At 53.5% G+C, this 56,278-nt stretch carries 59 protein-coding genes (2 of these 59 cut by a window edge); 34 read left to right on the top strand and 25 right to left on the bottom strand.

The features are described from left to right. Positions 1-225, top strand: partial view of an acyl-CoA desaturase gene (locus Q399_RS0105890; protein WP_031566595.1) — the end only. Its footprint begins 921 nt before the window's first position; the window shows 225 of its 1,146 coding nt (coding positions 922-1,146); the start codon falls outside the window, past its left edge; it ends in the stop codon at positions 223-225. 113 nt (positions 226-338) lie between these two features. Beyond that, positions 339-1,766, top strand: coding sequence for a Si-specific NAD(P)(+) transhydrogenase (gene sthA / locus Q399_RS0105885; protein ID WP_031566593.1), 1,428 nt, complete (start codon positions 339-341; stop codon positions 1,764-1,766). 65 nt (positions 1,767-1,831) lie between these two features. Here the strand turns inward: sthA and Q399_RS0105880 are convergent, their stop codons facing one another. From Q399_RS0105880 to nudC, 3 genes are all read right to left on the bottom strand, one after another. Then, on the bottom strand, positions 1,832-2,881 hold the full coding sequence (locus Q399_RS0105880) for an alkene reductase (protein ID WP_031566591.1): 1,050 nt from the start codon (positions 2,879-2,881) through the stop codon (positions 1,832-1,834). Positions 2,882-2,966: 85 nt separating this feature from the next. Continuing rightward, complete coding sequence (gene hemE / locus Q399_RS0105875) at positions 2,967-4,040, bottom strand: uroporphyrinogen decarboxylase (protein WP_031566588.1); 1,074 nt, start codon at positions 4,038-4,040, stop codon at positions 2,967-2,969. A gap of 243 nt (positions 4,041-4,283) precedes the next feature. Continuing rightward, positions 4,284-5,081: an NAD(+) diphosphatase gene (gene nudC / locus Q399_RS0105870; RefSeq protein WP_031566586.1), complete on the bottom strand. Its 798-nt coding sequence runs from the start codon at positions 5,079-5,081 to the stop codon at positions 4,284-4,286. 147 nt (positions 5,082-5,228) lie between these two features. On the opposite strand from nudC, the gene Q399_RS0105865 reads away from it, so the two are divergent. After that, a complete protein-coding gene (locus Q399_RS0105865; protein ID WP_031566583.1) occupies positions 5,229-5,717 on the top strand; it encodes an Rsd/AlgQ family anti-sigma factor in 489 nt (162 codons plus the stop codon). 63 nt (positions 5,718-5,780) lie between these two features. Here Q399_RS0105865 and Q399_RS0105860 read toward each other — a convergent pair whose 3' ends face one another. Beyond that, entirely contained in the window at positions 5,781-7,064 is a 1,284-nt protein-coding gene (locus tag Q399_RS0105860; protein ID WP_051685780.1) for a cation:proton antiporter, read from the bottom strand. A gap of 316 nt (positions 7,065-7,380) precedes the next feature. Between Q399_RS0105860 and Q399_RS0105855 the strand changes: the two genes are divergently transcribed. The 3 genes from Q399_RS0105855 (at position 7,381) to Q399_RS0105845 (ending at position 10,533) form a co-directional block, all read left to right on the top strand. Beyond that, complete coding sequence (locus Q399_RS0105855; protein WP_031566578.1) at positions 7,381-7,653, top strand: hypothetical protein; 273 nt, start codon at positions 7,381-7,383, stop codon at positions 7,651-7,653. Between the two features lie 16 nt (positions 7,654-7,669). Continuing rightward, the gene (locus tag Q399_RS0105850) at positions 7,670-9,622 is read left to right on the top strand and encodes a tetratricopeptide repeat protein (protein ID WP_245612843.1); all 1,953 of its coding nucleotides are present in this window, start codon (positions 7,670-7,672) and stop codon (positions 9,620-9,622) included. Between the two features lie 125 nt (positions 9,623-9,747). Next, entirely contained in the window at positions 9,748-10,533 is a 786-nt protein-coding gene (locus Q399_RS0105845) for a peptidylprolyl isomerase (protein WP_031566574.1), read from the top strand. On the opposite strand, the gene Q399_RS22515 is transcribed toward Q399_RS0105845, so the two are convergent. The 4 genes from Q399_RS22515 to Q399_RS0105830 all read right to left on the bottom strand — a co-directional run bounded on the left by Q399_RS22515 (position 10,465) and on the right by Q399_RS0105830 (position 12,872). Next, positions 10,465-10,677 carry a cysteine-rich CWC family protein gene (locus Q399_RS22515; RefSeq protein WP_422784843.1) on the bottom strand — a complete coding sequence of 71 codons (213 nt, stop codon included), beginning with the start codon at positions 10,675-10,677 and terminating at the stop codon, positions 10,465-10,467. The genes Q399_RS0105845 and Q399_RS22515 overlap by 69 nt on opposite strands. A 32-nt stretch (positions 10,678-10,709) precedes the next feature. Beyond that, a complete protein-coding gene (locus tag Q399_RS0105840; protein ID WP_037045790.1) occupies positions 10,710-11,342 on the bottom strand; it encodes a GntR family transcriptional regulator in 633 nt (210 codons plus the stop codon). Then, positions 11,342-12,529: a benzoate/H(+) symporter BenE family transporter gene (locus Q399_RS0105835; RefSeq protein ID WP_051685778.1), complete on the bottom strand. Its 1,188-nt coding sequence runs from the start codon at positions 12,527-12,529 to the stop codon at positions 11,342-11,344. Before Q399_RS0105835 ends, Q399_RS0105840 begins: the two co-directional genes overlap by 1 nt. A gap of 76 nt (positions 12,530-12,605) precedes the next feature. Then, positions 12,606-12,872, bottom strand: a complete 267-nt coding sequence (locus Q399_RS0105830) for a GNAT family N-acetyltransferase (RefSeq protein WP_037045571.1) — start codon at positions 12,870-12,872, stop codon at positions 12,606-12,608. A gap of 140 nt (positions 12,873-13,012) precedes the next feature. Between Q399_RS0105830 and Q399_RS0105825 the strand changes: the two genes are divergently transcribed. The 5 genes from Q399_RS0105825 (at position 13,013) to Q399_RS0105805 (ending at position 19,666) form a co-directional block, all read left to right on the top strand. After that, positions 13,013-15,784 carry a tetratricopeptide repeat protein gene (locus tag Q399_RS0105825; protein ID WP_084164118.1) on the top strand — a complete coding sequence of 924 codons (2,772 nt, stop codon included), beginning with the start codon at positions 13,013-13,015 and terminating at the stop codon, positions 15,782-15,784. Between the two features lie 247 nt (positions 15,785-16,031). Further along, the gene (locus Q399_RS0105820) at positions 16,032-17,096 is read left to right on the top strand and encodes a choice-of-anchor A family protein (RefSeq protein WP_031566561.1); all 1,065 of its coding nucleotides are present in this window, start codon (positions 16,032-16,034) and stop codon (positions 17,094-17,096) included. A 247-nt stretch (positions 17,097-17,343) separates the two neighbouring features. Next, positions 17,344-18,528: a formate-dependent phosphoribosylglycinamide formyltransferase gene (gene purT / locus Q399_RS0105815; RefSeq protein WP_031566559.1), complete on the top strand. Its 1,185-nt coding sequence runs from the start codon at positions 17,344-17,346 to the stop codon at positions 18,526-18,528. 135 nt (positions 18,529-18,663) lie between these two features. Further along, positions 18,664-19,362, top strand: a complete 699-nt coding sequence (locus Q399_RS0105810; RefSeq protein WP_031566557.1) for an AAA family ATPase — start codon at positions 18,664-18,666, stop codon at positions 19,360-19,362. Beyond that, positions 19,319-19,666: a ribbon-helix-helix protein, CopG family gene (locus Q399_RS0105805; protein ID WP_084164114.1), complete on the top strand. Its 348-nt coding sequence runs from the start codon at positions 19,319-19,321 to the stop codon at positions 19,664-19,666. The genes Q399_RS0105810 and Q399_RS0105805 overlap by 44 nt, the downstream gene beginning before the upstream one ends. A 52-nt stretch (positions 19,667-19,718) precedes the next feature. On the opposite strand, the gene Q399_RS0105800 is transcribed toward Q399_RS0105805, so the two are convergent. Beyond that, positions 19,719-20,078 carry a hypothetical protein gene (locus tag Q399_RS0105800; protein ID WP_031566553.1) on the bottom strand — a complete coding sequence of 120 codons (360 nt, stop codon included), beginning with the start codon at positions 20,076-20,078 and terminating at the stop codon, positions 19,719-19,721. Between the two features lie 327 nt (positions 20,079-20,405). Between Q399_RS0105800 and ccoG the strand changes: the two genes are divergently transcribed. From ccoG to Q399_RS0105760, 7 genes are all read left to right on the top strand, one after another. Then, on the top strand, positions 20,406-21,815 hold the full coding sequence (gene ccoG / locus Q399_RS0105795) for a cytochrome c oxidase accessory protein CcoG (protein WP_031566551.1): 1,410 nt from the start codon (positions 20,406-20,408) through the stop codon (positions 21,813-21,815). A gap of 107 nt (positions 21,816-21,922) precedes the next feature. After that, positions 21,923-22,909: a serine/threonine protein kinase gene (locus tag Q399_RS0105790; protein WP_031566549.1), complete on the top strand. Its 987-nt coding sequence runs from the start codon at positions 21,923-21,925 to the stop codon at positions 22,907-22,909. Between the two features lie 92 nt (positions 22,910-23,001). After that, on the top strand, positions 23,002-23,640 hold the full coding sequence (locus Q399_RS0105785) for a thiol:disulfide interchange protein DsbA/DsbL (protein ID WP_031566547.1): 639 nt from the start codon (positions 23,002-23,004) through the stop codon (positions 23,638-23,640). A 17-nt stretch (positions 23,641-23,657) separates the two neighbouring features. Next, entirely contained in the window at positions 23,658-24,305 is a 648-nt protein-coding gene (locus Q399_RS0105780) for a thiol:disulfide interchange protein DsbA/DsbL (RefSeq protein WP_031566545.1), read from the top strand. Positions 24,306-24,517: 212 nt separating this feature from the next. Beyond that, positions 24,518-24,763: a hypothetical protein gene (locus Q399_RS0105770; RefSeq protein WP_031566541.1), complete on the top strand. Its 246-nt coding sequence runs from the start codon at positions 24,518-24,520 to the stop codon at positions 24,761-24,763. Positions 24,764-24,768: 5 nt separating this feature from the next. After that, positions 24,769-25,281, top strand: a complete 513-nt coding sequence (locus tag Q399_RS0105765; RefSeq protein WP_031566539.1) for a hypothetical protein — start codon at positions 24,769-24,771, stop codon at positions 25,279-25,281. Then, a complete protein-coding gene (locus Q399_RS0105760; RefSeq protein WP_031566537.1) occupies positions 25,282-25,566 on the top strand; it encodes a hypothetical protein in 285 nt (94 codons plus the stop codon). 98 nt (positions 25,567-25,664) lie between these two features. On the opposite strand, the gene Q399_RS0105755 is transcribed toward Q399_RS0105760, so the two are convergent. The 4 genes from Q399_RS0105755 to Q399_RS0105740 are packed head-to-tail and all read right to left on the bottom strand — an operon-like array spanning position 25,665 to position 29,557. After that, positions 25,665-26,591, bottom strand: a complete 927-nt coding sequence (locus Q399_RS0105755) for an alpha/beta hydrolase (protein WP_084164112.1) — start codon at positions 26,589-26,591, stop codon at positions 25,665-25,667. After that, positions 26,588-27,778 (bottom strand): serine hydrolase domain-containing protein, encoded by a 1,191-nt coding sequence (locus Q399_RS0105750; RefSeq protein WP_245612837.1) that lies wholly within the window; start codon positions 27,776-27,778, stop codon positions 26,588-26,590. Before Q399_RS0105750 ends, Q399_RS0105755 begins: the two co-directional genes overlap by 4 nt. Next, the gene (locus Q399_RS0105745) at positions 27,771-29,186 is read right to left on the bottom strand and encodes a M23/M56 family metallopeptidase (protein ID WP_031566530.1); all 1,416 of its coding nucleotides are present in this window, start codon (positions 29,184-29,186) and stop codon (positions 27,771-27,773) included. Before Q399_RS0105745 ends, Q399_RS0105750 begins: the two co-directional genes overlap by 8 nt. Next, entirely contained in the window at positions 29,180-29,557 is a 378-nt protein-coding gene (locus Q399_RS0105740) for a BlaI/MecI/CopY family transcriptional regulator (RefSeq protein ID WP_031566528.1), read from the bottom strand. Before Q399_RS0105740 ends, Q399_RS0105745 begins: the two co-directional genes overlap by 7 nt. Positions 29,558-29,764: 207 nt before the next feature. Between Q399_RS0105740 and Q399_RS0105730 the strand changes: the two genes are divergently transcribed. Genes Q399_RS0105730 through Q399_RS0105720 form a run of 3 tightly spaced genes read left to right on the top strand, consistent with a single transcriptional unit; the run spans position 29,765 to position 33,330 of the window. Then, entirely contained in the window at positions 29,765-30,490 is a 726-nt protein-coding gene (locus tag Q399_RS0105730) for a response regulator transcription factor (RefSeq protein ID WP_051685776.1), read from the top strand. Continuing rightward, positions 30,487-31,701, top strand: a complete 1,215-nt coding sequence (locus Q399_RS0105725; RefSeq protein ID WP_031566523.1) for a sensor histidine kinase — start codon at positions 30,487-30,489, stop codon at positions 31,699-31,701. The genes Q399_RS0105730 and Q399_RS0105725 overlap by 4 nt, the downstream gene beginning before the upstream one ends. A 60-nt stretch (positions 31,702-31,761) precedes the next feature. Beyond that, positions 31,762-33,330: an amidohydrolase family protein gene (locus tag Q399_RS0105720; RefSeq protein WP_031566521.1), complete on the top strand. Its 1,569-nt coding sequence runs from the start codon at positions 31,762-31,764 to the stop codon at positions 33,328-33,330. A 6-nt stretch (positions 33,331-33,336) separates the two neighbouring features. Here Q399_RS0105720 and Q399_RS21435 read toward each other — a convergent pair whose 3' ends face one another. Beyond that, the gene (locus Q399_RS21435) at positions 33,337-34,182 is read right to left on the bottom strand and encodes a peptidoglycan DD-metalloendopeptidase family protein (protein WP_051685775.1); all 846 of its coding nucleotides are present in this window, start codon (positions 34,180-34,182) and stop codon (positions 33,337-33,339) included. A 624-nt stretch (positions 34,183-34,806) separates the two neighbouring features. On the opposite strand from Q399_RS21435, the gene Q399_RS0105710 reads away from it, so the two are divergent. Next, positions 34,807-37,431 (top strand): TonB-dependent receptor plug domain-containing protein, encoded by a 2,625-nt coding sequence (locus Q399_RS0105710; protein WP_031566517.1) that lies wholly within the window; start codon positions 34,807-34,809, stop codon positions 37,429-37,431. A 66-nt stretch (positions 37,432-37,497) separates the two neighbouring features. On the opposite strand, the gene Q399_RS0105705 is transcribed toward Q399_RS0105710, so the two are convergent. From Q399_RS0105705 to Q399_RS0105695, 3 genes are all read right to left on the bottom strand, one after another. Continuing rightward, positions 37,498-37,914: a GFA family protein gene (locus Q399_RS0105705; protein WP_031566515.1), complete on the bottom strand. Its 417-nt coding sequence runs from the start codon at positions 37,912-37,914 to the stop codon at positions 37,498-37,500. A 154-nt stretch (positions 37,915-38,068) separates the two neighbouring features. After that, the gene (locus Q399_RS0105700; RefSeq protein WP_037045568.1) at positions 38,069-39,421 is read right to left on the bottom strand and encodes an MATE family efflux transporter; all 1,353 of its coding nucleotides are present in this window, start codon (positions 39,419-39,421) and stop codon (positions 38,069-38,071) included. A 25-nt stretch (positions 39,422-39,446) separates the two neighbouring features. Further along, entirely contained in the window at positions 39,447-39,794 is a 348-nt protein-coding gene (locus tag Q399_RS0105695) for an FKBP-type peptidyl-prolyl cis-trans isomerase (RefSeq protein WP_031566512.1), read from the bottom strand. Positions 39,795-39,936: 142 nt separating this feature from the next. Here Q399_RS0105695 and Q399_RS0105690 point away from each other — a divergent pair, with 142 nt between their 5' ends. Then, complete coding sequence (locus tag Q399_RS0105690; protein WP_031566509.1) at positions 39,937-40,629, top strand: aspartate/glutamate racemase family protein; 693 nt, start codon at positions 39,937-39,939, stop codon at positions 40,627-40,629. Positions 40,630-40,642: 13 nt separating this feature from the next. Here Q399_RS0105690 and Q399_RS0105685 read toward each other — a convergent pair whose 3' ends face one another. The 3 genes from Q399_RS0105685 to Q399_RS0105675 form a co-directional block, all read right to left on the bottom strand. Beyond that, positions 40,643-41,596: a hypothetical protein gene (locus Q399_RS0105685; protein ID WP_031566506.1), complete on the bottom strand. Its 954-nt coding sequence runs from the start codon at positions 41,594-41,596 to the stop codon at positions 40,643-40,645. A gap of 106 nt (positions 41,597-41,702) precedes the next feature. Continuing rightward, a complete protein-coding gene (locus tag Q399_RS21430; protein WP_051685774.1) occupies positions 41,703-42,251 on the bottom strand; it encodes a TlpA family protein disulfide reductase in 549 nt (182 codons plus the stop codon). A gap of 94 nt (positions 42,252-42,345) precedes the next feature. Then, a complete protein-coding gene (locus Q399_RS0105675; protein WP_051685773.1) occupies positions 42,346-43,392 on the bottom strand; it encodes an alpha/beta hydrolase family protein in 1,047 nt (348 codons plus the stop codon). Positions 43,393-43,604: 212 nt separating this feature from the next. Between Q399_RS0105675 and bla the strand changes: the two genes are divergently transcribed. The 9 genes from bla to Q399_RS0105630 all read left to right on the top strand — a co-directional run bounded on the left by bla (position 43,605) and on the right by Q399_RS0105630 (position 50,497). Next, positions 43,605-44,351 (top strand): subclass B1 metallo-beta-lactamase, encoded by a 747-nt coding sequence (gene bla / locus Q399_RS0105670; RefSeq protein ID WP_051685772.1) that lies wholly within the window; start codon positions 43,605-43,607, stop codon positions 44,349-44,351. Positions 44,352-44,397: 46 nt separating this feature from the next. Continuing rightward, positions 44,398-45,156, top strand: a complete 759-nt coding sequence (locus Q399_RS0105665; protein ID WP_031566496.1) for a substrate-binding periplasmic protein — start codon at positions 44,398-44,400, stop codon at positions 45,154-45,156. 55 nt (positions 45,157-45,211) lie between these two features. After that, positions 45,212-45,835 (top strand): lysoplasmalogenase, encoded by a 624-nt coding sequence (locus tag Q399_RS0105660; RefSeq protein WP_157836239.1) that lies wholly within the window; start codon positions 45,212-45,214, stop codon positions 45,833-45,835. 69 nt (positions 45,836-45,904) lie between these two features. Then, positions 45,905-46,609: a substrate-binding periplasmic protein gene (locus Q399_RS0105655; RefSeq protein ID WP_031566491.1), complete on the top strand. Its 705-nt coding sequence runs from the start codon at positions 45,905-45,907 to the stop codon at positions 46,607-46,609. Positions 46,610-46,839: 230 nt separating this feature from the next. After that, a complete protein-coding gene (locus tag Q399_RS0105650) occupies positions 46,840-47,832 on the top strand; it encodes a branched-chain amino acid aminotransferase (protein ID WP_031566488.1) in 993 nt (330 codons plus the stop codon). Between the two features lie 101 nt (positions 47,833-47,933). Beyond that, on the top strand, positions 47,934-48,731 hold the full coding sequence (locus Q399_RS0105645; protein WP_031566486.1) for a hypothetical protein: 798 nt from the start codon (positions 47,934-47,936) through the stop codon (positions 48,729-48,731). Between the two features lie 125 nt (positions 48,732-48,856). Beyond that, positions 48,857-49,351 carry a hypothetical protein gene (locus tag Q399_RS0105640; RefSeq protein WP_157836238.1) on the top strand — a complete coding sequence of 165 codons (495 nt, stop codon included), beginning with the start codon at positions 48,857-48,859 and terminating at the stop codon, positions 49,349-49,351. A 70-nt stretch (positions 49,352-49,421) separates the two neighbouring features. Further along, on the top strand, positions 49,422-49,778 hold the full coding sequence (locus Q399_RS0105635; RefSeq protein ID WP_051685770.1) for a PadR family transcriptional regulator: 357 nt from the start codon (positions 49,422-49,424) through the stop codon (positions 49,776-49,778). Beyond that, on the top strand, positions 49,775-50,497 hold the full coding sequence (locus tag Q399_RS0105630; RefSeq protein WP_157836237.1) for a permease prefix domain 2-containing transporter: 723 nt from the start codon (positions 49,775-49,777) through the stop codon (positions 50,495-50,497). The genes Q399_RS0105635 and Q399_RS0105630 overlap by 4 nt, the downstream gene beginning before the upstream one ends. Here the strand turns inward: Q399_RS0105630 and Q399_RS0105625 are convergent, their stop codons facing one another. Beyond that, positions 50,498-51,388: a LysR family transcriptional regulator gene (locus Q399_RS0105625; RefSeq protein WP_037045565.1), complete on the bottom strand. Its 891-nt coding sequence runs from the start codon at positions 51,386-51,388 to the stop codon at positions 50,498-50,500. 119 nt (positions 51,389-51,507) lie between these two features. Here Q399_RS0105625 and Q399_RS0105620 point away from each other — a divergent pair, with 119 nt between their 5' ends. Further along, positions 51,508-52,272 carry an SDR family oxidoreductase gene (locus tag Q399_RS0105620; RefSeq protein ID WP_031566475.1) on the top strand — a complete coding sequence of 255 codons (765 nt, stop codon included), beginning with the start codon at positions 51,508-51,510 and terminating at the stop codon, positions 52,270-52,272. An 81-nt stretch (positions 52,273-52,353) separates the two neighbouring features. On the opposite strand, the gene Q399_RS0105615 is transcribed toward Q399_RS0105620, so the two are convergent. The 4 genes from Q399_RS0105615 to Q399_RS21425 form a co-directional block, all read right to left on the bottom strand. After that, the gene (locus Q399_RS0105615) at positions 52,354-52,776 is read right to left on the bottom strand and encodes a hypothetical protein (protein WP_031566473.1); all 423 of its coding nucleotides are present in this window, start codon (positions 52,774-52,776) and stop codon (positions 52,354-52,356) included. A 172-nt stretch (positions 52,777-52,948) separates the two neighbouring features. Continuing rightward, entirely contained in the window at positions 52,949-53,287 is a 339-nt protein-coding gene (locus Q399_RS0105605) for a hypothetical protein (RefSeq protein WP_031566472.1), read from the bottom strand. A 14-nt stretch (positions 53,288-53,301) separates the two neighbouring features. After that, positions 53,302-54,738, bottom strand: a complete 1,437-nt coding sequence (locus Q399_RS0105600; protein ID WP_031566470.1) for a PH domain-containing protein — start codon at positions 54,736-54,738, stop codon at positions 53,302-53,304. Next, complete coding sequence (locus tag Q399_RS21425) at positions 54,728-55,261, bottom strand: PH domain-containing protein (RefSeq protein ID WP_051685769.1); 534 nt, start codon at positions 55,259-55,261, stop codon at positions 54,728-54,730. Before Q399_RS21425 ends, Q399_RS0105600 begins: the two co-directional genes overlap by 11 nt. A gap of 206 nt (positions 55,262-55,467) precedes the next feature. Between Q399_RS21425 and Q399_RS0105590 the strand changes: the two genes are divergently transcribed. Continuing rightward, positions 55,468-56,278: the 5' portion of a TrmB family transcriptional regulator gene (locus Q399_RS0105590; protein ID WP_031566465.1), read on the top strand. 86 nt of this gene lie beyond the right edge of the window; the window shows 811 of its 897 coding nt (coding positions 1-811); the start codon lies at positions 55,468-55,470; the stop codon falls past the right edge of the window.

Below are 56,278 nucleotides of genomic sequence, written 5' to 3'. Positions count from 1 at the left end.
CAAAAAATGGAACATGAATATGCGTTGTTAGTCGAACGGATGCAGGCTTATTACGATTTGCAAAAACAGCTGCTACAACAGAAAAAAGCTGGTTTGCAACAGAAGAAAGATCAGCTGCTGCAAAGCTATAACGATTTTGATTTGGGCAAGCACTGTGCTGAACTGAAGCAAAACTGGCAGTTACAACAGCGCCAGTGGCAGCTGTTTATCAGCCAATATGCCTAAGCTCCGGTAAAACCAGCAGAAAAGCCGACGGAAGTCGGCTTTTCTGCTTCTGTTCCCTGAATTTCAGCTGCTATTATCTTGGCATCGCTGGCAGGTAACAGGTGGAACTTCAGGTGTCCAATAAAACAACCAAAACAAAATCCGAACAACAATTCGACTATGATGCGATCATCATAGGCACAGGGCCCGGCGGTGAGGGTGCCGCAATGAATCTGGCCAAAAGCGGCAAAAAGGTTGCCGTGATTGAGCGCCATACTCAGGTCGGTGGCGGTTGCACCCACTGGGGCACTATTCCTTCCAAAGCGTTACGTCATTCCGTCAGTCGTTTTATTGAATACAATGAAAATCCGTTATTTCAGATGGAAAATCAGTCGTCCAATCTGACCTTTCCGCAAATTCTGAAACATGCCGCCGGTGTGATCCGCAAACAAGTGCGGCTGCGCAGCAGTTTTTACGATCGCAACCGGGTTGAAGTCTTTGCAGGCGATGCCTCTTTTGTGGATAAACATCATATCAAAATTGTACCGCCGACCGGGCCGGAACGCGTGATCAGCGCTCAGACGATTGTTCTCGCGGTGGGTTCCCGGCCTTACCGCCCGGCCAATGTTGATTTTAATCATCCGCATATTTTTGACAGTGATACCATTTTGTCACTGAGTGAAGATCCACGGCATATCATCATCTTCGGCGCCGGCGTGATTGGCTGTGAATACGCCTCGATATTCCGCGGCCTTGGTGTGCGGGTCGATTTAGTGAATACCCGTGACCGCTTATTGTCGTTTATGGATGCCGAAATCTCCGACGCGCTCAGTTATCATTTCTGGAATTCAGGTGTAACCATCCGCCATGGCGAAGAGTTTGAATCTATTGAAGGTTTGGACGATGGCGTGATTCTGCATCTGCAATCCGGCAAAAAGATGAAAGCCGACTGCATCCTGTTTGCCAATGGCCGCACCGGCAATACAGACGCACTGAACCTGGAAGCAGTGGGCCTGAAAGCTGACAGCCGCGGCCAGCTGAAGGTCAATGAAAATTATCAGACCGCAGTCGACAACATCTACGCCGTCGGCGATGTCATTGGCTATCCAAGCCTGGCCAGTGCTGCCTACGATCAAGGTCGTATTGCTGGTAATTCGATTATTCATGGTCACTGCGACACGCGCTTGATTGAAGATATTCCGGTGGGCATTTACACCATTCCGGAGATGAGTTCAGTCGGCAAAACCGAACAACAGCTGACCGCTGCGCGTATTCCATATGAGGTAGGCCGGGCGCAGTTTAAGCATCTGGCACGGGCGCAAATTGCCAACACCAGTGTCGGCAGCCTGAAACTGCTGTTCCACCGTGATACCAAAGAGATACTGGGGATCCATTGCTTTGGTGAGCGTGCGGCAGAAATCGTCCACATCGGCCAGGCCATTATGATGCAGAAAAATGGCGGCAATAATGTCGAGTACTTCGTGCATACCACCTTTAACTACCCAACGATGGCAGAAGCTTACCGCGTCGCAGCGATGAATGGCTTAAACCGTTTATTCTGAGACAACTGATTTGTAAGACATAACGCCGGCAATTGCCGGCGTTTTTTATGAAGAAATGCGTTGTGTCATAGCGTCGGGTAATCGGTATACCCTGCCGGCCCCTTACCATAGAACAACTCTTTACGCGGCGGGTTCAGTGGTGCGTCGGCTGCCAGTCGCGCAGGCAGATCCGGATTGGCAATAAAAGGAATGCCAAAAGCCACAGCGTCTGCTTTGCCTTCAGCCAGCCACTGATTGGCCTGCGTTTTATCAAATTGCTCGTTGGCGATAACCACGCCGCCAAATAGTTGTTTCAGCAGTGGCGTCAGGCTGTCGTTTGCGGCATGTTCCCGCGTCGACAAAAACGCAATGCGTCTTTTACCGAGTTCGGTTGCAACATACCCAAAGGTCGCGGTCGGATTGCGGTCACCCATATCGTGTGCATCCATCCGTGGCGCCAGATGCACGCCGACCCGGCCGGCTCCCCAGATCTCAATACAGGCATCTGTGACTTCCAGTAATAAACGCGCCCGATTTTCGACTGAGCCACCGTACTGGTCGTCACGTTGATTCGTGCTGTCCTGCAGGAACTGGTCGAGTAAATAACCGTTGGCACCATGAATATGCACGCCGTCAAAACCGGCCGCTTTGGCGTTGCGTGCGGCATGACGGTAATCAGCTACTGTCGCCGCAATCTCATCAAGGCTCAGTGCACGCGGTGTGACAAAATCCTGCAGCGGACGCAGCAGACTGACATGACCCGCCGGGCGCACTGCGCTCGGAGCTACCGGCGCGGCACCGTCCAGATATGAAGGAGCTGACACACGACCGACATGCCACAGCTGCAAGAAAATCCGGCCACCGGCAGCATGCACTGCTTCAGTGACCAGACGCCAGCCGGCAACCTGAGCATCTGACCAAATCCCCGGTGTATCGGGATAACCAACGCCCATGGCATTGACCGAGGTTGCTTCCGACAGGATCAGTCCAGCACTGGCACGCTGGGTGTAATATTCTGCCATCAACTGGTTTGGCACACGGCCTTCATCAGCTCGGCAACGGGTTAAAGGTGCCATCACAACCCGGTTTGGCAGCTTGAGCGCACCAAGCTGCAAAGGTTCAAAAATAGTCGGCATCACAGCTCCTGAAAGTGCCTGGATTTAATCAGGCAAAAACAAAAAAACCAGCCTGTTGACTGGTTTTTATCCGCAGAATTAGTCCTCAGATATTGTTATCGAGGTGATAGGTACGGCTGAATGACTGCACCGCTTCGATAAACACTTTGACCTTTTCAGGGTCTACGTCTGGCGTGATGCCGTGACCTAAGTTAAAGACATGGCCTGAGCCCTGACCATAACCGTCCAGAATCGCTTGTACTTCTAAGCGCATGCGCTCCGGCGTACCTAACAAAAATGCCGGGTCCATATTGCCCTGTAACGCCACTTTGTCACCTATGCGCTGCCGGGCAGAGCGGATATCAATAGTCCAGTCCAGGCCTACGGCATCACAACCGGTCGCAGCGATATCTTCCAGCCACAAACCACCGTTTTTGGTGAATAAGGTGACGGGGACAGGAGTACCATCGACCTGACGGGTCAGACCGTCGACGATTTGCTGCATATAACTCAATGAGTATTCACGATAGGAATTTGGTGTCAGCACGCCACCCCAGGTATCGAAAATCATCACAGACTGCGCGCCGGCGGCGATTTGCGCATTCAGATACAAAATGACGCTTTGGGCCAGTTTGTCGAGCAGGATGTGAATCACCTCCGGCTCTGAATACATAATTTTTTTGATTTTAGAGAAGGTTTTGCTGCTGCCGCCCTCAAGCATGTAAGTCGCCAGCGTCCACGGACTACCGGCAAAACCAATTAGTGGGACTTCGCCATTCAGTTCACGGCGGATAGTGCGGACTGCATCCATTACATACCGCAGTTCAACTTCCGGGTCCGGCACCGGTAATTGTACGACGTCCATAAAATCGCTGAGTTGTTTGGTGAATCTCGGGCCTTCGCCCTCACCGAAATACAGACCCATGCCCATTGCATCCGGGATAGTCAGAATGTCGCTGAACAGAATCGCGGCATCCAGCGGGTAACGGCGTAACGGCTGTAACGTCACTTCACAGGCCAGTTCAGGGTTTTTACACAGTGACATAAAATCACCGGCCTGAGCGCGGGTCGCACGATACTCAGGTAAATAACGTCCGGCTTGGCGCATCATCCAGATTGGTGTGCGGTCAACAGGTTGTTTTAAAAGGGCTCTTAAGTATCGATCGTTTTTTAGCTGCATCTTTGCTCTACCGTCATACTGAGTACTGTCATTCTAGCAGCTGTGCTGCCAGCACACTATCTTTGCAATTTAATGAAAATAATTCTGTTTTTCTGCATTTCTACACTTGCCAGCCTCGCAGACGATTTGGTATAAAACTGACGCGCTAGTGAAGAAAATTACAATGAAGAGCCCGATTATACGGGCCCGACACTCAAACTTAAGCCACAATTGTGGCTTTTTTATTTTGTTTTTCCAGCCCTTTTACTGAGCTTTATCAAACTCTTGCTGTAAATAACGAATCATCTGACCGGACAGCGTCTGTACAGGCGGTATTTCCGGCAATTCATCAGGTTTGAACCAACCCGCCTCAACGATTTCATTCGGCTGACAAACAATGTCCCCACTGACATAATCTGCATAAAAACCCATCATCAGCGAATGCGGGAATGGCCACGGCTGGCTGCCGGCATATCGGAGATTCGCCACGCGCACACCGACCTCTTCCTCAACCTCTCGTACCGCCGCCTGTTCGAGAGTTTCGCCCGATTCAACAAAACCAGCCAGGATCGAAAAAAAACCAGGTTTGTGCCGGTTAGAACGCGCCAGCAAAATACAGTCATCTTTGCGAATGGCCACCAGCACACAAGGCGAAATACGCGGATAAGTACGATGGCCGCATTGCGGACATAACATCGCCAGCTCCCAGCTGACCAGACGCATCGCAGAGCCACATTGACCACAATATCGGTGGGTCTGCAAAAACAGCGCAAACTGCATGGCGCGGGCCGCCAGCTCAAACCAGTGTGATTGCGGATGCTCCAGCAATGCCCGCGCGCTTTGCCAATGTTCCGGTACACTGAGCTGATCCTGATACACCGCCAGTAGACATGGTTGTTGTTGCCACTCGCCGATTTGACACAGCTGTTCTGGTTCAGTCAAGCCGAATTCCGACCAACTCCCGAATGGAATTTCAGCCTGAGGTAACCACAACTTGCCCTGACACACGACAAACCAATACGCCTGTGACACATCGGCCAGACTCAGGCTGTGCTTATTCATATGGATACCCTTTCGAAACAAAGTGGCAATACCATGCCATGATAACGGCACAGACTGAACCGACCAATCAAAAATGTGTTGATCTTTATCGCAGAATTCTTTTAATTAGCATTATTCAGACAGGTTAAGATTTACAAGGAACCGCTTATGTACAACCGGCTACAGAGTGCCCGGCAGCAATGGGGAGGCTCTCTGACAGCGATTGATAACTGGCTGGAAGAGCGGCAGCAACTCATCGTCTGTTATTGCAAACTCGCGGCATTACCCCCTTTTGACAAACAAAACGCCGGCCAGCAACTGCCGGAACAACAGCAAATTCTGCATTTCTGTCAGTTGCTGATGGATTATTTATCTGCAGGCCATTTTGAAGTCTACGACCAGATTGTCTCGCAATGTGCGACTAACGGCCCTCACAGCAAAGCCCTGGCAGAGGCCTTATGCCCAAAGATTGCTGCATCGACTGATTTGGCATTGGAATTCAACGATAAATTCGCGGACGAAGCGGCTAATCAGACACTGAGCAGCTTCGATGCCGATTTGTCGCGGTTGGGGCAGGCACTGGAAGAACGTTTTGGTCTGGAAGACGAGTTGATCAAAACACTGTTTTTGAAACACACCCAGGGTGTGTCCGCCTGAAAAAGTCCCGAGTGGGCATAAAAAAGCCGGCGCATTCGCCGGCTTTTTATTCACTCCAAGAAGTTACACCTTCATTGCCGCATTTAACGGCGGCACCGGTGGCTGGTCGTCTGGTTTGCTCATATGCCGGCCGTAGACCAGATGGAACAATGGTGACGCCATCAGAGTGGTTACAATCGCCATCAGCACCATAATCGAAAACAAACCTTGTTCAATCACACCAAACTTCAGCGCGATATTGATGATAATCAGCTCCATCAGGCCACGGGCATTCATCAATGCCCCAACCGCCATCGCCGTGCGATTATCCGCGCCACCAATTCGGGCAGCAGCCCAACAGGCCACGCCTTTGGCAAAAATCGAAGCAGCCAGAATAATCAGTGCGATGAACATCACCTCAAAAGACGCCAGTACGTTTAACTGCGTTTTCAGACCGGAATAAGTAAAGAACATCGGCAACAACACAAAAACGGTGACTTTTTGTAGCCGAGCTGTCACCAGCTCGCTCAGTTTGCCCCGCGGCATCGCTATACCCAGCAGGAAACCGCCAAACACGGCATGTAACCCCACCCATTCCATCGCATAAGCCGACACAGAGAACAGCACAAACACCAGCAACAGCTGCGCTGCGGTCAATACGCCGGTCTTTTCGACTTTATCTGCCAGTGGCTGCAGCCAGCCGCGTACTTTGGTCAGCATCAGGCTGGCGTATAACACTCCGCCGACTACCGCTTTAATCGCCAGAATAGTGCCGCCACCGAAGCTGGCCAACACCACAGCCAGCACCACCCAGGCCGCTGCGTCGTCGATGGCGCCGGCCGCCAGGGCCAGCGTTCCTAATGCAGTTCCAGCCAGACCGCGCTCATAAATAATCCGCGCCAGCATTGGAAACGCCGTGATAGCAATAGCAGCTCCCATAAACAAAGCCGCATTCGCGAAAGAAATATTGGCTGCAAACAAACCGGGTGTTTCCAGCAGCCACAGACACAACAGTGCGCCGACGCCGAAAGGCACTAACATGCCGGCCAGGCTAACCCCTACCGCGCTGCGGGCATTTTTGCGAAACAGCTGAGTGTTAAACTCCAGACCCACCAGAAACATATATAAGCCGACGCCAAGCTGAGCACCGAAATACAAAATCGGCATCGTCTCAGCGACAAAAATACTCTTTTGCAGATCAGGCCAGAACAGACCGAATAATGATGGACCTAACACCACACCGGCGATCATTTCGCCGACTACTTTGGGTTGGCCGATAAATTTAGCCAAATAACCAAAGACTTGAGCGGCAACAATAATCAGCGCCAGTTGTGGCAGAAACGCCAAAGCCAAATCGACATAACTCATTGTTTATTATCTCTTTACGAACAATTAATGATGAAGTGCTAGTTTGAGTGATGGTGTCGGTTTTTTCGCCGGTTTTGGGTGCCGCCTGTCATTTTGTCACCAACATACCGAAGCCCTTTGCATGGTGCAAGCCGTGAATTTCCGCGGAATGGCAACTGCTTGATTTTCATTTAAACAAAAATTGCTCGCGCCGCATCAACGCAAATCACTGGCCCGCAGACAGCAAAGCCAGAGCCTTTGGCGAATATACGCTGGGCAGGGCGCAGGAAATCTGGCATGCTGGACATCTTTACTCTGTGGCAGGAAACCCGGATCAATGAGTCAGGACCATGGTGATCAGCTTGATCAGCAACTGTTATTTGAAGTTATCGAAAATCAACTGGCGGATGGTTATCCGCTGAAAGTCAAAGCCACGCTGATGCGCCTCTGCATGACCGGCCATAGCCGCGATGATGCGTTAGAGCTCATCGCCTGCGCCCTGGCTCCTGAGATGTTCGCTGTGGTGGAACTGGCGCAGGAATTTAATCTGCCGCGCTACGAGACGCATCTGGATTTGCTGCCGCAAACACCATGGATTGAACAAGACTGAGCCCATCCTGTTGAATATGATCCGCTGGCAAGCCATTGCCCTGTTGTGTTGTTGCTGTTTATTACTGGCAGGATGTCAGCAGATACCTCATCAACCGGGTCAGCCGGTCAATGCATTACCGGCCGCTGGCCAGCTGTATGCCAGAACTGCAGCACAGTTACCGCCGGTTAATGACCTGCCGCCCTATGAAGCGTTGTACCAGAGCTTTTTAGCATCAGGCCAGGTCCAGCAAAGCGCCATCGACTGGCGCGCCATGCAACAGCAGCTGATGCAGACCGATATCGGTCAGTGCCTGAGCCTGCCCTGGCGGCAATGGCAACAACAAAACCTGCTGAATCTGGCGTTTTACCGGCTGGCGATGAACTGTTATCAGGAGCATCAGCAGCATAGCGAATTCAAAGCGCTGCAGGCTTATCAGAGTTATTTGCGAGACGGTATTTTGCGCAGTGGCAATGGCAAAGCCAGTTATTCAGCCTGGCGCATTAATACCTTTGCCGACGCGCATGAATTGCTCAGCCTGCTGGGTATGCAAACCCAGGATTACCATGCCGTACTGACAGCGTCCGGCAACAGCATGCACTATGAAGTACATGTCTACGACCCGGCCGACAACCGCCTGAAAACGGTATTTTTCGAAAATCAGCGATATCTGCATGCCATCGACGGCCTGCCTTTTCCGTTTGTCGGGCTGGTCGATGGCTGGCGCAAAGAACTGTTGCCCGAAGGCGCCAACAACAACCCGGCGATGATGGTGCCGCTGGCAATCGCGCTGATGGAAGAAAAAAACATTGCAGAAGCCGAGGCTTTGCTACTCAAAGCGGTGGCACGAGGCTCGCTGCAAGCCAAAGTCACACTGGCGGAATGGTGTTTTCAGCCAACACTGCACTTAAAAACCAGCAAAGCACAGTGTTTGGGCTGGCTGACAGATGCCGCAGACCAGGACTATATCCCGGCATTGCAACTGTTACATTTCCTGCATTTTAAGACACTGATCGCAGGTAAACATCAGCTAGCTGTGACTGAACTGCAAGCTTATATCAACGAAAGAGCCGGGCCCGGTGTGGCAGAAGTACAGCTGGCCCGTTATCTGCTGCAAGGTAAACTGACCCCACGCGACACCACTACTGCTGTTGCGCAATTACAGACGGCGGCGAAAGCCGGCCATCCGGATGCCGCCAGTTTTGCCATTCTGGCGCAACTTGAACATCAGCAGCTGCCAGCGGCCAAAGCTACAGCACAGCTAAAGCAACTGGCAGAACAAGGCAGCACAACCGCCGCTTATTTATATGTGTCGGATTTGATGCAACAGCCGGAGCTTAACGAAGCTGAACGCCAGCAGGCACAGCAACTGCTGCGACAGGCGATGCTTTCTTATCACCCGGAAGCCTTTTATTTATATGGCTATGGCCTGGAGCGGCGCTGGTTCGCTGACGACAGCCAGCCAGCCAATTATTATTACCAACAAGCTGCAGAGCGCTTTTTTGCCCGCGCCATGCTGCGACTTGGCAACTTGTACCGCGATGGCGAATTCGTCAAAGCCGACCCGCTGCAAGCCAGCCGCTGGTTATATTTGTGTACCCGCCAGGGTATTGCGGCCTGTGCTTTCCATGTGGGTGTAATGCTGGATGACGGGGAAGGCATTAGCGCTGACCCTGCCGCAGCTATGCGGTTTTATAGTTTTGGCGCCGAACAGGGTTATGCGCCGGCGCTGAACCGGCTGGGTTTGTTATATCTGTTTGGCAAAGGCACTCCAGAGGATCCGGTTAAAGCGGTCGAGCTACTGCAACAGGCAGCCAGTAAGGGCAGTGTCAGTGCCAGTTATTATCTGGGCTTGTTGTATTTTGAAGGGCAGCAGGTCAGTCGCGATCTGGTCAAAGCACGGCAGTATTTTGAACAGGCGCAGGAACATCCGAAAGCCCGCTATTATCTGGAAAACTGGCAACAGCTGACGACTCAGCCATCAAAATAACGCCGGTCACAAACACCCGGCGCTTTACAATATTCTGTAGTCAATTCGTCACTAAATGTAATGCTGCTCGCGATGGTCATCCTGGCTCAGTTAAGCTTTTGCTTAATTCAATCCGGAGTCTCGTCATGCCTAAAATTTATCGCCCGTTGCCAATCGCAGCCCTGTTGAGCACTGTTTTACTTTCCCAGCCTGCACTGGCCACAGTGGTACTGGTGAAAACCAGTCTTGGCGACTTTGAAGTCAACCTGTTTGATCAATCTACGCCGGTGACCGTCACTAACTTCCTCAGTTATGTCAAAGCGGGCAGCTATAACGGCACCTTTATCCACCGCAGCGAACCCGGCTTTGTGATCCAGGGCGGTGGTTTTAAATACAGCGGCAATAATGCCGCGCCTTTCAGTGCTGTCGCACAACAAGCGCCGATCCGCAACGAACCCAAATGGTCCAATGTTCGGGCAACTATTGCGATGGCCAAAGTCGCCGGCGACCCACATAGTGCGACCAATCAATGGTTTATCAATCTGGCGGATAACAGCGGCGGCAATCCGCAGCTCGATTTACAAAACGCCGGTTTTACCGTGTTTGGTCAGGTGACGGGCAATGGCATGGAAGTGATTGATGCTATTGCCGCACTGCCGAATAAGCTCAACGCCAGTTTCAACGGTGTGCCACTGCGCAATTACACCAGTGCCGACGCGACAGCGCAGCGTGCGGTGACGCAGGAGAATCTGGTGCTGATTGAAAGCATCAGCGTGGTCAATAGCGAAGTTAACAGCGCGGCCAGCCTGAATCCAAAGGCCAATACCGCGATTTTGCAACAGCAAAACAGTGGTGACAGCAGTTCAGGTGGTGCTTTCGGGTTTATATTGCTGGGCTTCACCGCTTTGCTCGGCTGGGCCCGTCGCCGTTAATTCGGTCAGACAGTTCTGGCAAAAGCAGGCCGCTGCAGTGACCGCGGCCTGTTCAGTTTGTATCGGCGGTAATTGCATACACCAGCAATTCGCCTGCCCCAGAGCAAAACCGCAACTGTTGTTTCCGCCACAACGCGGGCACATCAGGGCATTCAAGATGTCCTCTGCCATCTTTTTTAACCTCCACGATGCTGCAGATGCAGCTGCAACGCGTTGGCCGCAGCGCTGATATGCTGTTGCAACAAGTCTAATGCGGCCTGATGACGCCCCTCACGCAAATGCTGTAACAGCGCACGATGTTCTGCCGCACTTTTCTTACCATAACCCAGCTCTACTTGCTGAAACCCCAGGTACATCGCGACTTTCAGATGCAATTGCTGCAGCAATTGCAGCAACATTGGCATGGCGCAAGGTTGATACAACAGCTGATGGAACTGCCAGTTCAATTCACCCTGTAATAGTGGATCATTTGCGGCGGCGTCGGCCGCATTCAGACAATCTTCGGCAGCGCCCAAAATCGCCTGATTCAGCTGCGGCAATGCCTGACGCAGCGCTAAAGGTTCCAGCTGACTGCGGATCAAGCAAAGTTCCTGCGCTTCGGTGGCCGATAAAGGCGGCACCATCAGACTGGCTTTACCGGCGCTGACCAGCCAGCCTTCAGCAGCCAACCGCGACATTGCGTCCCTTACCGGAATACGGCTGGTCTGATAATAGTCTGCCAACTCTTGTTGTTTCAGTGCCCGGCCTGCCGGCCAGCGCCGGCGGCGAATGTCGTCCCGCAGTTGCAGATACAGATCAGCTTTTTGCATCAGGCCCGCCATTTTTGCAGCAATAACACCACCAATCCCAACACCAGCCCCCAGAAAGCCGACGCGATACCAAAAAAGCTGACGCCAGATGCGGTTAGCAAAAAGGTCAGCATTGCAGCTTCGCGATAAGGGCCCTCGGCAGTCACTACCGACAAGTTGCCGGCGATAGTCACCAATAACGCCAGCCCGGCGACTACCGCCACCAATGCCGGAGGAAAGGCCAGAAATAATGCCACTATGGTTGAACCAGCAAGGCCAGTCAGCAGATAAAACACTCCGGCGGCAATGCCGGCGCGATAACGTGATGCCGGCTCCGGATGCGCTTCAGGCCCGCTACAAATCGCAGCAGTAATAGCCGCGAGGTTAATTGAGAAATTGCCAAAAGGCGCGGTGATCAAGGTCAGCAAACCAGTCACAGTTAATAACGGCGACACCGGCGTCTGATAACCCTGACTACGCAGAACTGCCAGCCCCGGCAGGTTTTGTGACGACATCGTGACGATAAACAGTGGCAGTCCAACGCCTAATAACGCCTGCCAGTGGAACTCGGGCCAAACCCATTCCAGTTGCACCAACGAAGGCTGCAACTGCTGCACCGACCATTCGCCGCGTAGCAACGTGCAGATCACTCCGGCCAGCAATACCAGCGGAATACTGTATCGGGCAATAAAACGCCGACTCAGTACAAACAGCAGCACCAACCCAATCACCAGCACAGGCGCTTGTGGCAAGTAGCGGAAGATACCCAGGCCAAACTGCAGTAAAATCCCGGCCAGCATGGCATTGGCCAAAGGCAGCGGCAGCACTTTACTGAAGCGGTCAAACCAGCCAGACAGCCCAATTAGCAAAGTCAGCAAGGCACTGAACATAAAAACGCCGACCGCTTCAGCCAGACTGTAGCCACTGAGGCTGGTGGCGAGCAGCGCCGCACCTGGCGTTGACCAGGCCGTCAGTACCGGCGCTTTGAAGTACCAGGAAAAGCCGATGCAGGTCACCCCCATGGCAAAACCCAAAATCCCAATCCAGCTGGCGATTTGCGCAGCATTGGCACCTGCAGCTGCAGCTGCCTGAAACACAATGGCAACAGAGCTGGCAAATCCAACTAACACCGCGACAAAACCTGCGACCCAATGTGAACTGCTCCACCCTGCGATATTTCCACCGCTCTGCTGTGCTGACGCTGTCATGCTGCCCGACCTGCACTGTTTGATTTGTCAGCAGCATAGCATTAAATGTATACACAAAATAATTTTGTATACATTTTTAGTTTTTTCCTGCGGCCTCCAAGTGACGGGCGACATAACTGCAACTGGCGTAAATCTTTAGCTGTTGATGACGGGCCCATTCGAGCGCAACCTTAGTTAACAATGCTGCAATGCCCTGCCCCCGAAATTCTGGCGGCACAAAAGTATGATAAAAATCCACCGCCGACTGTCCTTCCACCTGAAACAGCCGGTATTCCAGCCGCGCTTCGGCGCCTTCGGCCTGATAAATAAAACAACATTGCTCTATCTGGTGTTGCACCTGCATCACTACTCCTCCGGGTTATTCATCTCTGTTACTGAAATTCAGACAAGCTTTACGCATGACAACGCTATCATTTAAAGTGGCGGCATTCTGACCGCTCTGTGACCGCTCGCTGGCTACATCCACGCCGGCCCGAAGGATAAATGATGAAACTGCCTGTGCTTTCTGTGTTAGTTGCTGTGTGCGCGTTAGGCGCGCAGCCGGTATTCGCGGCGGATACCGCGTCAGCTTATTATGAAAAAGCCCGGCAATACAGTCAGCAGGCACAATGGCGTGAAGCGGAACTGGAGCTGCGCAACAGTCTGCAGCAAAACCCGGCCTATCTGCCCGCCCGGCTGATGCTGGGTCAGGTTCTGCTCAAAGCCGGAAACTGGAGCAGTGCAGAAAAGGAATTACAGCTTGCACTCGATGGCGGTGCTGCGGTCGAACCACTGATTTACGATTTGTTGCGGGCCTTACTGGCACAACAGAAAACTGCTGAAACTGCGTTTTTGCTTGAGCAACACCCGACACTGAAAGTTCGGCCCGCTTATCAGCTGATGCAAGCGAACTTGCTGAAGCTTCAATACAAATACGATGAAGCAGCCACCTTGTATCAACAGGCGCTGGCACAGGCCGACCAAGACCTTGCCGACGAAATCCGCTTCCAGTTTGCCGAATTACGCTTAAATCAGCAGCAATTCTCGCAGATCCCGCCATTGCTACAGGCTATTCGCCCGGATGGTAGCTTTGCGACTAAAGCGCAGTACCTTCAGGCACAATTACATCTGGTCCAGCAACAGCCAGATTTGGCACTGCGCATTTATCAGCAACTGCTGAGCAAAGACCAAAACGATCCAATCGCATTGCTCGGCAAAGCCCGGGTGTTACAGCAACAGGGTAAATTAGCCGAGGCGCTGCAAAGCATTGTGTTGTACAGGGAGAAATTCCCCTACAACCCTTATGGCCAGTTGATCCATGCAGCGTTGGTTGGTCTGCAGGGCGATGACAAAGAACAAAACCGCATGCTACGTCAGGTGCAAATGCAGCTGAACAATCTGCCGGAAGACGCCAAGGAGCAGGAAGATGTGTTGTTGTTGGCGGCAACCATGGATTTCAGCCAGGAAAAATTTGAACAAGCCATTTTAAAGCTGCGCCGGGCGCTGAAGCTTTATCCGGCCAATTACCAGGTGCATCAGTTGTTGGCACAAAGTTATCTGCAACTAAACGATGCCAAAACCGCAGCGGGTTTCAGTCAGCAGGCCATCAAACTCAATCCGGCGGATTTCCAGCTTTATTTACTCGCTGCCGCCATTGCCCGCGCCCAACAGGACGCAGCGGCAGAAATGACGGTGCTGCAAACAGCTTTCCAGGCTTTTCCGCAACAAAGTGAAGTGCGTAAAGCTTATATCCAAAGCCTGCTGCGCAATCAGCAAAGCGCCAAGGCCCGGCAAGTGCTAAGCGAGCAACCCGGACATAATCAGCAAGCTGATTTAGTTGTGCTGGGTTATCTGCAGCTGGAACAAGGTTTACTGGGCGATGCGCAGCAAACTGCAGCTGATTTACTCAAGGCTGATCAGTCCAAAGTGGAGATTTTCCAGCTGGCCGGCGATGTCGCCGCCAAATCTGGTGATGCGGCCCTGGCCCGGCAGTTTTACCAACAGGCGCTGACTTTGGACGCGTCCTACAAACCCAGCCTGTTATCCATGGCTAGTCTCGCGCTGCAACAACAGGACTGGAAAGGAGCCATGCAGTCCTACCAGACCTTGCTGCAAAAAGATGCGACCGACTCACTGGTACTGCAACTGATGGCTGACGCCGCGCTGCGGCTGGGGAAAGCCACCGAGGCAATCCATTATTTACAACAGCTGGACCAACAGGACGGCAAGCTGGTGCCAGCCCGCATGGCGTTAATGGAATTGTATTTACAAACCAACGCATTAGCTGAAGCCAAAACTCTGGCCGAACAACTGACAGAACAGACCGACATCAGCGCAGATTTGTATTTTGCTAAAGCCCGGCTGGCACTAAAGCAACAAAACCAGGCGGAAGCGCAGCGTCTGAACGAAATTCTCTATGGGCTTTGGTACGATCAACCCTGGCGGCTGCGCGACCTTGCCGACCTGCAATTAAGCGCTAAAGACAGCAACGGCGCCAAGAAAACCCTGAACCGCCTGCAGGCCCTGGATAGCGATGAAATCCAGCTCAGCCTGTTGCAGGCCCGGTTGGCGTTACTGGAGCAGCGTTATGCCGACGGCTTGCGCCAATTGCAAAAGCTGGAAAGCCGTCAGGCGAATCAGCCGGCAGTGGCTGAACTCAAAGCCCATTTTTATCTGGCACAAGGCCAAAATAAGGCCGCAGTAGAAATCCTCACCCCACTGTTCCGTCAATCTGGTGCGCAACAACATTTGTTACTGTTGCTGCAGGCGCAGCGCGACCAGCCGGCCGTGGTGCAGCAGTTGTTACGAAATTGGTTGCAGCAACACCCAGCGGACCTCAGCGCCACTCTGGCACTGGCTGAACAGCTTGAGCAAACCGGCGCTCCCGAGCAAGCCCGTGCCGTCTACCAACAAAGTCCGTTATTAGCGACCCAGGCCATTTTGCAAAATAACCTGGCGGTGTTGCTGTTTGATACGGATCCACAACAAGCACTGCAATGGGCGGAAAAAGCGCACCTGTCTATGCCGGAACAAGCCGATATCCTCGATACGTACGGCTATGCGCTGGTCAAAGCCGGCCAGGCTGAAAAGGGCCTCGGCGTGCTACGCGAAGCCGAGATCCGGCAGCCGCAAGCAGCTTTACTGCAATTGCATATTGCTGCCGCGTTACTGCAGCTCAAACGAACTGCAGAGGCCAAAGCGATCCTCAGTGCCCTGAGTGGCCGTGAACTCAGGACATCGGAACAACAGCTGTTGCAGCAATTGTTGAAATATTAGGAAAATATCTCAGTTACAGAGTTTCTGCTTCAGGAACTCTGTTTTCACCCGGTTATATACGAAAAACTAACAGTAATTCTCGAAACTCTCTAACAGTACGCTCCACCTAACACATTGATTAAGAATAATTATTTCAAGATAAATTTTATATATCTGCCATTCATGAAAAATTCAAAAAGACAGCGTTGTCAAAAACAGGCTAATCCGCTATCATTGCGCAAATTTTCAGCACATGCAGGAGTCTGCAATGAAGTTAGCTTTAGTTTTGGGGTTGGTTGCAGCCAGCCTGTTCAGTGTGGCTAGTCAGGCCGGTAGTATCAGCCTGGGCCAGGCTGCCAATTACAACGTATTCGTTAAAGAAAACTTCAGCGCAAGCTCGTCAGACACCGAAGGTGCGGCAGCCATCGGCGGTAATTTGCAGGTCAATGGCGGTTATGACTTTGGTTACGTCAACAGCAGTGCCGCTGCAACAGTCGTTGTCGGCGGCAATGTGGTCAAATCCGGTTCTGGTCATCTGAACGTCTATGATGGCGCCGGCAATACCCGCCTTGGCGAGCTGGTTTATGGCGGCAGCTATAGCGTGACCGGTGGTGGTGTTGGTGCTGCGAGCACGACCAAAGCACCAGCGACAGTGGACTTCAACAGCGCTTTTACTCAGCTCAATGCGCTGTCCGATCAACTGGCAGCCAAAACAACCCCTGCAGTCGGAATCAACCGGAATACTCAGGACGGTGTGTTGGTGTTTACGCCGGCCAAAGCCACCGCAGACAATGTCTACGTATTTAATATCACGCAGGACGACCTGAATACTTTCCACACCATCCGCGTGGATAACAGCAGTATCAGTAAAGACGCGTTGGTGGTGTTTAACGTTAGCAATCCAAACGGCACGCCAGCGAAAAACTGGACACCGCAAGAAAAATGCGCGGCCGGCCAAACCAACTGTCTGTCACTGACCCAAGTACGTTATGAAGTCGGCGATCTAAACAGCAACAGTTCGGCCATCGCCAACCATGTACTCTTTAATTTCAACGGCATCAATGACCTGCGTATTTCGTCTTCAGTCTATGGTTCGATACTGGCGCCTAAAGCGGCCATTTCAACAGAATGGGGCGTGATTTGGGGTCAGGTGATGGCGAAGTCATGGAGCGGCAATCAGCAGGTCAACTGGGCACCGCTGGACATCCCGCCGGGCGGAAACAACAGTGTCAGTGCACCAAGCCCGGTCGCCCTGCTGTTATTAGTGCCGGCGTTATTTTGGCTACGCCGCCGTACAACCTTGCTGCCGCAGCTACAGCTACAAACTGCCTGATTTTTATACTCCAGCAGAGACGGACCCACGGGTCCGTTTTTTTATGCCGCAAGTTACGTCACGGCGCCCGCCAGTTCGTGTTTTTCACCAATGCTGCCCATGGTTTTTTAAAACCGGGCCTGTGTTTTGACCAACTCTCAGCAAAATAACGCTATTCGCCGGAATAATGGTTGAAAAACCTAACCTGATCAGTAATCTGAAGCGATGAACAACGGCGAACCGCCGTTACCGGAAAAAGAGACCGCTGATGCCCACAATTGGAACTCCCGGCAGCGCCAGCAGCACCAAAGTATTGCTGTTGGGCTGTGGTGAACTCGGAAAAGAAGTTTGCCTGGAATTAAAACGTTATGGCTGCGAAGTCATAGCCGCAGACCGCTACCCCAATGCGCCGGCCATGCAGGTGGCGGACCGCCATTATGTGATTTCGATGCTCGACGGTGCCGCACTCCGCCAACTGGTGATCCGGGAGAAACCAAATTTCATTGTGCCGGAAATCGAAGCCATCGCCACTGCGACCTTGCTTGAACTCGAACAAGAAGGCTTTTGTGTGATCCCAAGCGCACGCGCCGCTCACCTGACGATGAACCGGGAAGGTATCCGCCGACTGGCCGCTGAAGAGCTGGCCCTGCCAACATCGCGTTATCGCTTTGCTGATGATCACCCGAGTTACCTTGCAGCAGTCGCAGAAATTGGTTATCCCTGCGTAGTGAAACCTATCATGTCCTCCTCCGGCAAAGGCCAGTCTGTGCTGAAAAGCCCGAACGACCTGTCCCATGCCTGGCAATATGCGCAGGAAGGTGGCCGCGCCGGCAAGGGCCGTGTCATTGTCGAAGGTTTTGTCGATTTTGACTATGAAATCACCCTGTTGACCGTGCGGACGGCCGACGGCCAGACGCAGTTTTGCGACCCTATTGGTCACCGGCAGGAGCGCGGCGATTATCGTGAGTCGTGGCAACCACAGGCGATGTCAGAAGCTGCTTTAACTAAAGCGCGCGACTATGCCGGCCGCATTACAGCAGCGCTGGGCGGTCGGGGATTGTTTGGTGTCGAACTCTTTGTTAAAGGTGACGACGTCTGGTTCAGTGAAGTCTCGCCAAGACCACACGATACCGGCATGGTCACGTTAATTTCGCAGAATTTATCTGAGTTTGCATTGCATGCGCGAGCCATTCTTGGTCTGCCGGTCCCGGTCATTCGCCAATATGGGCCTGCGGCTTCTGCAGTCTTGCTGGTGGCGGGGCATTCGCAGCAAATGCAATACGGCAATCTGGCTGCAGCATTAACCGAACCAGACACTGAAATCCGTTTGTTTGGCAAACCAGAAGTTCAAGGTGAACGCCGGCTTGGCGTAGCGCTGGCACTGGGTGATTCCGTGCAACAGGCCGTTGATAAGGCTTTGCAGGCTGTAGCGCAGGTCAAAGTCAGTCTCTGATCATCAGGCTGTGGCTGATTGTGCTGAAGTCTCCTACACTATGAATGGACTGCCTGTTCCGGGGCGGTCTGCACAACCTGCAGTTCTGCAAAAGCAGTGCTGAATTGTTTTGGTCGCGACTAAGAGGGAAGCTCCATGATTTTGTTAGTTGGTGGTGAAAAAGGCGGCAGTGGCAAAAGCTGTCTGGCGCAGAATATCGCAGTGTATTTTTCCAGCCTGAAAAATGCCAATGTCATCCTGGTCGATTGTGACCCGCAACGCACCACATCTGACTGGGTTCAGGAGCGTCACTTGTCGCCCCAGGTCCAGTGGATCAACTGCGTACAAATGTATGGGAAAATCCGTTACGAATTAAAGAGCCTGGAACATCACTACGATTATGTGATCGTCGACTGTGGTGGTCAGGACAGCGTCGCGCTGCGTTCAGCAATGTCAGTCGCTTCACACGTGTTACTGCCACTGCGTCCGAAACGCCGCGACCTGAAAACGCTTGAACATCTGGAAGACCTGGTCAGCAACTGTAATGTGGTCAACCCTGACATGATTGTTGCTTGTGTCCTGACCCAATGCCCATCGTTACCCAATCAAAGCAACCGAATTCTCGAAGCCAAAGACGTCGTACGATCGTTTAATCTGCGGGTACTGAATTCAGTCACTTTCAGCCGCAACATCTACGACGACAGTGAAGAAAAAGGTATGTCAGTGATGGATACAGAGCCGGATGGTAAGGCCGCGACTGAAATCAAAGACATCATTCAAGAATTAATGGCAATGAAGGCGATACAAGAAGATGGCATTGACCGATCTGAAAAAAAATTCAACACGATCGAATAAGCTCGCTTTTTCAGTCGATGAATTTATTGCCGACGCTGAAAACTATGCGATGGGTAAACCGCAAATCGTCAGTGTCCGTAAGGTTGCCGGCGATGAACTGGAGCCTTTAATTAATAAAGGCCCGATGCGACATGCCACTTTTACTTTGAGCGAAGAAGCGATCGAAATACTTAACCAGCTGAGTCAGGAAACCGGAGTCTCAAAATCCAAATTAATCCGTCAGTTGATTTTAAATGTCGACGCACACAATCAAAGTGCGGTGCTGCAAAGCGGTCATGCCGTGGTGGTGAAAAAAGTCGAATAAGCAGGCGAATCAGCGGCTCCAGCCGCTGATTTTCTTACATCACAAGACTGAACTAGCGCATGCCGCGTTCGAATTCAGCGATGACATCGCAGATCCGGCCCTGTGTACTGCCAAAAAACAACGGATTAAATTGTTTTTCCACGCAATAAGCCTGATAAAACGCCAATAATTCGGCCTTATCACTGGTGATCCGTTTTAATTCTTCTTGCTGTTTCTGTCCCAATTCACCGGAAAACGTCGCAAAACGTGCACTGATAGTCCGCAGCACCTGTTCACCATGCACCTGACTCGCCTGACTTGCTCGCTCAGAAAACAGAGAATACAGCTGTTCCTTATAAGGCTTAATTGTTGGATGGTCAGAAAAAGTCGCTAACAATAAAATTGCGACAATCAGCCACAAGGTTTTTTTCATACTGCCTCCACTTGATTCTTTCCCTATTCTACGCAGATCAATCAGGCTGACAACAGGCAAAGCACAATTGTCAACGTCATTGACACTTACGACTCATCAACGTGTCAACACCAGCAACACCCTGAGCTAAATCTGATTGCAGGCTATTGAAATACTGAGCTATATCAAATGGTCCGCATATTGCTAAGGGTATAATAGATGTCCAGGCATAGGTTACAAAAACCATAAAAACGACATGGCCTTTGGACAAGCCGCGGACCGGAACTGCTATACTCGCAATCCTGCCCGACTGTCACTGCAGCACATTCAGCATTAACGAGGTACCCCTTGGACCAACAACAACGAATTCCGGTCAAAGTTGACACGCATAACCCCAAAGCGCCGGAACATTATCCGTCGCGTGACCGGATTTATGTCCGGGCAGTCAAAGGGTTGCACCAACGTTTGCGCCGTAATATGGGTTTTGTGTTTATGGCGATGTTTTTTCTGCTGCCGTGGCTGCAGTTTGAAGGACATCAGGCGGTATTATTTGATTTGGATGAACAGAAGTTCAATATCTTTGCGATGACGCTGTGGCCACAGGATTTCACCATCATGGCCTGGATCTTCGTGATTGGCGCTTATGCACTGTTTTTTGTCACCACGTTTTATGGCCGGGTCTGGTGTGGTTACCTGTGTCCGCAGACGGTCTGGACTTTTATTTTTATCTGGTTTGAAGAAAAAATTCAGGGCAACCGCAATCAGCGGATGAAACTGGATAAAGACCCATGGAGCGGGCAGAAAGTGTTGAAAAAAGGCCTGACGCATTTTGCCTGGCTGGCATTTTCACTGCTGACTTCTTTGATCTTCGTCGGCTATTTCACGCCGATTGACCAGCTGTTTATCGATTTTTTTACCGCGCAGGCCAGCTTCTGGTCCGTCGTTTTTGTGCTGATTTTTATGTTTTGTACTTATGGTAACGCCGGCTGGATGCGTGAAATCATGTGTACCCACATTTGCCCCTACGCCCGCTTCCAGTCCGCTATGTTCGACAAAGATACCTTTACTGTAACTTACGATGCGGCACGGGGTGAAAACCGCGGTCCACGCTCACGCAAAGATACTGAATACAAAGTCAAAGGCCTGGGTGACTGTATCGACTGCAACCTCTGTGTACATGTCTGTCCGACCGGCATAGATATCCGTAATGGTCTGCAGTACGAATGTATCAACTGCGGCGCCTGTATCGATGCCTGTGACGATACGATGGATAAAATGGGCTATGCCAAAGGCTTAATCAGTTACACCACAGAACACAGTCTGAATGGCAAACCGACCAAAGTAGTCCGGCCTAAACTGTTGGGTTACTTTGTTGTGCTGCTGGTGGTCTGCAGCGCTTTTGGCTGGACCTTATGGACCCGGATGCCGGCCGAAATGGACGTCGTGCGCGACCGCGGCAGCTTGTTCCGTGAAACCGACGAAGGCTTGATCGAAAACACCTACACGCTGAAAATTATTAATAAATCTCAGCAGGAACAAACCTTTAAGCTTAGCTTCACCGGTATGGACAAAGTGAACTGGCTCGGTATCACCGAAGTCACTATCAAAGGTGGCGACACTGCCAGTGTGCCGATCAGTCTGGCGGCAGATCCGGCGGACTTGTCTAAACCGATGACCGATATTGAATTCAGCATCGAAAACGTTGCAGATGCTGAAGTGAAACTGTCACAACGCAGTAATTTCTTCTCAGCGCGTTAAGTGTCATTGCTGACCAAAGCCGCCTGCGGGCGGCTTTTTGTTTTTACGCTACCGGGGCCGGCGCGGTATCATAGGCCATCAATACCTTCTGCCGCCGGTGCGCACTGATGTCTGCTCATTTCCATTTCGCTCAGTTACAACCCGAAACTTTATTGGATGCCCTGCAAAGCTATCGCATCCTGCCAGAGAGCGGCTTACTAGCGCTGAATAGCTATGAAAACCGTGTCTATCAGTTCAGGGCTGAAGACCAAAAAAAGTATGTAGTGAAGTTTTACCGGCCAGAGCGCTGGACTGCAGCACAAATCAACGAGGAACATCAGTTCTGCTTCGATTTACAGCAAGCCGGGCTTGATATTATTGCGCCCTTGCAGTTCGATGGTCAGGGCCTGCTGCAGTATCAGCAATACTCTTTTGCCGTATTTCCCAGCAAAGGTGGCCGCGCGTTCAGCGCAGAACAGGATGAACACTGGGAACAACTTGGCAATTTATTAGGGCAAATGCATCAAACCGGTGCCGGCCAGGTTTTCCGGCACAGGCCACAGCTGAATATCGAAGCCGATCTGCAGCAGGCGGTCCCGGAACTGCTACGCTGCCCCCTGTTGCCGGCCAGCCTGCACGAATCTTTTGCTTTAGTGACGGCTGAGTTACTGCAGAGCATCCGCCAGCTGCAATTACCTGAATTCAACCCAATCCGACTGCATGGCGATTGTCATGCCGGTAATATTCTGACTGATCAGCGGCTATTTCTGCTCGATTTTGATGACTGCCTGCAAGGGCCAGCTGTACAAGACTGGTGGATGTTGTTAAGCGGTGATGAGATGGAACAGCGCATCCAGCTTGAAATTCTTGCCGAGCAATATCAGAACTTTACTGATTTTAACCAGTCTGAACTGGCGCTGATTGAACCGCTGCGTTGCCGCCGGCAAGTACTGTATATGCTATGGCTGGCCAAACGCTGGGCAGATCCGGCGTTTCCGTTGCATTTCCCCTGGTTTGCGACGGAAGACTACTGGCGACAGCAGCTGGCGCAGTTAAAGCTGCAGCAACAACGCTTGCAGCAGCCGGCTATCAATCTGTATCCGGACTATTACTGAGACCTGCGGTCACCAGCTCTATACAGCGGAAATTGCTTCAGTGTAAGCTGTGCGCCATCAAAGACTTTTCAACGGATTAACTGGAAATTGCTATGAAAAAACTGTTGTCGTTTTTATTCGCGTTTTGTCTGGTGCCAGCAGCCATGGCGGTTGGCGGCCCATATGAAGAAGGCAAGCATTACAAAGTGATCGCCGAACAGGGCACTGCTAAACCTGAAGTTAAAGAGTATTTCTCATTTTATTGCCCACATTGTTTTTCGTTTGATCCCATCGTCAAAAGCCTGGAAAAGTCTCTGCCGGAAGGCACAGCGTTTAAGAAATATCATGTCGATTTTATGGGACAAGCCAGTCAGGAAATTCAGGCTGGTCTGACACAGGCGATGATTCTGGCCAAAGCCAAAGGTAAAGGGGACGAAGTCAGCAAAGCGATTTTTGAACATATTCATGTGAAACATCAGCCATTTGCCACAGCTGACGACATTAAAGCAGTAGTTGTTGCAGCAGGCCTGGATGCCGCCATGTATGACAAAGATATCAATAGCTTTGTGGTGAAATCACAAACTAAACTGATGCAAAAAAGTCAGGCTGATGCGTCTAAAACCAAAGTATTGGATTCAGTACCTACATTTATCGTCAACGGCCGTTACAAAATCATCAATCAGGGGCTGGATCAAGCCAACACTGAGCAGGATTTCAAGGCCTTAGTCCAGTACCTGCTCAGCAAACCATAAGCACACGGAGTCTTGTTATGTACCGTCAGATCGCCAAATCCTTTTTATTCTGTGCCGGGCTTGCCGCAGCTGCTTTCAGTCAGGCGGCCTCCACCTTCACCGAAGGCAAACATTATGAAGTCGTAGCTGAAAAAGCCACCGCAACTCCGGTGGTAACCGAGTTCTTCTCGTTTTATTGCGGTCATTGTTTTGCCTTTGAACCTTTGGCCAACAAACTGGCAAAAAGCCTGCCGAAAGGCGTGAAGTTCGAAAAAAACCACGTTGATTTCCTGCAGGCAAGCCCACCTGAAGTGCAAAACAGTATGGCAAGAGCTTATCTGGTTGGCCGCAATGCTGGCAAAGGTGAAGAAGTCGCCGGGATGATCTTTGATTACATCCATAAACAACGTGCGAATTTTGGCTCAGACAGCGATATCCGCTCGTTATTACTGGTCAATAATTTTGACGCTGCAACTTTTGACAATGGCTTTAACAGTATGCCTGTACTGGCTGAAGCCAGCAAAATGAAAGAACAGCAAAGCTATTGGACAGAGAAAAAAGTACTGACCGGCGTCCCTATGCTGTTGGTCAACGGCAAATATAAAGTGAAATTCGATGGCCTCGATAAAGAGAACGCCGAGCAGGAGCTGATTGATTTGCTGGCTTATCTGGCTAACAAAAAATAACCTTGTCATTCTGCCTGACGAAGCCGGTGTTGAACCGGCTTTTTTATGGAAAAATCTTAGCCACATTAAAATATCAAGTTTTTATCAAGAATATTGCCAGCACCAACAGCTTCAACTGATTGTTTTTGATGTTTTTATCCACTTATAGTCTGGGTAACCGGTAAGCAGTATCAGACCGGATTAACCGAGCAATATAAGCCAGGGTATATTCCATGACCGATTTGAGTATCCAACGAAACAGCACTATCGCCAGTGCCTATGTTTCGACGGCTGCAGCACCGGCTGCCGCCAAACTAACCCCACAAGCCAGCGCAACGGCGACTGCTGATTCAGTGTCTATCAGCTCAGAAGCACAGAAGTTATTTGAGCAGTCGATTGTCGATGAACCGATCACGCCAATGAACGGTGGCGGAATAAGACCACCAGACGAGCCGCCGGCTAAGCCAGTTAAAGACTAATTTTTATGCTGAACGAGCAAATATTCGAGCTGCTGAAATCATTCGAAGATGTTACCAGCATCATGTACATCGTACTTTTTCTGGTGATTTTCTTTATTGAAAAGAGAATGAGTTCAGCCACTGTAGCACTGCTTGTTTTGTGCTTGTGCAAGGGTATGGCTAGTTTGATTCTGCCGGAACTACTGACTTTAGCTTCGCAAGTTGGTTTGCAGTACAAGTTTGCCTGGTATGGTTGCTGGATGGGGTTAAACGTGATTTGTATTGGCCTGATACTGAAATTTCATCTGTCGCACAAGATCCGGGCATCAAATGTTGCAATTACAGTCTCTCTGGCCTACGTCATGCTGACTGTGGTTCAGGCTCTGGATTTTATTGACCGGGCCACTCTCAACAGCAGTGCTTTTGCCATGATCTATCAGGTCAGTATTCCGACCATTAATATCGGTCTGATCCCGCTGATTTGTTACTTCTGGCTGCAGGATTTCCGCAAGGCCGCGTTGATGTACAAGGAGGGTTAGATGTCATTTGTGCTGATACTGATAAGTGTCTTTATGGTCTTTCTGGCAATCATTGCACATAGAAAACTGCTTGCCCTAAGCGGCGAACCGCAAATCTACGCAGAAGTGGCCAGTGAATTACAGCAGCGTGCGCATGATTTGCTGGTACGCAAAGACCATATTGAAGCGCGGGCTCATCTCGATTTGGCAGATGAGAACGAACGCTGGAAAAATGATCTGGCGCAGTACATGGAAGATTATGAGCAGGAAGCTTTGGCGCGCAGACGATTACATCTGGGCCGGTAAAATCGGCCTTTGAGCAACGACCATTCTGAGCAAGGATGCACTGTAAAACCAACCTTTGCAGCGGGTGATCCGCTGCTTTTTTTATATACTCTTAACATCTATCCGCTGGTATATGGCCCATGACCAGGCAGAATATCCAGCATAACGCGGGTCACCATCGGCGGAAACACCGTTAAATGATCTTCGCCGTCCAGCACCGCTGATTTTACCTGTAAACCTTTGACCGGACGCAGCATTTGCTCAAACCGCTGCATATCGCCAACCAGATTGGTGTTTTTGTAGTGCCGGGCCGTTGGCCCCGGCTGTTCAAAACCACCGCTGTACAACCAAACTCTGGCAGCGGCCCCCGCCGGGAGCGCCCGGAGTAAGGCCGGTGCTTCGGACAGCAGCTTGCCTTGATCAAACCAATACGACGGACTACTCAGCACGTAATGACTGAATAACTGCGGTTGATGCAACAACATATAAGTGCCCAGCAAAGCACCATAAGAATGACCCAGATAAATCTGCCGCTGGCGATCCAGCCGGTAGTGTTGCTGCAGCAGTGGCAATACCTGCGTCGCGATGAACCGGGTAAAGGCCGGTGCATTACCATAGGCCGGCTGATCAAAGTTTTCACCGGCTCTGGGCGGACGCGCTTTCACATCAGAGGTGGTGTAATCGCGGCTGCGGCTGGCAGCCGGAGTATCCGTGGCCGGATAAGCCAATCCAACCAAAATAAAATCTTCGATATTCCGGCCCTGCTGGCCAACCCGGTTACGGATACTGCGGATCAGCGGAAAGGCATAAGGCGCGTCGGTCACCAGCAGTAAAGGGTAATCTTGCTTGTTACTGCTATAAGACTTTGGCACATCCACCCACACCGGGTAAGTGCGGCCCTGAAAACTCAGTTCATACACTGTGGTGCCCGTTAATGTCACAGGCTTAATCTCCGCCAGACAGCGAAAACCAACACCTGACAACAACAGCAACACGACGATTTTTCCCCACAACTGCATCAGTCCCATCCGGTAGTTCCTGGTCATTTAGCCCCCTTTTTTGCAGTCCCCTGCTTTTGTTTCGCCAATTGTGGCCCTGGTAATACCTGCTGCCAGAACCAGCCTGCCAGTTTGCCGGTGACATCCGCTTCGGCATTGGTCAGCAGCACCAGGCCGTAACCTGTCGATGGCGAATAAGCGATATAAGGCCGGTAACCGTCGACTACGCCAGCGTGGTAATACAGCCGGTCGTCGCCGTACTGCACCATGCGCCAGCCGCGTCCATACCAGGCCGTGGCATTACGATATTGCTGCCAGACCGGCCAACGCGGTTTGCCCGGCATTTTCACCAGCGGCTGTTGCAATTGACTGAGTAGCGCCGGCGAGAACACTTCCGGGCGGTGACCCAGCATCGCAATCAGATACTTCGACAAGTCACGTGCGCTGGCATTGACCCCGGCCGCGGCCGGGAAGCGATAAAAATTTGGTTTGGGTTTGACCGTCCGCCAGCCTTTGCCGCCCCTTTCATGCGGCAGCGCTTTATTGCGGCTGGCCAGCAGACCGGCCAGGCCATATGAGGCGTTATGCATCTGCAACGGGCTGAACATCCGCTCAGTCACCAGACTTTCATAAGATTTGCCGGTGGACTGTTCAGCCGCCCGCCCGAGCAGACCAAACAACACATTCTGGTAGCTGTAACAGCGGCGCGGCGGGCAGACCGGCGCCAATTCTGCCAGTCGCGGCAAAATTTCTGCCGGCGTTTTGTTGGCTTCAATCAAATCTTCAAACGCATGAGCCCAAAAACCAGAGCCTTGTGACAACACACTTTCGACATTGACCTGCTGCTCGATCTGCGCATTTTTCAAATGTAATTCAGGGACATAAGCTTTCAGCGGTTGCTGCAAATCAAGCCGGCCCTGCTGTGACAGCTGCACCAGCAAATTGCCGGCGAAGGTTTTCGACACAGACGCAAGGCGAAACACAGTGTCCGGATTGACCCGCGCTTGCTCGCCGACAGCGCGCACACCATAGCTGCCAAGCGCCAGCACCCGATCCTGATACACGATGGCATAAGCACCGCCCGGCACTTTGGCGCTTTGCAGCTGCGCGTTAAACTGCTGCTGAAATTGCGCCGAAAGCGCCGGATCGGCAGCCGCCAGCGCCTGACCGGCAGCAGCAAAACCACAGCAGGCTGCCAGTGGCAAAAAACAGAAAAAACGGTACAACTTATTCACCCGTGACTCCTGGCATCATGTTTAAAGGCAGTAAGGTTGCCGGATTGATCCGCTTGCCGGCCTGGATCAGTTCCAGATGCAGATGTGGCCCTGTAGTGCGGCCGCTATTGCCCAAAGTGCCGACTGACTGACCAGCCTGCAACTGCTGGCCGGGCTGCACTGTGACAGCGTCGAGATGGGCGTACATTGACTGATAACCACCACCGTGGTCTATCAACACCACATTCCCGAGGTTCGGGTGCAGGCTGTCGCTGCCACTGAGCAGTACCCGGCCAGCGGCAACAGTCAGTACCGGTGTGCCACGGGGTGCAATAAAATCGAGCCCGCCATGCGGTTTGCCCTGGCGGAAACTGTGCACTTCTCCAAACCAGGAGCCGACCCGGCCCTGCTGCAGCGGCGGCAGCCAATGCTGTGGCGCCAGACCAGTCAGCTCAGTTTTCAGCGCCAGCGCCGGTACACTCAGGCTCATCAAGGCAAGGGCTAAAACACCGAACTGCCGGCCGGACAACAACTGCGTGGGCTGTAAAATTTGCTGCAGCCGTTGTTGTAATACTTGCGCCGGGCCTGTACCGGCATTGGCCTGCAGCCAAAGCCTGGACTGAACCGCCTGTTGCTGCGCGCGGATCACCGCAAGCAAAGTGCGGGCATAGGTGCTGCGCTGAGCCGGATGTTGGCGCAGTACCCAGTGGTCAACGGCATGTTCCATCGCCGCATGGTAATGTCGCTCCAGCAGTCGCAGCGCCGGATTAAACCAGCACAGGGCGCAGAGCAGCCGCCAGCTCAACAGCCATAGCGGGTCACGCCGCTGCAGATGTTTCAGTTCATGCCATAACAACAGCCGCTGCTGGCCGGCAGGTAAATGCCAGAACCAGTCCGGCAGCCACAAAGTGCTATGCGTGATACCGCTGACAAAAGGGCTGCCGCCATGCGGCAATTGCCGCAGTTGCAACGGCTGACGCTCAAGTGCCGCCTGTAATGCCGGGTCCACCGCGACGACAGCGGCCAGACGCTGTGCCGGTAACGGCAACGACCATTGATGCAGACGTCGCCATAACTGCCATTGCCGCGCCATCAGCACGGAGGAGAGCACGCAACCGGCCGCCAGCAGCCAAAAGACTAATTCCGGCAACCAGGCCTGCAGCGGTTGTTGCTCCAGCCAGGCCGGATGGGTCGGTAATGCCAGTAACGGGCTAATGCCGTGATCATGCGGCATCAGCCACAATGCCGGCAGGACTGCGCCTCGTTCAGGCCAGGGCAAAAAAGGCAGCACGGATACCAGCAGCAACAGCGGTGCCAGCGTCGTCGCCGCTATCAGCCGCTGCGAGTAATGCCGGCCAAGCTGTAACAAGCCAGCCAACAGTGAGGTCCACAAAACCCAGCAAAATAGCAGCATTAACAGATTCAGCATGGCTCGTCTCCCCGCTCCAGCTGTTGCAGCTGTTGCTCCAGCGCCTGCAAGTCCTCAGCACTTAACAAGGCACTGTCGGCAAACATCGCCAGCGGCAGCGGTTGCTTCAGTTCCAGCACCCGGCTGGCGAAATCCTGCGCCAGTGCGGCCAGCGTCGGCACTTTGGCCACCAGCGCAGCATAGCTGTTCTGATTACCCTGCTGCACCAGCTGCAGCAGACCTTTGTCGACCATGCGCTCCAGTGTTTTGCGGGTGGACGAATAGCTCCAGTCCAGCACGTCCGCCAGTTGATCGTGCAGCTCACGGCCGGTTTGCGGCTGTTGTTGCCAGAGCAGTTTCAGGATTTCGAGTTCAGGTGCTGTCGGTTGCATCAGCGACTCTCTGTATGGTTGATATGGTCATGCTGCGACAACTGTCGCAGATTGGCAAGCAAAAAATGCGACAAATGTCGCAGCTATGATGTAAGTGGACAAAAAGTCGGCTCGACCGCCGGAAATTCAGCGGCAACAGCGATGTTTGACAGATTTTTCACATTACCCGCATTATGCTGCGCAGAACCCGAAATACCGGATCCATTCATGCCACAGCCTGCTGCGTCACAAACCGCTTTCCCTGGCCGGACTTTACGGATTTTACTGGTCGAAGACGAACCGGCACTGGCGCGGAATATTGTCGATTATCTGCAGTTGCTCGGACATCAGACCGATTACGCCGCCGACGGCAAACTTGGCCTGCAGCTGGCGTTGCAGCAGCAGTTTGATGTGATTTTGCTGGATTTGATGTTACCGCGGCTGGATGGCCTGAGCTTGTGCCGCCAACTGCGCAGTCAGGCGAGCCGGCACACGCCGGTGCTGATGTTAACCGCCCGCGACACGCTGGCTGACAAAACCGATGGTTTTTATGCCGGCGCCGATGATTATCTGACCAAACCTTTTGCGCTGGCTGAACTGGCACTGCGCTGCCAGGCGTTAGCGCGGCGCAACGAGCCGCAGCAATATTGCCTGGAGATTGGCCCTTTACGGCTGGATCGGCGCACTTTGCAGGCCTGGCGCGACGACCAGCTGCTACAACTTCATCCGCTTGGCTTTCAAATCCTGCAACTTTTGGCCGAAGCCTATCCGGCGGTATTAAACCGTCAGCAACTCACCGACCAGCTCTGGCCGGAGGATGCGCCGGATTCAGATGCGCTGCGCAGTCATATTTATCTGCTGCGCCAGCAGCTCGACAAACCTTTTGCCTGGCCGTTATTGCACACAGTGCACGGCGTTGGTTTTGTCCTGCGACTGTCGGAGCCGGCAATATGACCAAAACCTCGCTGAGTCTGCGCATCCGCGCTGCGTTTTTGCTGTTGGTATTGGCCTGCGGTGTGTTATTTGGCCTGCTGATGCTGGTGTTTGTGTACACCACTGAAGATGCACTGTTTTATCAGCGGCTGGATCAGGAAATTGCCCGCCAGCAGGGGTTGCCAGCCCCGACCCGGCCACTGGACAGCCATTTAAATCTTTATCATTCGGCCGCTGAGTTCCCTGCGGATCTGGCGGCGGCTTATCAGGCTGAGCCCAAAGCTTCGGAGCTGGCCGGCAGCGAAGGCCGGCATTATCACTTGAGACGCTGGGTCCATCCAGCGACCCCGCAACAACTGTTTCTGGTGACCGAAGTCAGCCAGCAATTGGTGGTGCGGCCGGTGCTGCGACCGATGCTGGCAGTCTATGGCGGCCTGCTTGCGCTGTTTTTGCTGCTGGCGCTGGCACTGGGCTGGTATCTGGCCCGGCGCGCTGTGGCACCGCTGCAGCAACTGGCGTTGTTGGTCAGTCAGGAACCGGTCGCTGCCGGTTTTGCCAGTCAGTTTCGCGACAAAGAAATCAGCGTACTGGCGCAAAAACTGGAATCCAGCCTGCTCAGATTGCAGCAATTTGCCGAGCGCGAACGCCTGTTCAGCCGTGACGCCAGCCATGAACTGCGCACGCCATTGGCGGTGATCCAAAGCAGTTGTGAACTGCTGTTATTACAACCGCCCATTGATGCGGCGGCACAGCGCCGCCTGCTGCAAATTGCCAGTGCCTGCGGCCAGATGCAGCAGCTGATCGACAGCTTATTGTTGCTGGCACGCGAAGGTGAAGGGCAACAGCTGAGCGCAGTGACCCTGGCTCCACTGTTGCAGCAGCTGTGGCTGCAGCAACAACAATGGCAACCGAGGCCGGACTTACAGCTCGATGTGCAGCTGCCGGCAGATCTGCAATGGCAAGCCCCGGCGCCGGTGTTACGGCTGCTGTTTGCCAATCTGCTGCAGAATATCTGGCGGCACAGCGCTGCCGGTATTGTCTGCATCCAACCGCTGCCACAAGGTCTCAGTCTGAAAAACCCAATGCAAACGGCAGCAGATCAGGGCGCCAATGGCTTTGGCCAAAGTATTGCCGCAAGGCTGGCCAAGGCCTGTGCCTTGCATTTTGACAGTAAAGCTGACGCGCAAGGCTGGTGCACCCGCTTGCAAACCTTTCAGCGCGACCCACTTTGACAAAAATTTCACCAACGCGGCGCTATCTTCAGTTTTTCTCTGCACAGATGAGCATTGGTGATGGTCAAACCCGGATGGATTAAAAGTTTAAGCCTTGGCTTTGGCAGTGTCTTGCTCTGCCTCTTACTGCTGTTTAGCGGGTTGCTGCTGTGGCCGCTGGCTGAGCCGCCTGGCCCGGCCTGGCGCGGCGACGCTTTAGTGCTGGACAATGTACATATCGTCGACACCCGCAGCGGCGAACTACAGCCTGACCGTGCCATTTGGATCAAACAAGGCCGTATCGAGCAAATCACTGCGGCAGGCATCAGGCCGCCCGCCGCTTGTCATTATGTCTCTGGTCAAGGCAGTTATGTGGTGCCTGGATTGTGGGATAACCACAGCCATAGCCTGAAACTGTCGCCACAGCTGCATCACCCGCTTTACCTGGCACATGGTGTGACCTATTTGCGTGATATGTCCGGCTGTATGACCGGCACCGACAGTCTGGCCGCCTGCGCCGCCGACCGCAGCGCCTGGACAGATCAAGCCCGCAGCGGGCAACGCAGCAGCCCGCTTTATCCGCAGCAAAGCAGCTTTGCCATCAATGGCGGCGCGGAAGTACCGGACGGTGCGCCGGCTTTTTTACGCCTGCAAACTGCGGCGGACGCCACAGCGCTGGTCAGGCATTATCAGGCACTTGGCGTCGATACGCTGAAAACTTATGAATTTTTAAGCCCGCAGCAATATCAGTGGCTGAGTGACGCAGCGGCCGGCACCGGCATGCAACTGGCGGGGCATCAGCCCTGGCGCGTCACGCTGGCCGACCTGATTCAGGCGCGCCAGCGCAGCGTCGAACATGGCCGCTTGTTTTTATTCGAATGTTCCACAGTGGCGATGCAGCTGAAACAACAGCAGATGCGGGAGGGGCTTATCAACAGCGATGTGTGGCGCGAAATTTTGCAAAGCCAGGACCCAGAGCTGTGCCGGCAGAAAATGCGCGCGATGGCCAAAGCCGGCATCTGGTGGAGCCCGACGTTATTAACGCTGCAGCTCGGTGCCCGGGCAGCGGAGCCGGCGTTTCGGCAAGACCCGCGGCTTGCGCAAGTGCCCTGGTTGCTGCGAACACTCTGGCAAGCCGATGCTGACAGTATGCAAAGCCGCGGCTATGACCAAAAAGGCCGGCCTGTGCATGCAGAACTGCTGACATTGGCACTGCAACAGCTCAAACAAGCGGTGACGCTGGGGGTGCCCATTCTGGCCGGTACCGACACCCCGGACAGTTTTGTCTTTGCCGGCAGCGGTCTGATTGACGAGCTGGCGCTTTATACCCAGGCTGGAGTCACCCCGCTGCAGGCGCTGCAAAGTGCGACTTTATGGCCGGCACAATATGCTGGTATGGAGGCGAGTGCCGGCGCAGTCGAAGTAGGAAAAGAGGCGAACTTACTGCTACTCGCCGCCAATCCGCTGCAGCAAATTCAGGCGCTGCGTCAGGTGGAAGGGTTAGTCCTGGCAGGCCATTGGTACGACAAACAGCAACTGCAGGTTTTGCAGACTTTTAGCATAGAGCAAGCCGGCAGCCTGAGCATCAACCTGCAGCTCGCCTGGTCGGCACTGCAAAGTGCCCAGTTCCGTCAGCAATTTGCTGATTAAACCCAGCTACTCGCCGGCACTGGCTTTGGCAGTGCTGGTTTTGGCCGGGCTGGCTTTGGTCGGTTTCACTGGCGCTGCGGTTTTGCCGGTTTTGCTGGTCGTGACTGCAACATTGCCAACTGGCGCTTTTGCCTTCGCAGCGGTGTTGACCTGTTTGGCTTTTTTTGTCGGCGTGGCTTTTTTCACCGGAGTCGTTTTGGCGACTTTGCCCGTCACAGTGCGTTTTTTTGCAACCGCCACGCGTTTTTTCGCAGGTGTCTGACTGGCTGCGGCCTGACGTTGCATTTCAGCTAAAGCCTGTTTACGTTCCTGCGGGTTTAATGGCAATAGTGCAATTGGGTCTTGTGGCACACTGCCACGCCAGAGTTCAAAATGCAGATGTGGCCCGGTGGCGCGGCCGGTCTGGCCAACCAAACCAATCTGCTGGCCGGCTTCGACCCATTGGCCAATTTGCACATCCAACCGCGATAAATGCGCGGATAAACTGGTCAGCTGGTCGCCATGTTCAATCAGCACAGCATTGCCAAAGGCTTCGCTGAGGCTGCTGTTATCGGCGCTTAATACCACGCCTGCGCTTGCCGCAAAGACCGGCGTGCCACTGGGCGCGGCAAAATCAACGCCATGATGCTGGCGATTGCGGCTTTTAATGATGTAACGGGCGAATGAAGCGCTGATGCGGGCACCGGGCAATGGATGCACGAACGTTACAGGCCCACGCTGCTGCGTGACAGTTTTTTCTGCCACCGGCGGCGGTGTGACCGGCGGTGCGCTGGCGCAGCCTGCCAGCAATAGAAGCCAGCCCAACAACAGACCTGCACCTGACAGCTGCCGATGTTGCAACAATAAACGCATATAGTTTGATCCCGGCCAACTGTGAGTCGGCGTCTGTGTTTGGGGTTTCACCTGCCAGCACTTTTGGTACAGCGAGACGAATATGCCAACCAGTGTCGCCGGATCAACGACTTCCGGCAAGCCAACTATGCAGATCTGCTTCATTTCCACACTGTTGATACAACAAATGCTGTATAACTTTTATCTTTTATTCCATTTAGATATATAAAAACCAAATGACAGCGGTTGTCATGTTATAAAAAATCGCTACAATGCGCGGCATCTGGACGGCTAAACATCTAGTCGTAACCAGAAGCAATATTCACCCTGCACATGCTCACCGGTCAACCGGAAGCCTGGAAATCGTAGTAAGAAGGATTCCGACCATGTTGCCAGTTCGACAATTACCGAACACCGATATCAGCGCCGATCGCGCCACAGTCACACCAACCTCAGCCTGTTGCCTGCTGCCAGCACGAATGTGTTGCTGATCCTCTGTCCGGCCTGAACCGCGTACCGTATTTGGACGCAGAGTTTGGCTGCCCTGTTTTTACCATATTGACTGACTGCTACGGCGGTCCCATTCGCTGAGATTTGCAGCCCGGCTGCGAATGCGCCCGGCACTGAATTTTATTGAGGTTTATCATGCGTTTTACCCCACATTCCCTGACGCTGCTCGCCAGCGCCATCGCTGTTGCTACGCCTGCTTTTGCCAACCCAGCCGCAGAAGCAGCTGCAACTGAAAGAACCGTTGAACGTATTCAGGTCACCGGTAGTTTTATCAAACGCAGCCAGCAGGAAGATGCCACGCCCCTGCTGCAAATCGACGCTGATGCTATTGCCGCCAGCGGCAAAGTCACGCTGACCGACGTACTGCGTGACCTGTCGGTCAATTCCGGCAACAGTTTTGACGAGCAATATACCGGTAGCTTCTCCGCCGGTTCGGCCTCGATTGGCCTGCGTGGCCTAAGCCCAAAAAATACTCTGGTACTGGTCAACGGTCAGCGCCTGTCGAACTATGGTTTTGCGCTCAATACCCAGGACACTTTTGTCGACCTCAACGCCTTGCCGTTAAGTGCGGTGAAACGCATTGAAGTGCTCAAAGACGGCGCCTCGTCGGTGTATGGTTCAGACGCCATTGCCGGCGTGGTCAACATCATTTTAAAAGAACAAATCACCGATACAGAGCTGTCGCTCAGCACCGGCCGGGCGACGCAAGGCGGCCTTCAGCAATACGGGCTGGGCTTGTCGACCGGCATCGGCGAAGTGACGCAGGACGGTTACAACCTGAGCCTGACGCTGGATTGGTTTGACCGCGCCCGGCTTGATGCCAGCGAGCGCGATTTGCTGAAGACCGGTGATTTCCGCCATTTACCGGGCGGCAAACTGGCCGGCTGGAGCGCACAAGGCGCGAATTCGCTGGCCAACCCATCGTTGCCTCAGGCTTTGGCAAACTGCCCGGCCGGCAGCGAAAAACGGCCATGGAGTGATTTCACCCCGGGCCGTAAAGGCGAAGTCTGTGCTTTTAACGCCCAGCCGTTTAATACACTGCAGCCAGAAGTGACACGCCGGCAGTTATCGCTGCAAGGTACTGTCGCGCTTGGCGACAACTTAACCGGTTTTGCCGAGTGGCTGTACAGCGACAATGATTCAGCCATGTTATTTGGCGCGCCGCTGACCGTTGGCGCTGGCCTGCGGGCTTATAATCCGGTCAACGGCACGCTGACCGATATTCCGGTGCTGTTACCTGTTGGTCATCCCGACAATAGCTCCGGCAAACCGCTGGCGATTGAATACACGCTGTTTGATTTAGGCCCGCGCACCAAAGCCAACAGCCAGCAGTTCAGCCGCCTGCTGACCGGTTTAAAATATCAGGGTGAGGTTTGGGACGCACAGGTACAACTGCTGCAATCATTCAGTCATCAGCGTGAATATGTAGACAATTTCGTCAATCGCTTTGAATTTGAAAAAGTCTTAAAAGACGGCAGCTACCGCTTTGACGGCCGCCAGAACAGCGCTGACGTACTGAACCGGCTGCGTCTGCAAACACGCCGGCCCGGTGAATACGAAATCAACTCAATCAACGGCAGCGCCAGCCGCGATTTGTGGGACAACGACTATGGCACAGTCGCCATCGCCACCGGGTTTGATTTACGCAAAGAACGGATGGACGCCGGCACATCGCCGCAGGTGTTGTCCGGCACTGAACTGCGCCCGGCGATTAACCTGGTTAAAGGCGAGCGCACCGTCAGCGCGGCTTTTGCCGAGCTGAGCCTGCCGCTTTATACCGACCTGACCGCCAGCATCGCCGGCCGGCTGGATCACTATGACGATTTCGGCCGCGCCTTTTCACCCAAAGCCGGTGTGCATTATGTGCTGGCCGAAGACTGGCTGCTGCGCGCATCCTGGTCACGCGGCTTCCGCGCGCCGTCGTTACCGGAAATTGCCGACAGCAACACCATCAGTTACGGCACTGTGATTGACCCGAACGACCCGCTGGAACCCGGCAGCCGCCGCGGTTACACCCAGCTGCGCGGCGGTAATCCGCTGCTGCAACCGGAACGATCGACCAACAGCAATGCCGGGGTGATCTGGTCGTTCAGTAAACAAGGCAGCGTCGGCATTGATGTATTCAGCATTGAACAGCAGGACATCATCGCCGGCGACAGCGCGCAATATGTCGTCGAACACCCGGAGCTGTATGCCGACCGTATTTTGCGGGATGCGCAGGGCCGCTTACAGATTTTGAAAAACCAGTACACCAATCAGGGCAGCCGCGACACCCGAGGTGTCGATATCGATTTTAACTACCGTTTTGAGCTCGGCAACGGCCATAGCCTCAGCCTGAAAACCGTCTGGTCTCATCTGCTGGACTATAAACAAGCGCTGGTTGCCGGCCAGCCGGTGCTGGAAGGCGCTGGCAACAACCAGTTTGGCGCTTTGCCGGCCTGGAAAAGTAACAACAGCCTGATTTGGCAACACAGCGACTGGCAGGCCAGCCTGACGGCAGCTTTTACCAGCGGCTATCAGCAAAAAGTGGCAACAGTGGCGAGTAACCCGGGCCTTCGCAGCAACATCAGTAGCTTCACGCAATGGGACAGCCAGCTGAGTTACCGTGGTTTTGCCAATACCCAAATCAGCTTTGCAGTGCAGAATCTGCTGGACCGCGACTCGCCGTTTGACCCAAGCGCCGGCAGCGATTACACCGACACCACGCAATACAACCTGCGTGGCCGGCAAGTCAGCCTGACCGCCAGTTATCAGTTCTGAGTGAAACCCCGCTGCGTATCGGCGCAGCGGGGTTTACTGCTGCAGCCATTACTCACCAACCCAATGTTATTTCGGTAACACGCGCCCTGGCTCATAGCCGTCATACCGCGGCAAATCGGCATCTAAATCATCCCAGCAGGCCCGGGACGAGACAAAATTGTGCGACAGCGGCCGTTCGCTGATGTCGGAATCTAAAATCCCTAAACGCAGACGGATCTTATCAGGCACCTGCGCATTGCTGCTGTATACCGGCGACGCACAAATGCGGCAAAAATGCTTCTTTTTGCCCGGCGCTGTCTCAAAAAAGCTCAAGGCGTCCTGGCCACTGCAGATGACAAAATCGCTGAGCGCCACAAAACCATTAGTCGCATATGCAGTACCGCTGCTTTTCCGGCACAACGAACAATGGCAATGAATGATCGCGCTGATAGGGCCACAAATCTCAACGGTCACGGCACCACATAAACAACTTCCCTGATACATACCACCTCCGAGCCCGGACAAACGTCAGTACAGTTTAATATCTCAGACAGACAGGGTGTCGCCCACTCACTGACAGCCTTCAACGACAGCCATAGTGCCCGCAGCTGACCTGATAGCACCAGTGCGGCCCGGCAATCAGACTGTTTCCTGTTCCTTACTGCTGCATCAGCTCTGGCGTGGGCATTTTCTTCAGTTGCCACTGCAACAGACTGAAACTGAGCAGCCCCTGCACCAGCACACTCAGTGCCGAACACCACCAAACCTGCGTCGGGGTAAAATCCGGCTGCTGACTGAGCCACAGCACAGGCAGTACAAACAGTGCCAAACGCACGGCTGAACTCAATAACGACGGCCAGGTGTTACCCAGCGCCTGAAACATGCCGGAACAGGTCAGCACCACGGCCGATGTCAGATAATTCCACGAGATAATTTTGATAAACACCACACCGGCCAGCACCACGGCGGCGTCGGCCGTGAACCAGCGCATCAGCATTTCGGCTTCAAACTGGCTGAACAGGAAAATCAGCAGCATCAGGCCAAAACTGAGCTGCAGTGCAGCGCGCAGCGTCTGATGCACCCTGGCGTGTAAGCCCGCACCAAGGTTTTGCCCGGCAATAGCCGGAATAGCAAACGATAAGGCCACCACCGGCAACGACACCGCCTGAATGATACGCATGCCAATGCCAAAAGCGGCCTGCACTTCAGTGCCTAAATCCCGGATCACCCAATACACAAAAGCGGTGAACAAAAACATCAGCGCGTACTCTCCACCGGCCGGCAGCCCGATCGCCAGCAAACGGCGCCATACCGGCAACTGCAAGGACCAGCCGGCGCTGGTGTCCAGCACCTGATGCTGACAACGACGGAAATAAACCCAGAGCAGCAGCACGCCGACTGCAGATGCCAGTGTGCTGGCCAAACCCGCGCCAGCCACCCCAAGCGCCAGGCCTGTGCCCCAACCGGAGATGAGCACAGGTGCCAGGATTAAATTCAGCAACACGGTCAGCAACTGCACCGCCATCGCCGGTTTTACCACGCCAACTGCGCGCAGCGCCGAGCCTATCGCAGTGGACACAAATGCCAATGCCAGCCCAGGCAGATACCACTGCAAAAACTCCGCACCGGCCTCGCGTACAGCAGCATCGGTACTGACAGTTTGCAGATAAAAATCCTGCAATAAAAACCCGGCCAGTAGCGTCAATGCGGTGAGAAAACCCGCCAGCAACATCGATTGGCGGAACACCTGATTGGCATAAGCATGGTCCGCAGCGCCGGTAGCCCGGGCGATCAGGCTGACAGTACCGACACTGAGCATCTGTGTCAGCGCCAGCACCAGAAACATCAGCGCAGAACCGGCACCGACTGCAGCCACTGCCGCCGGGCCAATGCCCGCAACAAAATACATATCAACAAACAAATACAGGCCCTGTACCAGCATGCCGATCATCATCGGCGTCGCCATGTTAACCAGATGGCGGCGGACAGAGCCCTGGGTTAAATCAGTCATTGTTGTTTCTCATTCCCGCAGGTGATTAGTCATCCCGATTGAGTGCTTCCAGCAGCTCAATCGTAAAAAAGAGATCTGAATTGGGTGGGATCATGTTGCCGATCTGACGTTCACCATAAGCCAAAGCCGCCGGCACCTGCAACTTGCGGGTACCGCCAACCTGCATGCCAATCAGCCCCTGTACCCAGCCCTGGATCACGCGGTTTTTACTCAGCACCGTTTCAAAAGGTGCACCGTGGCGGTAGGACGAATCAAACTCAGTGCCGTCCGCCAGATAACCACGATAATGCGCTTTAATCAGCGCGCCGCCTTTTTTGATGGTGTTGCCGCTGCCGGGGATCAGGTCTTCAATGATGAGTTCAGTCAGGGCCATCGCCAGTTCGCCTTCGGAAGAAAAACCGCAGTATATCCCAGGGTGTCATCACTTTGGGCAACTCTTGTTACAAGCCAGGTTGTGACAAGCCAAAGCGGCTGTGATACCAATAAAGTCTCTCTGAAAGAACAAAGGCAATCCGATGAAAACGCTTGGACTGATTGGCGGCATGAGCTGGGAATCCACAGTGCCGTATTACCGGCAGATTAATCAACAGATCAACCTGCGTTTGGGTGGTTTACACAGCGCAAAAATCATCCTGTACAGCGTAGACTTTCAACAGATTGAAGCGTTGCAGCGCAGCGGCGACTGGCAACAGGCCGGCCAGCTACTAGCGGATGCTGCCCAGGCTTTGCAGCGCGCCGGCGCACAAGGGCTGGTGCTATGTACCAATACCATGCACAAAGTGGCCGCAGCTATCACCAACGCGACGCCGCTGCCGCTGTTGCATATCGCCGATGCTACAGCGCAGCAAATTAAGGCCAGAGGCCTGCGTCGGATTGGCTTATTAGGTACCCGCTTTACCATGGAGCAGGATTTCTACAAAGCGCGGCTTTTGGCGCAAGATATCGAAGTAATCATCCCTGATGTACCAGGACGCGACCTGGTACATCAGGTGATTTACGAAGAACTTTGTCTCGGCCAGATTAATCCGGCGTCACGCCTTGCCTATCAGCAGATCATCGCCGGTTTAGTGGCACAAGGCGCAGAAGGCGTGATTCTGGGTTGTACCGAGATAGGTTTGCTGGTGCAGCCGGACGATGCGGCAGTGCCATTGTTTGACACTACCGCCATCCACGCCGGCACAGCGGCGGAGTGGATGTTGGCGGACTAAATAATAACGGTGATCAGAATGTCAGCGGCGGCAGATTGGCCGGTTGCCAGTGATCGCCCGGCGCTGTGGTCCAGACCACCAGCTCGAGCTGCTGCGCCATATCGGCTTCTTTAAACTTCAGGCTGTACTGTTGGCTGGAACGGATCACCAGATGGCCATCTTCCAGACTGGTCACGGCGCCGTACACCGGCACCAGACTGCTATACATGATTAAACCGCCATCGCTGTTGATTTTGCCCTGACTGGCATACAGCGTTTTGGCGCTGTCGAGCAGCAATTGACCGGCTTCGTCCTGTGCCACTGTGGGGGCCGCATCAACGGTGTAACTGAGTTTACAGATCTCCCGATCTGCCTCAGTGCCACAGGCCAGCGGGCGGGCATGAGTAATCTCGGTGTCCAGCAGAGTGCCATTGCTGCTGATCTGGGCTTTTTTGTCGCCGCTGACTGGCACTTCCAGTTCGACCTTCACGCTGTACCCTTCGCCAATCGAAGAAGGCTCCGGCGCGAACACACGAAAACGGCCTTCTGTGACCGCCACCGGCGTCGGCCAGCTGGCCTGCATCTGATAGTGCTCGGTCAGCGCCGGGTCCGATTTAAAAGCAGTATCGCCGCTGGCCTGCAACTGGCCACGCACTAAATCCTGATCATAGACGTCAGTGAAACGGGCACTGAGCCCACTGCCTTCAACTTGTACCGGCGTTTGCAGATAAAACGCGGCTTGCAGTTGATTGCTGCTACCGATGGCGGCAGTGCTGGTCTGGTCTTTGACATACAGCCGGGCATGCAAGGTCAGCTGATTAGCCGCAGCAACGTCAGACGTTTCGCTCGCGCTGACCGGTTCAGCTGCGGCCGCAGTTTCTGGCGTAGCCGCCGTGGTTTCCTGTTCTGGTGCCGGTGAACAGGCGCTTAAAGCCAGCAACAGCAGGCCGGCGGATGAAATAGAAAATGGTTTCGCTAATCTGGACATGATTCCCTCCGGGTTGGATGACAGATAAACTTCTGGCCCAGTGTCTGCAGCCGGGGCTGAATCCGCGGTGAATCAACATCAGCCCACTATTGATACCACTGCGCTGTTACCAATGTAACTGCGCTATCGCATCCGGCACTTCACCCAGCAGCACTTGCCGGATGTTGCCATCAGCACCAACCGTCACCAGCTGCGGAATGCCTTTACTGGCGACTTGTTGGTACAGCGCCCGGTCCGGGTCGGCGACCAGAGCAAAATTCAGCCGATAGTCACTGCGAAATTTCTGCAGCGCCGGGATTTGTTCTTCGCGGCCAATACCAATGATTTGCAGGTCTTGCTGACGCACCAGGTCAGAAGCCATTAATTGCGTCATGGCACGTTTGGAATCGCCGCACCAGGTGGCAAAAAACACCAGCAGCTGGCGTTTGCCCGACGTCAGGCTGATGTCGTTGCCGTCGATAGTGCGCAGGTTTTGCCATGGCAGGCCTGCCCCCGGCTGGATAGCAAATCTAGCGGCAGGAGCAACCGCTGCCGGTGCAGCTTGCACGGCCTTGACCGGTTTCGCTGCAGCCGGCACCGGCGTCTGACTGCAAGCGCTGAGGCTCCACAGCACAGTACATACAAACCCGACCCTGCCGAATCCTGCTTTGCCCATCATCAACTCCGTTTTGTATTGTTTTGAACAACCATCTTAAGGCTAAGCCACGCCAAAAAGCTTTGAAAATTTGTCGGATCGGCAACTCGGCGATTTAACGCAGCTGCCGGCGGATAAACTGGTCCATCTGCTCGCGCAATTGCGGCATTTGTTTATGCAAACTGTGGTTACCACCCGGTACTATCACCAGCTCATGGGGTTGTTTGCGGTCCGCCAGCAATTTGGCGATTTGCGTGGCATTTCCGACCGAAACCCGTTCGTCTTTATCGCCATGCACAATCATTACCGGTAAGTCCGCACGGATCTGTGGCAGGAAATGGCTGACTGAGCGTTGTTGTAAAGCGGCGGATTTCTGGTTGGCATAGTCCGGAATGCGCGCCTTGAATACATTCTCCATATCAGGGCGGTATTGCAATTCGGCCGCTAAATCGGTCACACCGGCAATAATCACCAATGCATCCAGCTCCGGCCATTGTTTGGCTGCCAGCCAGGTCTGCATGCCGCCGCGGCTGTGGCCCATCATCGCCACATGCTCAGGATTGGCCGCCGGCACTTTGTTCACCATGGTTTTAAAAGCCAACACATCGGCCACATCGGCGCCGCCAAATTCGTCTTTGCCCACTTGTTCCGGCGGTAATTTCAGCTGGTTGTGCTCACCGCGGTAGTTACTGGCAAACACTGCATAACCTTGTGCAGCCAGCGGCATCAGCTGGGTCATGACGTTCATAAAAATCAAAGAACCGGTTTTGCCATTGCCACCGCGGTTATACACCAGCACTGGTAAAGATCTGGCGGGCGCCGCTTTTGGCAGGATCAGATATCCGACCGCTTTCACTCCATCAACATCATAAACAAATTGTTCGCAGTGCAGATGTTGCTGAAATTGTTCAAACACGGCACGCGGTATCGATTGATGGATCATCGCGCCCATATTCGGGTTATTCGGATTTTTACGTTTTAACATGCTGACAAAGCCGTCATAACTGCTGACCGGCCCGGAAAAACAATTTTTGGAATACGCCAGCATCGGCTGGAAATCGCTGGCAGGGGTACTGACGGCTGAAGTAGCGGCCTGTGCAACGCCAGCAGAAAGAAGACAAACAGAACTGAAAAACAGCGGCAATAAATACTTTAATTTCATCAGGATAACTCCATTCCATTTTTTTATTCAGGCTTTAGCCTAACAGGCAAAACCCATCTGATGAAGTAAAGAATTTACTTTAACGATACATTTTCAACATTTTTTGTAAGAAACGTTGTTCCGCTGCAGGCAAAGGTTATGCAAGAGCTCGCGCTCGCCTGACCGTCACTTTGCGTTTATGCTCAGCAGAGACTATTGCCGGAGTCACACCGATGCTGAAACGCTGTTTTTACCTGGCCCTGTACCTTTACGCCGCCCTGCAAGCCGCGCTTGCTGCCACGCCATATCCGGTACAGCAGGTGTCGCCGGAATTACAGGTGCAGCAACTGGCCGATGGGCTGTGGCTACACCGGAGCGAACAAAAGCTCAGCAATGGCGCAGTCTTTACGGCAAACGGCCTGCTGCTCGACACACCTGAGGGCATCTGGTTGCTTGATACGGCCTGGGGTTTTTACCCAACGCGGGATTTGTTGCACTGGATTGACGTGGTGCTGCAGCGCCCGGTGGTGAAGGCCATTGCCACCCATGCGCATGACGACCGCACCGGCGGCGTAGTAGCGCTGGCAGAACGCGGTATTCCACTACAGGCAACGGCGCAGACTGCGGCACTGGCAGCAAAAGCCGGTATCCACCCGCTGCAGGCGGTGACCAGTCTGGCAGTTGGCGCAGTGTATCAGGATGGTCCGGTGCAGTGGTTTTACCCGGGACCTGGCCACACCATCGACAACATAGTTCTGTACCTGCCACACTATCAGCTGCTGCACGGCGGCTGTTTTGTCAAAGCGCCGCGCTATCCCGGCCTTGGTAATATTGCCGATGCCGATGTCACAGCCTGGCCGGGTAGCCTGAAACGCTTACAAACCGCTTATCCGGACATTAAAACCCTGGTGCCGGGCCATGGCGATATCGCCGATGGCAGTTTAGTGGACTATTCGCTGTCGCTGTTCAGCAAGCCATAGCTAACCTGAACTGGCGCAGGCCGCTCAGACACTTTGAGTAACTTCAATGCTAAAAAAACTGCTCCAGACAGCAATCTTATCCAGCGTGCCGGCAGCCGCGACGGAATGCCCGTCGCAGCTGCGCACTTTTAAGTTATTCGAGCGCCAAAGCACGGCGCCGTCCTGTATCGACCAGTGGCAGCAGGCGTTTTTCCGCGACTTGGGCTGCCCTGTTACTTTTGTCGAAGGCAATCCCGGGCTTGCGGTGCGCGAGCAAAAACTGCAGGCCGGCGACATTGATCTGATCACTGGCCTGGCCAAAACACCGTCCCGTACCTTTCGCTTCAGCCTGCCGATTGGCCGCAATAATGTGTATTTTTACCGCCGCAAGCAGGACAGCCGCTGGGACCAGATTAAAACCTGGTGCGACCCTATGATGCAGCAGGCACGCATCCTGCTCCCGGCCCAGGGCTATTTCGGCGAAGCCATGCAGCAGTTACGGCAATATCCGAATTGCAGCAGAGGTCTGGTACCGCTGAATCACAGCACAGCCCGGCCTTTTGACATGCTGGACAAAGGCCGCGCCGATTTATTGATCTCCTCCGAGCGCCATCTGGCGGCCCTACCACCGGAGCAACAACAAAACTATCAGAAACTGGCACTGACCGTGGTTGAGGGTGATGTGCATATCGCATACTCCGCCAAGGTGCCTGCAGCGTTCATCGAGCGGGTCGACCAATTCATCGCCGCCCGGCAGCAGCCCGTGGCCGTATCCCCGCAGGGCAAAGTCTGTTTGTTACCGTCCACGCCAGCCGCTGCGCGTTAGTTGAGAAAGTAAAACGCTGTGTTAGATTAGTTTTTTCCGTGCCGGGACCATGCTGATGCCGTTGTTGCTGAATATGCTTTATGCTGCGCTGGCCGCAGCTTATCTGTGGCTCGACGCCAGTGGCGACATTCCGCTGAATTTCCTGCTGAAAATCCTGCCGGTACTATTGTTGTGTGGCTGGATTCTGCGTGTAGCGCCGCTGCGGCAACATTTCACTTTACTGACAGCACTGGCATTTTCAATGCTGGGCGATGTGTTACTGGCCTTAGACGGCCAACGGCTGTTTGTATTTGGTCTTGGCGCTTTTTTTCTGGCGCACCTCTGGTATTTACTGGCGATGCGACCTTTTGCCGGCCACAGGCCATTGCTGGTGCTGCCTTATGCGCTGTTTGCCGGGGCTGTTCTCACATTGATGTGGCCAGGGCTTGGCGCTATGGCAGTACCGGTACTGGGCTATATCTGCGTGATCCTGACCATGTCTTATGGCACCTGGTGCAGCAGCCGGCGCAATGCCTGGCTGATTGGCGGCGGACTGCTGTTTATCGGTTCGGATTGCCTGATTGGCCTGAACCGGTTCTGGCAACCACTGCCCGGTGCCGGCCTGTGGATCATGCTGAGCTACTACGCCGCTCAGTATGCCTTAGTGCGGGGTTTTCTAACGCCAGCGCAGCGGGACTGAAGCGCTCATTCGGCACCGCCGCGCTGTGCTAAGGTTAAAGGCTGAAGTCTCACCGCCCGGAGGTGTCCGTTGGCCCCAGTTTTCCGAGCTTGTCTTGCCACAACGCGGTTTTCACTGCTGCTGGCTGCCACTTGTCTGTGCAGTCTATCGGCGCTGGCCGAACCGGTGACTTATTTTTATTCCGACCTGCCACCCTTTGAGTACAGCAACAGCGACGGTGCTGCGACAGGGCTTGGTATCAGCCGCGTCGATAAGCTGCTGCGCCAGGCCGGCTTTCAGCCAACGTTTGAGTTTTATTCGCTGTCGCGGGGTTTGCAGGCATTAGAAAATCATATTGATTTCAGTGCTGTAGTTGCCCCGACGCCAGCCCAGCGCCGGGAGCTCAAAATCAGTGCTGCGCCGGTGTATCTGGCCGAACTGGGCGTGGTGCGGCTACACAGTACAAAACGACTCAGCTCGCTGGAACAACTGCAGCATTATCCTTATCTGGCGCTCAGTGAAACCCGCTTCGCCTTTCTGCAACAAAGACCGGAACTGGCGGCATTTGCGGTCAAGCGTTATGACATCAGTAATCAGCAGGATGCCTACCGCCTGCTGCTAAGCGGCCGCTACGACTACTACCTTTGCTACCACGCCAGCGACGTGGCCCTGAGTAATCCCATGCTGGTGTTTGACAGCTTCGAACAGCTGCCGGTTTATCTGATGTTATCCCGGCAACACCCCGACGCCGACCGGTTAATGCAGCGGGTCGATGCGGTGATGGCAAAACGCTGAGTGCAGTACAGCCTGGCAATTCAGCCGTCCCGACGCTCAGATAGTTGATGCCGAAAACAGCAAGGCTGGTTACAATGCGCAAAAAGAATCCGACAGCATGTGCAACTTGTTTGCACTGGATGTCGGATCAAGCAATCAGCGCAACCCAGCGTAAAAAATACCTTTGGAACAATACAATTTTCAAATCAAGGGCTAGAACAGCCCTTTAGAACACAGCAGGAAAAGAGAAAATGGCAGCTTTTGGTAGTGTTTTTATGCCTGAAATGGCAATGGCCCAATTTGATGGTAACAGCTGGGGGCCGTCGGCTATTGTCCCGGCCAACAGCATCAGTCTGCACCCGGGCGCCCATGTGCTGCACTATGCAAGTACTTGTTTTGAAGGTTTAAAAGCCTTCCGCCATGAAGACGGTACTGTCGCGATTTTCCGCATGGATAAAAACGTCGCGCGCATGCTGCAAAGCACAGAATTATTATCACTTCCTAAGTTTGACCCGGCATTACTGAGCCAGATGATTGTCGACGCCGTGCGCCATTTCGCCGCCGACGTACCGACCCCACCAGGTTCTATGTATATCCGCCCGACGCATATCGGCACTGAACCTGCGATCGGCAAAGCTGCCACGCCAACACTGACTTCCATGCTGTATGTATTGTTATCCCCGGTCGGCGACTATTTTGCCGGTGGTCACCGCGCACTGCGTCTGCTGATGGAAGATAACGCCCGCTGCGCGCCGCACATGGGCATGATCAAAAGCGGCGGCAACTATGCCAGCGCGCTGCAACCAACCATGCAGGCCAAAGCCAAATATCAGGCCGATCAGGTGCTGTTCTGCCCGAATGGCGACGTGCAGGAAACCGGCGCGGCCAACTTCCTGTTGATTGATGGCAACGAAATTATCACCAAAGCGCTGGATGCATCTTTCCTGCATGGCGTAACCCGCGATTCTATTCTGACGCTGGCGCGCGATTTAGGTATGACAGTGTCTGAGCGCGACCTGACCGTCAATGAACTGCTGGAACGTGCCGCCAAACCAGGCACTGAAGCGGCTTTGTCTGGGACTGCCGCAGTACTGGCGCCAGTCGGCACGCTGATCCATCAGGGCAAAGAATACAAAGTTGGCAGCGGCGAACCAGGCCCAACCACTGCCCGCCTGCGCCAGGCACTGAACGATATTCAGTGGGGCAAAGCTGAAGACAAACACGGCTGGCTGACTAAAATCTAACGTCGCTGTTCCGACGATCATCCGACAACAAAGCAGGCCCCGAGCCTGCTTTGTTGTATCGCAATCACCATGCTCAAACTACTTCGTTAAGGAAAGACGTGATGTACCGGATTCTTTGTGTGTTGTGGTTGCTGCTCGCTATTAGCCCCATTCACGCGCAACCTGGCGCAATGCAACTGCCTGCTGGTTTGTGGGAAGGCATTAAACAGGATGACAGCAGTTATCAGCTGCTGGAAATCAATACCCAGCCACCACACAGGTTTATCAGTGTGAAGATCGCCGACGGCTTCAGACATGCCAGCAGCTACGCGTTCATTGACACGCATGTGACATGCTCTGCCACCGAATGTGCAATCAATCTGACAGATCCGCGCCGGCCGGACGCCCAACAACGGCTGATCATTGCCAAAAATCTGCAAGACTCACTGAATGTGACGCAAATGTACGTCAACGCCAGTGGCCAATCACAAATGGCTACCAGTTACAGTATGGATCGGCAAGGGTCGCAATCGACGGTTAAACGCTTTTTGCAACGACAGCAAACCCGGCTCAAAGCGTTGAAACCAGCCGACAGTGATGGTTTATCTGGTTTCTGGCTCGGTATTGTGACGTTCAACAACAAACCGGAATTACTGCAGCTGGAGTTTTCCACCACAGGACAGTCCACGCTGACGTACTACCCAAATGGCATGCAAATAACCAATCAAACCCAGTTTATGCCAGGCCAGATCGAAGCAAAAAATGGCAGTCTGCTGATCAAAACTGCCAATCCCACCTTTGCGTCTGAGCTGATTTTGCACAGCAGCAACCATAATCTGTTGCATGGGTATCTATTTTCAGTTCACAAAAATCAGGTCCTGCAGCCCGGCAGCTTCGTCTTGTACCGGATTGGTCAATAACCCTGCCGGCATCGCAGGCTGCTCAATTTCTGACACCAGACTAAAGCGCAGGTCTCGAACACTCTTGCTGTGCAGCACAGTCTCCGGTAGGGTAAACAGGATGTAGATTTAAAAGGATTTTGCCGTTGAACATATTGAATTATCGGGAAAAAGATTTTCGTGGAGACTCCAAAGCGCCAGGGTTAAGCGCTGTATCAGCCGGTTGGCAGTCGCTGAGTCATCCGGGTAAATGGTTGTTTGCTCTGCTCGTTGGGTTGTTGGCTGCTGCATTCCTGTTTAGCCAATGGGAACGGCAGCATCCTCTGATGCTTGGTTTTTACTTAGTCGCTTTATTGATTGCGGCAGCAAATTACCTGCGCGCGCGAGTGTTACCACAGTTGATGGCCCGTAGCCTGCTGGCTGATTTAAAAATCAAAGACGACCAGATCTGTATCGCAGATTTCAGCTTTCCCGCTTCGGTACAAAAACTGGTGTTGGGAAAACAGAACAAACAGGGCCCGGCATTGTTACAACTGGCCTGGAACGGCGGTCAATTATGGCTATTTCCATTAGCTGAACTGCCACAAGTCGAACAGTTTATCCGCCAGCATGCCCCTCACATTGAGATTCTCCTCGAGTAAATCCACACACATCTTGCCGGCCTGACCCATTTAATCTACATTGTAGTAAATATATCAAGACGGACGTGCGATGACTCAGGATAAATTTATCGGCGAGCTCGAACAGATGCTGTTGCTCTGTGTGCTGCAGCTGAAAGACGATGCATATGGCAGCCAAATCCGCAGTTTCCTCGCCGACAAAGCCCAGCGTGACTTAAGCATCGGCGCTTTGTACACCACCTTAGAACGCCTGGAGCAAAAAGGTTTACTCAGTGGCCGGCTGGGCGAAGCCACGGCTGAGCGTGGGGGCCGCGCCAAAAAATACTACAGTGTCACCGGCGAGGGTCGTCAGGCGCTGTTTCGCAGCAAGGAGGCTTTGGAACAGTTATGGCAGGGTCTTGCTTTGCAGCTGGCACCGCAATTTGACCAGGGAGGATGTACCCGATGAGATGGCCCCAACCACCATTACCACCAGGTCCGTTGCCACCCGACATGCAGCCTCCCATTATCAGCCAGCTTTTGCTGGAATGGGTATTGCCGGATGCGTTGCAGGAGCCGGTACTCGGCGATTTACAGGAAGAATTTATTCAGCGGCAGCACCGCAACCGACAACGCGCTTGCTGGTGGTATCGGCGTCAGGCCCTATCAACATGCTGGCATTTTCTGCATCAAACCAAAGGAGATTGGCTGATGTTCATTTTCAGCATGTTGTTTTTTATCGGGATATCAGTCTGGGCCATGTTGGTTTCTGCGCCGGACGACCCTTTGGCTTTTTATGATTTAATCTCGCTGGTGCTGATATTCCCGCCAGCAGTATTATTTGCGGTTGGGGCCACTTCCCGACAGACACTACAACGCGCCATCGCATTTTTGTTTGATCCCCGCCCCGGCGCTCAGCCGCAGGACTATCAACAAGTCCGGCATTTTTTCCGGGTAATGGGCAATAGCGGCCTGTTATTGGGCTTGTTCAGCACCTTGATTGGCGCTATCGCGATTGCACAGCAGACCAATGGGGGTAATTTCAGCGAAACTTTCGGCCCGGCCACAGCGGTGTGCCTGCTGACTTTGTTATACGGCGCCGCTCTAAAAACATTGTGTTATGTCGTCGCGGAAAAAGTCCGTTTTGTGGCAGATCTCAGTGCACAGCCACATCAGATGCAAAGCTAGCTATCTAAAGCTCTGCAGCCCTTCACGCAGAAAGTCAAACAACAGCCGTACGCGGGCCGGCACCGGGCCGCGCTGTGGCCGGTAGAGTGACAACGGCCAGGGCGTGGGTTCCTGCTCCGGCAAAAGTCGCACCAGTTCGCCCCGTGCCAGCAAAGGTTTGGCCAGAAAGTCTGCAATTTGGCCAATGCCCAGGCCCGCGGCGACAGCTGCCAGTTCTTGCTGCGCATCATTGACCAATAACCGCACCTGCCGTGGCTGATAAATCTCACCGTCGCGAAAAAACCAGGCCCAGGGCCGGCCCGTGCCGGCGTCCAATAAACTGACCTGCTGATGCTCGTTCAGTGTTGCAAGGTCCAAAGGCGCACCATGCGCCGCGAGATAAGCCGGGCTTGCCACCAGATACAGCGCCACTTCGGACACTTGCACCGCGACAAAACTCTGGTCGCGCAATAAACCGGCACGGATACCTAAATCAATTTGTTCATCGACCACATCGCTATGCTGATCGGACAGCCGCACATCGAGCCGAATTTGCGGATGCAGCCTGGCAAACTCCAGCAATAACGGGCTTAATACCGGTTGAAATGCTGCTGGCGCCGCCAGCCGAACCAGCCCTTGTGCATCCTGCGTCGAGAGGCGCGGGCTGAATAGTTCGTCCAGCTGAGCCAATTGCAAACGGCCATCCTGATACAATTGTGCGCCAAATTGCGTGAGCCGCACCTGCCGCGTATTACGATGAAACAGCACTTCACCGGTCAGTTGCTCCAGCTGTTGCACTGCCCGCGTCACCGCTTGCGGCGATAACGCCAGCTTGACGGCACAGGCTTTAAAATTCCCCAGCTCCGCCGCGCCACAAAAAATCCGTAGCAACTCGAGTTTATTCAGTGCCATCGCAATTATTCCCATTATTGGAATTCTGAAAGCTTAACTATTCCATTCTAACGCAAGTTCGGGCCAATTAAACTGCCGTTGTCGTTTAACAAAACCCTTTAATCGCGGAGCAACAACAGATGAATACTCAAGTACAACAGCAAGCAGGGATCAGTCAGAAAGTGGTCTTAATCACCGGCGCCAGCAGTGGCTTGGGCGAAAGTACCGCCCGGCTTTTGGCCAGTCGTGGCGCTAAACTGGTGTTAGTGGCGCGCCGCGCCGACCGACTGGCGCAGCTGGTCAGCGAGATCAAGGCCGCTGGTGGCGACGCTGTGTATCAGGTAGTCGATGTCACTAAAGCCGCAGATTTACAGGCTGCAGTGCAGCTGGCGCAACAAAGCTACGGCCGCTTAGATGTGATCATCAATAATGCCGGCCTGATGGCGATTGCACCAATGAGCGAAGTCCGTACCGACGAATGGGACCGGATGATCGACATCAACATCAAAGGCGTGTTGTACGGTATCGCCGCAGCCTTGCCGGTGTTTCAGGCACAGCAAAGCGGTCATTTTATTAATATTTCGTCGGTGGCCGGCGCAAAAGTATTCAGCCCGGGTGGCACTGTGTACAGCGGCACTAAGTTTGCGGTACGCGCCATCAGTGAAGGTTTACGCCATGAAGTCGGTGGCCATATTCGCACCACGACGATTTTACCGGGCGCAGTCGAATCTGAACTGAAACACGGCAGTAGCCACGGTGCCAGCGCTGAATTTGTTAACGCATTTTATCAGCAAAATCAAATCCCGGCCGACGCCGTCGCCCGTGCCGTGGCTTACGCTATCGAGCAGCCGGACAATGTTGATATCAACGAAATTGTGCTGCGCCCGACGGTGCAGGAGTTTTAACAGCGCTCAGTGGCTCCTGCGGGAGCCACTGCTTTACTGGCCAGAGCATTGGTCTGGGCACAAACCTTTCAGACAAAACCGCTACACACATTCCATAGGCGCCACGTAAAAAATCGCTGGCGTGCGCGGATTCTCACATCCCGTCAGGCAAACATACACAGTACCGGCATCTTGGTATAAGTTCGGTGCTGCGTCCTTGCAAGGTCGGTAATCAGCTTTGATAGTGATCTGATAAGTGGCACCTGATAACGGCGATTGACTGTTCTTACGGCATGAAAATTTGTCAGCTGATTCGACAAAATCAGGGCATTCTTTTTTCATGTCAAACCGTTGCAGTTCATGGTTGTTGGTGGCGTCACGGTAAACCACCAAAAACTCAGCCATTTCGCCACTAATCGCCACCAATTCGCCTTTTTTGTTGACGCCAGCAGCTCCGCCATAAGTCGCGGCCACTGCGGACGCCGCGTAGAGCAAAACCACTAGCCAGCTAAATTTTCTAATCATCACAAACTCCACAAAGACTATTTGAGCAGAACACCCTTGAAAGTTCGGCTGGCTTTAACAAGTACCACCCGAATATGGCAGCACCAGCTGTTTGGGTGTGTGAGCAGTACAGCCTTCTGTGCAGACATACATAAATTTTTCCACAGGATAAACTACGCCTTCACATTCCAGCTCAGCTGGCATAACGTTTCACTGTGTAATGAGCCCCTGCCAGTGGCGACTGACCGTCCTTGCGACAACTAAAAGCTTTGATAAACTCACCATCTGATTGTTGCTGCGGACATTCCTGTTCGAAAGAAATCTCAACATAGTCTTCAAAAGTCGCATCTGTGACTTTTTTATTTTTCGGGACTGTGTAAAACAGGATCAACTCCCCTTTGTAGCAGCCTTCTTTAAAGCCCATGGAGATTTTCATCTTAGTATCTTCATACTCAAAAATGGTGTCCACGCAGTCCGCACGACCAGCGCCACAACACAATAACAGCATCAATGTCAGTAATGTTTTCATCATCTCCCCCCCGCACTCTAAGAAAGTGTACTGCCGGGCTCAACATACTGCAGCGCCAGCACCTGTTCGTAGAGTTGTCGTGCTGCAGCGTTGGGAATAGCGGCCAGTGTCAGCTTGCCGTTGGCGGTATGCAGCTGCACATTCACCATCTGGTGCTGCTGAAAAAACGGCGTTTGTTGCAAACGCACCTGCTGCACTTGCTGTAGCGGCAACATATACCAGCGCCGGCTGAGGCCGCCTTGCCACAGGTAGATCACATCATCTTGTACCCGGTAGCCATGCCAGCGGTAATTCAACCAGGTTTCCAGCAGCCACCAGCAACTTAAGCCCACGGAGACCGCTGCTTTCAGCCACAGCGGCGGGATATTGGATTGCCAAATCAGTGCCATGACCAGCAGTACTCCAAGCCCCGACCATAATGCCTGACGGCGGAAATACGCCGGCACAAACTTCTGTAAATCCGCACCTTGAATTTCAGGCAACGGCAATAGCTGCTGGGCCTGTAGCTGTTTATCCAGCTCTGCTGCCGTTTGCCCCAGTACGACAAACTTACCTTGTTGTTTGTCTGCAGCAAAACCACGGAATATCAACGAATAATGGCCAAATAGCCGTGCCAGCCAGGGCTGATTCACCAGCACCAGCTGCACCCGCTGCGCTGAGATCCGCAGTGATTTTTTCAGCACCGCCCCCTGCGTCAGCTGCAGTTTTCGGGCATCGCGCTGAAAATGCTGCGGATAGAGCCAAATCAGACACATCAGTGTCAGCACCAAAGCAATCAGCGCCAGCAACATCAGCACACTGAGCAGCTGTAACAACAAATTGTGCTGAATATCGTATTGCTGCAGCAGCGCTTTACTGGCGTCTGACAACCTATCAATAACCTGCGCATCTCTAAACTGCTGACTCATGCCAAACACCGCCGCCAGCGGCAACCACAAATAGGCGTTGTATAAAGTGGCGAGCCAGATCCGGTGAAACGGCGTCGACGCGCTGGCTGGTGTATTGGTGGCATGGCCTTGTAACAGCATCAACTGGGCCTCGGACAAGCCGGTCAGGGCAAATTCCTGTTTTTTGCTACCGGCGCTGTCGAGGCTGGCGGCATAAAGTGCTAATGGGCGGAAATAAAACGGCTGTTTGACCTGCAGCTCCTGTACCCGAGCCTGCGGTAGTAACAGCTTCTCTTTATGCAGCAAGCCTTTTTCCAGTTCGATGCCCTGCGCCGTGACGCGAAACCGGCTGCAGCGCCAGGCGACCAATGCCCGCGCCACAATCAGCAGGGCCAACAGCGCAAGCGCATAAGGCATATAAGCGGCATATTTATCGCGCGAGGACAACACCGCGCCACCGAGGATAAAACCAAAAAACTCCCAGGCCGATTTCCCCAGTAGCGGCAGCAGTGCCCAGGCCGATACCCGCTGCCAGGCGCTGGTCTGCAGCATGGCTTCAGGCAGCATCAGATTGCGCCTCTTGTGGGATCAGCTGACTCAGCAGCTGACACAACCGCTGCGCCTCGTCGTATTCGATATCAATCAGCGCCGCTTCGGCATGCAAACCACCGGCAGTAAAGACTTTCAGCGTGGCAAGACCATAGTGTTTTTGCAGCGGTCCCTGGCTCACGGTGACATGCTGCACCCGCGTCAGCGGGATCAGTACCGCCTGACGCCACCAGACGCCGGACTCCAGCAAAAAGTCCTGCCGGCGCAGCAGATACCGTGTCCGCGTCAACTGAAACGGCAGCCACAGCTGCAATAAAAAACCCACCAGTAACACCAACCCTAACATCGCATACAACGCCAGCTCGCCACCACTCAGCACAATCAGCAGCATCAATACCGCCAGCGGCAGCACCGTCAGCCCGAGCCACAACCAGCGTCTTTTGCCGAGTGCTTGTTCCGGCAAATACTGCCAGTCCTGTGGCAGCGGCGCACTCAGGCATTCGTTTTGTAAAAATGTGGCGTCGAGTAATTGGTTGGGCATTGGTATCAGGCAACATTGCAAAGGTGTTGCTGCATCTTGCGGAAAATTCCCGGCGTCGGCAAGGGTGCCAGTGATATTTGTTAACAGCTTTGTTGCAAATAGCTGCTGCGTAGCACTGTGGATAAATCCGCTTACAAATCGCTCTGTTGTGCTGACAGCTCATTAGTAGTAGTCTCAAATACTACTAAACAAATACCGAGTCACAAATGAGTACAGTCCGCCTGCAACAGCTGGGGTTTACTGCCCTGGAAACTGATATTTATCTGGCACTACTGCGCCACGGTGAGATGACCGGTTATGCCGTCGCCAAGCAGGTCGGCAAAGTGGTCGCCAACGTCTATAAGGCGCTGGAGTCCCTGCATCAAAAAGGCGCGGTATTGCAGCTGCAGCAGGAGCAAAAACGCTATGCCGCCGTGCCGTGGCGCCAGTTGCTGGACCACGAGCAGCGTAAATTCAACCAGACGCTCACTGAACTCGTGACCGAGCTGGAGCAGCTGCCGGCGGCGGATACGCAGGAAGCGGTGTATCAGCTGAAAAATCCGGACCAATTACTCTATGACTGCCGGCAGCTTTGCCGCGAAGCGCAATGCTTGCTGTTGGCCGACTTGCAGCCGGCTGCAGTGCCATTGCTGGCTGAGGAACTTATCGCCGCAGCGGCGCGTGGTGTCGAAGTACGGGTGAAAATCTACGAGCCAGCCGACTTGCCCGGCGTACAGCTGACGCTGCGCGCCAATGGCCGCGAGGTGTACGGCAAAACCGCCGACGTCAGTCTGAAGTTGGTGGCCGATGGGAATCATTTTGTTTTGGGCCTGCTCAGCAGCGATCTCAGCCGGGTCATTCAGGCCTTTAAAAGCCGCAGCGCGCTGTTGAATATGAGCCTGTTTTGCGGTCTGGTGTACGAATTGGTCCTGACTGAACTGAAGCAAAGTCTGGCCAATAACGATTTGGTGCGCTCGCAGCAAATCCTCGCGCAAACCGCGCATTTGCATCCATTTAGTACGAAAAATCAGGTATTTG

Source organism: Rheinheimera texasensis DSM 17496, from assembly GCF_000711985.1.
GTDB classification, from domain to species: Bacteria; Pseudomonadota; Gammaproteobacteria; order Enterobacterales; family Alteromonadaceae; genus Pararheinheimera; species Pararheinheimera texasensis.
The sequence above is the reverse complement of the archived record's forward strand: the minus strand, read 5'-3'. Positions and strand labels throughout refer to the sequence as shown.

Bases quoted from the DNA above. Each gene is read 5' to 3' on its own strand.
- Q399_RS0105860 (WP_051685780.1), bottom strand. From the start codon at position 7,064: ATGAGTTATGTCGATTTGGCTTTGGCGTTTCTGCCACAACTGGCGCTG.
- Q399_RS0105855 (WP_031566578.1), top strand. From the start codon at position 7,381: ATGAGTCAGGACCATGGTGATCAGCTTGATCAGCAACTGTTATTTGAA.
- Q399_RS0105785 (WP_031566547.1), top strand. From the start codon at position 23,002: ATGAAAAAACTGTTGTCGTTTTTATTCGCGTTTTGTCTGGTGCCAGCA.
- purT (WP_031566559.1), top strand. From the start codon at position 17,344: ATGCCCACAATTGGAACTCCCGGCAGCGCCAGCAGCACCAAAGTATTG.
- Q399_RS0105725 (WP_031566523.1), top strand. From the start codon at position 30,487: ATGACCAAAACCTCGCTGAGTCTGCGCATCCGCGCTGCGTTTTTGCTG.
- Q399_RS0105760 (WP_031566537.1), top strand. From the start codon at position 25,282: ATGTCATTTGTGCTGATACTGATAAGTGTCTTTATGGTCTTTCTGGCA.
- hemE (WP_031566588.1), bottom strand. From the start codon at position 4,040: ATGCAGCTAAAAAACGATCGATACTTAAGAGCCCTTTTAAAACAACCT.
- Q399_RS0105600 (WP_031566470.1), bottom strand. From the start codon at position 54,738: ATGCTGCCTGAAGCCATGCTGCAGACCAGCGCCTGGCAGCGGGTATCG.
- Q399_RS0105645 (WP_031566486.1), top strand. From the start codon at position 47,934: ATGTACCGGATTCTTTGTGTGTTGTGGTTGCTGCTCGCTATTAGCCCC.
- Q399_RS0105845 (WP_031566574.1), top strand. From the start codon at position 9,748: ATGCCTAAAATTTATCGCCCGTTGCCAATCGCAGCCCTGTTGAGCACT.
- Q399_RS0105665 (WP_031566496.1), top strand. From the start codon at position 44,398: ATGCTAAAAAAACTGCTCCAGACAGCAATCTTATCCAGCGTGCCGGCA.
- Q399_RS0105695 (WP_031566512.1), bottom strand. From the start codon at position 39,794: ATGGCCCTGACTGAACTCATCATTGAAGACCTGATCCCCGGCAGCGGC.
- Q399_RS0105745 (WP_031566530.1), bottom strand. From the start codon at position 29,186: ATGCTGAATCTGTTAATGCTGCTATTTTGCTGGGTTTTGTGGACCTCA.
- Q399_RS0105685 (WP_031566506.1), bottom strand. From the start codon at position 41,596: ATGTCCAGATTAGCGAAACCATTTTCTATTTCATCCGCCGGCCTGCTG.
- Q399_RS0105710 (WP_031566517.1), top strand. From the start codon at position 34,807: ATGCGTTTTACCCCACATTCCCTGACGCTGCTCGCCAGCGCCATCGCT.
- Q399_RS0105650 (WP_031566488.1), top strand. From the start codon at position 46,840: ATGGCAGCTTTTGGTAGTGTTTTTATGCCTGAAATGGCAATGGCCCAA.
- Q399_RS0105625 (WP_037045565.1), bottom strand. From the start codon at position 51,388: ATGGCACTGAATAAACTCGAGTTGCTACGGATTTTTTGTGGCGCGGCG.
- nudC (WP_031566586.1), bottom strand. From the start codon at position 5,081: ATGAATAAGCACAGCCTGAGTCTGGCCGATGTGTCACAGGCGTATTGG.
- Q399_RS0105690 (WP_031566509.1), top strand. From the start codon at position 39,937: ATGAAAACGCTTGGACTGATTGGCGGCATGAGCTGGGAATCCACAGTG.
- Q399_RS0105830 (WP_037045571.1), bottom strand. From the start codon at position 12,872: ATGCAGGTGCAACACCAGATAGAGCAATGTTGTTTTATTTATCAGGCC.
- Q399_RS0105810 (WP_031566557.1), top strand. From the start codon at position 18,664: ATGATTTTGTTAGTTGGTGGTGAAAAAGGCGGCAGTGGCAAAAGCTGT.
- Q399_RS0105605 (WP_031566472.1), bottom strand. From the start codon at position 53,287: ATGATGAAAACATTACTGACATTGATGCTGTTATTGTGTTGTGGCGCT.
- Q399_RS0105740 (WP_031566528.1), bottom strand. From the start codon at position 29,557: ATGCAACCGACAGCACCTGAACTCGAAATCCTGAAACTGCTCTGGCAA.
- Q399_RS0105630 (WP_157836237.1), top strand. From the start codon at position 49,775: ATGAGATGGCCCCAACCACCATTACCACCAGGTCCGTTGCCACCCGAC.
- Q399_RS0105880 (WP_031566591.1), bottom strand. From the start codon at position 2,881: ATGCCGACTATTTTTGAACCTTTGCAGCTTGGTGCGCTCAAGCTGCCA.
- Q399_RS0105840 (WP_037045790.1), bottom strand. From the start codon at position 11,342: ATGCAAAAAGCTGATCTGTATCTGCAACTGCGGGACGACATTCGCCGC.
- Q399_RS0105780 (WP_031566545.1), top strand. From the start codon at position 23,658: ATGTACCGTCAGATCGCCAAATCCTTTTTATTCTGTGCCGGGCTTGCC.
- Q399_RS21435 (WP_051685775.1), bottom strand. From the start codon at position 34,182: ATGCGTTTATTGTTGCAACATCGGCAGCTGTCAGGTGCAGGTCTGTTG.
- Q399_RS0105820 (WP_031566561.1), top strand. From the start codon at position 16,032: ATGAAGTTAGCTTTAGTTTTGGGGTTGGTTGCAGCCAGCCTGTTCAGT.
- Q399_RS0105805 (WP_084164114.1), top strand. From the start codon at position 19,319: ATGGCATTGACCGATCTGAAAAAAAATTCAACACGATCGAATAAGCTC.
- Q399_RS0105800 (WP_031566553.1), bottom strand. From the start codon at position 20,078: ATGAAAAAAACCTTGTGGCTGATTGTCGCAATTTTATTGTTAGCGACT.
- Q399_RS0105615 (WP_031566473.1), bottom strand. From the start codon at position 52,776: ATGATTAGAAAATTTAGCTGGCTAGTGGTTTTGCTCTACGCGGCGTCC.
- Q399_RS0105765 (WP_031566539.1), top strand. From the start codon at position 24,769: ATGCTGAACGAGCAAATATTCGAGCTGCTGAAATCATTCGAAGATGTT.
- Q399_RS0105730 (WP_051685776.1), top strand. From the start codon at position 29,765: ATGCCACAGCCTGCTGCGTCACAAACCGCTTTCCCTGGCCGGACTTTA.
- Q399_RS0105675 (WP_051685773.1), bottom strand. From the start codon at position 43,392: ATGAAATTAAAGTATTTATTGCCGCTGTTTTTCAGTTCTGTTTGTCTT.
- Q399_RS0105790 (WP_031566549.1), top strand. From the start codon at position 21,923: ATGTCTGCTCATTTCCATTTCGCTCAGTTACAACCCGAAACTTTATTG.
- bla (WP_051685772.1), top strand. From the start codon at position 43,605: ATGCTGAAACGCTGTTTTTACCTGGCCCTGTACCTTTACGCCGCCCTG.
- Q399_RS0105755 (WP_084164112.1), bottom strand. From the start codon at position 26,591: ATGACCAGGAACTACCGGATGGGACTGATGCAGTTGTGGGGAAAAATC.
- Q399_RS0105705 (WP_031566515.1), bottom strand. From the start codon at position 37,914: ATGTATCAGGGAAGTTGTTTATGTGGTGCCGTGACCGTTGAGATTTGT.
- Q399_RS0105835 (WP_051685778.1), bottom strand. From the start codon at position 12,529: ATGACAGCGTCAGCACAGCAGAGCGGTGGAAATATCGCAGGGTGGAGC.
- Q399_RS22515 (WP_422784843.1), bottom strand. From the start codon at position 10,677: ATGTGCCCGCGTTGTGGCGGAAACAACAGTTGCGGTTTTGCTCTGGGG.
- Q399_RS21425 (WP_051685769.1), bottom strand. From the start codon at position 55,261: ATGCCCAACCAATTACTCGACGCCACATTTTTACAAAACGAATGCCTG.
- Q399_RS0105660 (WP_157836239.1), top strand. From the start codon at position 45,212: ATGCCGTTGTTGCTGAATATGCTTTATGCTGCGCTGGCCGCAGCTTAT.
- Q399_RS0105720 (WP_031566521.1), top strand. From the start codon at position 31,762: ATGGTCAAACCCGGATGGATTAAAAGTTTAAGCCTTGGCTTTGGCAGT.
- Q399_RS0105700 (WP_037045568.1), bottom strand. From the start codon at position 39,421: ATGACTGATTTAACCCAGGGCTCTGTCCGCCGCCATCTGGTTAACATG.
- Q399_RS0105620 (WP_031566475.1), top strand. From the start codon at position 51,508: ATGAATACTCAAGTACAACAGCAAGCAGGGATCAGTCAGAAAGTGGTC.
- Q399_RS21430 (WP_051685774.1), bottom strand. From the start codon at position 42,251: ATGGGCAAAGCAGGATTCGGCAGGGTCGGGTTTGTATGTACTGTGCTG.
- Q399_RS0105865 (WP_031566583.1), top strand. From the start codon at position 5,229: ATGTACAACCGGCTACAGAGTGCCCGGCAGCAATGGGGAGGCTCTCTG.
- Q399_RS0105825 (WP_084164118.1), top strand. From the start codon at position 13,013: ATGATGAAACTGCCTGTGCTTTCTGTGTTAGTTGCTGTGTGCGCGTTA.
- Q399_RS0105850 (WP_245612843.1), top strand. From the start codon at position 7,670: ATGATCCGCTGGCAAGCCATTGCCCTGTTGTGTTGTTGCTGTTTATTA.
- Q399_RS0105635 (WP_051685770.1), top strand. From the start codon at position 49,422: ATGACTCAGGATAAATTTATCGGCGAGCTCGAACAGATGCTGTTGCTC.
- Q399_RS0105770 (WP_031566541.1), top strand. From the start codon at position 24,518: ATGACCGATTTGAGTATCCAACGAAACAGCACTATCGCCAGTGCCTAT.